59 protein-coding genes and 1 pseudogene (2 of these 60 only partly in view) are annotated in these 56715 nt (G+C 62.7%); 3 read left to right on the top strand and 57 right to left on the bottom strand.

Going from position 1 to position 56715, the window contains the following annotated elements; all coding sequences use genetic code 11:
* The 10 genes from P8H27_RS02520 to ccmA all read right to left on the bottom strand — a co-directional run.
* Positions 1-94, bottom strand: partial view of a hypothetical protein gene (locus tag P8H27_RS02520; RefSeq protein ID WP_289635041.1) — the start only. 227 nt of this gene lie to the left of the window's left edge; the window shows 94 of its 321 coding nt (coding positions 1-94); it begins with the start codon at positions 92-94; the stop codon falls past the left edge of the window.
* Positions 91-1296, bottom strand: a complete 1206-nt coding sequence (gene ccmI, locus P8H27_RS02515) for a c-type cytochrome biogenesis protein CcmI (RefSeq protein ID WP_289635040.1) — start codon at positions 1294-1296, stop codon at positions 91-93. Before ccmI ends, P8H27_RS02520 begins: the two co-directional genes overlap by 4 nt.
* Positions 1296-1793 (bottom strand): cytochrome c-type biogenesis protein, encoded by a 498-nt coding sequence (locus P8H27_RS02510; protein ID WP_289635039.1) that lies wholly within the window; start codon positions 1791-1793, stop codon positions 1296-1298. The genes ccmI and P8H27_RS02510 overlap by 1 nt, the downstream gene beginning before the upstream one ends.
* Positions 1790-2326 carry a DsbE family thiol:disulfide interchange protein gene (locus tag P8H27_RS02505; protein WP_289635038.1) on the bottom strand — a complete coding sequence of 179 codons (537 nt, stop codon included), beginning with the start codon at positions 2324-2326 and terminating at the stop codon, positions 1790-1792. Before P8H27_RS02505 ends, P8H27_RS02510 begins: the two co-directional genes overlap by 4 nt.
* Complete coding sequence (locus P8H27_RS02500; RefSeq protein WP_289635037.1) at positions 2323-4296, bottom strand: heme lyase CcmF/NrfE family subunit; 1974 nt, start codon at positions 4294-4296, stop codon at positions 2323-2325. The genes P8H27_RS02505 and P8H27_RS02500 overlap by 4 nt, the downstream gene beginning before the upstream one ends.
* Positions 4293-4760 (bottom strand): cytochrome c maturation protein CcmE, encoded by a 468-nt coding sequence (gene ccmE / locus P8H27_RS02495; RefSeq protein ID WP_289635036.1) that lies wholly within the window; start codon positions 4758-4760, stop codon positions 4293-4295. Before ccmE ends, P8H27_RS02500 begins: the two co-directional genes overlap by 4 nt.
* Positions 4757-4933: a heme exporter protein CcmD gene (gene ccmD, locus P8H27_RS02490; RefSeq protein ID WP_289635035.1), complete on the bottom strand. Its 177-nt coding sequence runs from the start codon at positions 4931-4933 to the stop codon at positions 4757-4759. The genes ccmE and ccmD overlap by 4 nt, the downstream gene beginning before the upstream one ends.
* Positions 4930-5688: a heme ABC transporter permease gene (locus P8H27_RS02485; RefSeq protein ID WP_289635212.1), complete on the bottom strand. Its 759-nt coding sequence runs from the start codon at positions 5686-5688 to the stop codon at positions 4930-4932. The genes ccmD and P8H27_RS02485 overlap by 4 nt, the downstream gene beginning before the upstream one ends.
* A gap of 62 nt (positions 5689-5750) precedes the next feature.
* A complete protein-coding gene (gene ccmB, locus P8H27_RS02480; RefSeq protein ID WP_289635034.1) occupies positions 5751-6422 on the bottom strand; it encodes a heme exporter protein CcmB in 672 nt (223 codons plus the stop codon).
* Entirely contained in the window at positions 6419-7054 is a 636-nt protein-coding gene (ccmA, locus tag P8H27_RS02475) for a cytochrome c biogenesis heme-transporting ATPase CcmA (RefSeq protein WP_289635033.1), read from the bottom strand. The genes ccmB and ccmA overlap by 4 nt, the downstream gene beginning before the upstream one ends.
* A gap of 151 nt (positions 7055-7205) precedes the next feature.
* Between ccmA and P8H27_RS02470 the strand changes: the two genes are divergently transcribed.
* On the top strand, positions 7206-8750 hold the full coding sequence (locus P8H27_RS02470) for a flagellar hook-length control protein FliK (protein ID WP_289635032.1): 1545 nt from the start codon (positions 7206-7208) through the stop codon (positions 8748-8750).
* On the top strand, positions 8747-9073 hold the full coding sequence (locus P8H27_RS02465; protein WP_289635031.1) for an EscU/YscU/HrcU family type III secretion system export apparatus switch protein: 327 nt from the start codon (positions 8747-8749) through the stop codon (positions 9071-9073). Before P8H27_RS02470 ends, P8H27_RS02465 begins: the two co-directional genes overlap by 4 nt.
* Positions 9074-9190: 117 nt before the next feature.
* Here the strand turns inward: P8H27_RS02465 and P8H27_RS02460 are convergent, their stop codons facing one another.
* The 37 genes and pseudogenes from P8H27_RS02460 to P8H27_RS02285 all read right to left on the bottom strand — a co-directional run bounded on the left by P8H27_RS02460 (position 9191) and on the right by P8H27_RS02285 (position 46365).
* The gene (locus P8H27_RS02460; protein WP_289635030.1) at positions 9191-9586 is read right to left on the bottom strand and encodes a DUF2802 domain-containing protein; all 396 of its coding nucleotides are present in this window, start codon (positions 9584-9586) and stop codon (positions 9191-9193) included.
* A gap of 3 nt (positions 9587-9589) precedes the next feature.
* Entirely contained in the window at positions 9590-10069 is a 480-nt protein-coding gene (locus tag P8H27_RS02455; protein WP_172147066.1) for a chemotaxis protein CheW, read from the bottom strand.
* A gap of 102 nt (positions 10070-10171) precedes the next feature.
* Positions 10172-10975 (bottom strand): CheW domain-containing protein, encoded by an 804-nt coding sequence (locus tag P8H27_RS02450; protein WP_289635029.1) that lies wholly within the window; start codon positions 10973-10975, stop codon positions 10172-10174.
* Positions 10976-11062: 87 nt separating this feature from the next.
* On the bottom strand, positions 11063-11851 hold the full coding sequence (locus tag P8H27_RS02445; protein ID WP_289635028.1) for a ParA family protein: 789 nt from the start codon (positions 11849-11851) through the stop codon (positions 11063-11065).
* A 51-nt stretch (positions 11852-11902) separates the two neighbouring features.
* Positions 11903-12775 (bottom strand): flagellar motor protein MotD, encoded by an 873-nt coding sequence (motD, locus tag P8H27_RS02440; protein ID WP_289635027.1) that lies wholly within the window; start codon positions 12773-12775, stop codon positions 11903-11905.
* Between the two features lie 2 nt (positions 12776-12777).
* Complete coding sequence (locus P8H27_RS02435) at positions 12778-13518, bottom strand: flagellar motor protein (protein ID WP_289635026.1); 741 nt, start codon at positions 13516-13518, stop codon at positions 12778-12780.
* Positions 13518-14633: a chemotaxis response regulator protein-glutamate methylesterase gene (locus P8H27_RS02430; protein ID WP_289635025.1), complete on the bottom strand. Its 1116-nt coding sequence runs from the start codon at positions 14631-14633 to the stop codon at positions 13518-13520. The genes P8H27_RS02435 and P8H27_RS02430 overlap by 1 nt, the downstream gene beginning before the upstream one ends.
* A 43-nt stretch (positions 14634-14676) precedes the next feature.
* Positions 14677-16914: a chemotaxis protein CheA gene (locus tag P8H27_RS02425; protein WP_289635024.1), complete on the bottom strand. Its 2238-nt coding sequence runs from the start codon at positions 16912-16914 to the stop codon at positions 14677-14679.
* A gap of 10 nt (positions 16915-16924) precedes the next feature.
* Positions 16925-17713, bottom strand: coding sequence for a protein phosphatase CheZ (locus tag P8H27_RS02420; protein ID WP_289635023.1), 789 nt, complete (start codon positions 17711-17713; stop codon positions 16925-16927).
* A 19-nt stretch (positions 17714-17732) separates the two neighbouring features.
* Complete coding sequence (locus P8H27_RS02415; RefSeq protein ID WP_170829026.1) at positions 17733-18107, bottom strand: chemotaxis response regulator CheY; 375 nt, start codon at positions 18105-18107, stop codon at positions 17733-17735.
* A 126-nt stretch (positions 18108-18233) separates the two neighbouring features.
* Positions 18234-18980 (bottom strand): RNA polymerase sigma factor FliA, encoded by a 747-nt coding sequence (fliA, locus tag P8H27_RS02410; protein WP_289635022.1) that lies wholly within the window; start codon positions 18978-18980, stop codon positions 18234-18236.
* Positions 18977-19807 (bottom strand): flagellar synthesis regulator FleN, encoded by an 831-nt coding sequence (fleN, locus tag P8H27_RS02405; RefSeq protein ID WP_289635021.1) that lies wholly within the window; start codon positions 19805-19807, stop codon positions 18977-18979. The genes fliA and fleN overlap by 4 nt, the downstream gene beginning before the upstream one ends.
* A 117-nt stretch (positions 19808-19924) precedes the next feature.
* Complete coding sequence (flhF, locus tag P8H27_RS02400) at positions 19925-21226, bottom strand: flagellar biosynthesis protein FlhF (protein ID WP_289635020.1); 1302 nt, start codon at positions 21224-21226, stop codon at positions 19925-19927.
* Positions 21227-21241: 15 nt separating this feature from the next.
* The gene (flhA, locus tag P8H27_RS02395) at positions 21242-23350 is read right to left on the bottom strand and encodes a flagellar biosynthesis protein FlhA (RefSeq protein WP_289635211.1); all 2109 of its coding nucleotides are present in this window, start codon (positions 23348-23350) and stop codon (positions 21242-21244) included.
* 184 nt (positions 23351-23534) lie between these two features.
* A complete protein-coding gene (gene flhB, locus P8H27_RS02390; RefSeq protein WP_289635018.1) occupies positions 23535-24671 on the bottom strand; it encodes a flagellar biosynthesis protein FlhB in 1137 nt (378 codons plus the stop codon).
* 3 nt (positions 24672-24674) lie between these two features.
* Positions 24675-25445, bottom strand: a complete 771-nt coding sequence (gene fliR, locus P8H27_RS02385; RefSeq protein WP_289635017.1) for a flagellar biosynthetic protein FliR — start codon at positions 25443-25445, stop codon at positions 24675-24677.
* Positions 25446-25497: 52 nt separating this feature from the next.
* Entirely contained in the window at positions 25498-25767 is a 270-nt protein-coding gene (fliQ, locus tag P8H27_RS02380) for a flagellar biosynthesis protein FliQ (RefSeq protein WP_289635016.1), read from the bottom strand.
* Between the two features lie 2 nt (positions 25768-25769).
* On the bottom strand, positions 25770-26525 hold the full coding sequence (gene fliP, locus P8H27_RS02375; RefSeq protein ID WP_289635015.1) for a flagellar type III secretion system pore protein FliP: 756 nt from the start codon (positions 26523-26525) through the stop codon (positions 25770-25772).
* Positions 26522-26965: a flagellar biosynthetic protein FliO gene (gene fliO, locus P8H27_RS02370; protein WP_289635014.1), complete on the bottom strand. Its 444-nt coding sequence runs from the start codon at positions 26963-26965 to the stop codon at positions 26522-26524. The genes fliP and fliO overlap by 4 nt, the downstream gene beginning before the upstream one ends.
* Positions 26966-26985: 20 nt before the next feature.
* Positions 26986-27456 (bottom strand): flagellar motor switch protein FliN, encoded by a 471-nt coding sequence (gene fliN / locus P8H27_RS02365; protein WP_289635013.1) that lies wholly within the window; start codon positions 27454-27456, stop codon positions 26986-26988.
* Positions 27457-27518: 62 nt separating this feature from the next.
* Positions 27519-28490 (bottom strand): flagellar motor switch protein FliM, encoded by a 972-nt coding sequence (gene fliM / locus P8H27_RS02360; protein ID WP_289635012.1) that lies wholly within the window; start codon positions 28488-28490, stop codon positions 27519-27521.
* A gap of 13 nt (positions 28491-28503) precedes the next feature.
* On the bottom strand, positions 28504-29025 hold the full coding sequence (fliL, locus tag P8H27_RS02355; protein ID WP_289635011.1) for a flagellar basal body-associated protein FliL: 522 nt from the start codon (positions 29023-29025) through the stop codon (positions 28504-28506).
* 405 nt (positions 29026-29430) lie between these two features.
* Positions 29431-30681: a methyl-accepting chemotaxis protein gene (locus P8H27_RS02350; RefSeq protein ID WP_374761321.1), complete on the bottom strand. Its 1251-nt coding sequence runs from the start codon at positions 30679-30681 to the stop codon at positions 29431-29433.
* Between the two features lie 117 nt (positions 30682-30798).
* A pseudogene (locus tag P8H27_RS20590) lies at positions 30799-31212 on the bottom strand (HAMP domain-containing protein); the annotation flags it as partial.
* Between the two features lie 486 nt (positions 31213-31698).
* The gene (locus P8H27_RS02345; RefSeq protein ID WP_289635009.1) at positions 31699-32976 is read right to left on the bottom strand and encodes a flagellar hook-length control protein FliK; all 1278 of its coding nucleotides are present in this window, start codon (positions 32974-32976) and stop codon (positions 31699-31701) included.
* A gap of 181 nt (positions 32977-33157) precedes the next feature.
* Positions 33158-33511, bottom strand: a complete 354-nt coding sequence (locus P8H27_RS02340; protein ID WP_289635008.1) for an Hpt domain-containing protein — start codon at positions 33509-33511, stop codon at positions 33158-33160.
* A 30-nt stretch (positions 33512-33541) separates the two neighbouring features.
* Positions 33542-35239 (bottom strand): fused response regulator/phosphatase, encoded by a 1698-nt coding sequence (locus P8H27_RS02335; protein WP_289635007.1) that lies wholly within the window; start codon positions 35237-35239, stop codon positions 33542-33544.
* A 15-nt stretch (positions 35240-35254) separates the two neighbouring features.
* Positions 35255-35560 (bottom strand): STAS domain-containing protein, encoded by a 306-nt coding sequence (locus P8H27_RS02330; RefSeq protein WP_289635006.1) that lies wholly within the window; start codon positions 35558-35560, stop codon positions 35255-35257.
* Positions 35561-35698: 138 nt separating this feature from the next.
* Complete coding sequence (gene fliJ, locus P8H27_RS02325) at positions 35699-36148, bottom strand: flagellar export protein FliJ (protein WP_289635005.1); 450 nt, start codon at positions 36146-36148, stop codon at positions 35699-35701.
* Positions 36149-37513, bottom strand: a complete 1365-nt coding sequence (gene fliI, locus P8H27_RS02320; RefSeq protein ID WP_289635004.1) for a flagellar protein export ATPase FliI — start codon at positions 37511-37513, stop codon at positions 36149-36151. It abuts the gene before it with no gap.
* Positions 37503-38288 (bottom strand): flagellar assembly protein FliH, encoded by a 786-nt coding sequence (fliH, locus tag P8H27_RS02315; RefSeq protein WP_289635003.1) that lies wholly within the window; start codon positions 38286-38288, stop codon positions 37503-37505. The genes fliI and fliH overlap by 11 nt, the downstream gene beginning before the upstream one ends.
* Before the next feature lie 15 nt (positions 38289-38303).
* Complete coding sequence (gene fliG, locus P8H27_RS02310) at positions 38304-39320, bottom strand: flagellar motor switch protein FliG (protein ID WP_289635002.1); 1017 nt, start codon at positions 39318-39320, stop codon at positions 38304-38306.
* Positions 39313-41109, bottom strand: coding sequence for a flagellar basal-body MS-ring/collar protein FliF (fliF, locus tag P8H27_RS02305; RefSeq protein ID WP_289635001.1), 1797 nt, complete (start codon positions 41107-41109; stop codon positions 39313-39315). The genes fliG and fliF overlap by 8 nt, the downstream gene beginning before the upstream one ends.
* A gap of 16 nt (positions 41110-41125) precedes the next feature.
* Positions 41126-41455: a flagellar hook-basal body complex protein FliE gene (gene fliE / locus P8H27_RS02300; RefSeq protein WP_289635000.1), complete on the bottom strand. Its 330-nt coding sequence runs from the start codon at positions 41453-41455 to the stop codon at positions 41126-41128.
* A gap of 386 nt (positions 41456-41841) precedes the next feature.
* Positions 41842-43233 carry a sigma-54 dependent transcriptional regulator gene (locus tag P8H27_RS02295; protein WP_289634999.1) on the bottom strand — a complete coding sequence of 464 codons (1392 nt, stop codon included), beginning with the start codon at positions 43231-43233 and terminating at the stop codon, positions 41842-41844.
* A gap of 5 nt (positions 43234-43238) precedes the next feature.
* Positions 43239-44450 (bottom strand): PAS domain-containing sensor histidine kinase, encoded by a 1212-nt coding sequence (locus P8H27_RS02290; RefSeq protein ID WP_374761320.1) that lies wholly within the window; start codon positions 44448-44450, stop codon positions 43239-43241.
* 499 nt (positions 44451-44949) lie between these two features.
* On the bottom strand, positions 44950-46365 hold the full coding sequence (locus P8H27_RS02285) for a sigma-54 dependent transcriptional regulator (RefSeq protein WP_289635209.1): 1416 nt from the start codon (positions 46363-46365) through the stop codon (positions 44950-44952).
* Between P8H27_RS02285 and P8H27_RS02280 the strand changes: the two genes are divergently transcribed.
* Positions 46288-46539: a hypothetical protein gene (locus P8H27_RS02280; protein ID WP_289635219.1), complete on the top strand. Its 252-nt coding sequence runs from the start codon at positions 46288-46290 to the stop codon at positions 46537-46539. The genes P8H27_RS02285 and P8H27_RS02280 overlap by 78 nt on opposite strands.
* A 205-nt stretch (positions 46540-46744) precedes the next feature.
* Here P8H27_RS02280 and fliT read toward each other — a convergent pair whose 3' ends face one another.
* The 10 genes from fliT to P8H27_RS02230 all read right to left on the bottom strand — a co-directional run.
* Positions 46745-47041, bottom strand: a complete 297-nt coding sequence (gene fliT / locus P8H27_RS02275) for a flagellar protein FliT (RefSeq protein ID WP_289634998.1) — start codon at positions 47039-47041, stop codon at positions 46745-46747.
* Between the two features lie 28 nt (positions 47042-47069).
* A complete protein-coding gene (fliS, locus tag P8H27_RS02270) occupies positions 47070-47450 on the bottom strand; it encodes a flagellar export chaperone FliS (protein WP_289634997.1) in 381 nt (126 codons plus the stop codon).
* A gap of 156 nt (positions 47451-47606) precedes the next feature.
* Positions 47607-47993, bottom strand: a complete 387-nt coding sequence (gene fliS / locus P8H27_RS02265; RefSeq protein WP_289634996.1) for a flagellar export chaperone FliS — start codon at positions 47991-47993, stop codon at positions 47607-47609.
* Between the two features lie 3 nt (positions 47994-47996).
* Positions 47997-49415, bottom strand: a complete 1419-nt coding sequence (fliD, locus tag P8H27_RS02260) for a flagellar filament capping protein FliD (RefSeq protein ID WP_289634995.1) — start codon at positions 49413-49415, stop codon at positions 47997-47999.
* An 83-nt stretch (positions 49416-49498) separates the two neighbouring features.
* On the bottom strand, positions 49499-49873 hold the full coding sequence (locus P8H27_RS02255; RefSeq protein WP_289634994.1) for a flagellar protein FlaG: 375 nt from the start codon (positions 49871-49873) through the stop codon (positions 49499-49501).
* 77 nt (positions 49874-49950) lie between these two features.
* Positions 49951-51480 carry a flagellin gene (locus P8H27_RS02250; RefSeq protein WP_289634993.1) on the bottom strand — a complete coding sequence of 510 codons (1530 nt, stop codon included), beginning with the start codon at positions 51478-51480 and terminating at the stop codon, positions 49951-49953.
* A 285-nt stretch (positions 51481-51765) separates the two neighbouring features.
* Entirely contained in the window at positions 51766-53022 is a 1257-nt protein-coding gene (gene flgL / locus P8H27_RS02245; protein WP_289634992.1) for a flagellar hook-associated protein FlgL, read from the bottom strand.
* Between the two features lie 70 nt (positions 53023-53092).
* Positions 53093-55141, bottom strand: a complete 2049-nt coding sequence (gene flgK / locus P8H27_RS02240; protein ID WP_289634991.1) for a flagellar hook-associated protein FlgK — start codon at positions 55139-55141, stop codon at positions 53093-53095.
* Between the two features lie 8 nt (positions 55142-55149).
* The gene (gene flgJ / locus P8H27_RS02235) at positions 55150-56307 is read right to left on the bottom strand and encodes a flagellar assembly peptidoglycan hydrolase FlgJ (RefSeq protein ID WP_289634990.1); all 1158 of its coding nucleotides are present in this window, start codon (positions 56305-56307) and stop codon (positions 55150-55152) included.
* A gap of 9 nt (positions 56308-56316) precedes the next feature.
* Positions 56317-56715: the 3' end of a flagellar basal body P-ring protein FlgI gene (locus tag P8H27_RS02230; RefSeq protein WP_289634989.1), read on the bottom strand. The gene runs 699 nt beyond the window's last position; only the last 399 of its 1098 coding nucleotides appear in the window; its start codon lies off the right edge, out of view — the gene reads right to left on this strand; its stop codon occupies positions 56317-56319.

The following is a 56715-nucleotide window of genomic DNA, read 5'->3' as shown; positions in this document are numbered from 1 at the left end:
CCGGAAGTTGGCCGCTGGGGGCGCTGCTCGGTACGGCGCAGCCGACCAGGCTCGACAAGCCGAGCACCAGAGCAAGCGGCAGCCATCTGTTCATTGCGCCTGGCCGTCGACGCTATCGATGGTCAGCTGTTGCGGCTCGCGGGTACTGCTGGCCAGCGGCTGGCTGCGGCCGATCCATTCGCCGGTGGAAGCATTGCCGCTGCGCGAAATACGCGCCACAAGCTGTACTTGCTCGAATCCGGAGAGCTTCAGTTGCGGCATCATCGCGTCGCTATCCGACAAGCTGACTTCGGCCGGCAGGTCGGCCACCGTCAGGCGCTTGACCGCCAGCGGCATTGGCGAGCCGGACGCGGCGCGGGCGAAGACGAACACGCTGTCGCTGGGCTGCACCTTGTCTTGCAAGGCCGCGGCCAGCTCAACCTTGACGGTCAGCTGCTGGTTCGCGGCGGCGGCCGGCGGTGCGTCTGTCGGCGCCGCCAGACGTTCACGGGCACGCTCGATGCCGCCCTGAATGGCTTGGCGCGAAGGATCCTGTTCGGGCAATGCGGCGACCAGACGATCCCAGAAGCCAATGGCGTCCTCGAAACGTCCTTCTTCATAGGCCGCGATGCCGAGCAGGCCGAGGCTGGTGACTTCCGCCGGATCGGCTCTCAGCGCTTCATCGGTCAGCGCCTGCAGCTGCTCGGTCCAGTGTTTGTCGCCAGCGAAATACAGCGCCTGCGCCCACTGGCCAAGCAACTCCGGCTCGCGCCCGGCGAGTCCCGCCGCGCGCTCGAAGGCGCTGGCCGCCTCGCCGGCACGCTCCTGGGCCATGTAGGTACGGCCAAGGAAGTACCAGCCTTCGACGGACTTCGGATCAGCCTTCACCGATGCTTCCAGGCGCGCGGTCATCGCCTCGATGGTCTGCGGCTGCTCGGCGAAGGTACGCGCGCGCTCGACGTCGTCGATCGCGCCCCAGTACAAGTACAAGCCGTAGCCCAGCAGGGGCATCAACAAGGCGGCGGCCAGCGGCACCTTGTTGCCGAGCACACCGGTTCTGGCTTTGCTCTCGGCACCGTCGGTGTCGGCCAACAACTCGCGGGCCGCCTCGTCACGGCCGTTTTGCCATTGCTCATCATTGAGCGTACCGACCTGACGCTGACTCTCCAGCTCCTGCAGGCGCTCCTGATAGAGGGTGACATTCAATGCGGTGCGGTCTTCTTCGGCCTGCACCTTGCGGCCACGCAGCACCGGGATCAGCAGAAAACCCAGAGAAGCCAGCAACAGTAGGCCAGCGGACAGCCAGAATTCGATCATCAGTCTTTCTTATCCCGAGGCGTTTGATTGGTAGGCCGTTGGCTGAGCAGAGCAGCCAAGCGTTGTTGCTCATCGGCGGAAAGACCGCTCGAGCCCGCGGACTTCTTGCCACGACGACGCAGTACCACCACACCCAGCAGCACGAAGCCGCCGAGCAACAGGCCGGCCGGGCCGTACCACAGCAACAGGGTGCGCGCCGTGACCGGCGGCTTGTAGAGGACGAAATCGCCGTAACGCGCGACCAGGAACTCGACGATCTGCTCATTGCTCTGGCCTTCTTCCAGCATGCGATAGACCTGCGCACGCAGATCCATGGCAATCGGCGCATCGGAATCGGCGATGTTCTGGTTCTGGCACTTGGGACAACGCAGCTCCTCGATCAGGCTGCGATAACGCTGGCGCTGCGCCTCGTCGGCGAATTCGTAGGTGTCGATGGCCGCCTGGGCGCTGCCGAGCAGAGCCAGCCCCAGCACGACGGCGCTGAGCAAACGCTTCATGGTTTAACCTCGTCGACCAGCTCTTGATACAGCGGTGCCAGTTGCTGACGCCAGACGCTCTCGTCGATGGCACCGACGTACTTGTGGCGGATGATGCCGTTCTTGTCGACCAGGAAGGTCTCAGGCGCGCCGTAGACGCCGAGGTTGAAGCCCAGGCTGCCCTGCGGATCCTCGACGTTGAGACGGTACGGATTGCCCAATTCGATGAGCCAGCGGCGCGCAGCTTCGCCGTTGTCCTTGTAGTTGACCCCGTAGACCGCCACGCCCTGCTCGGCCAGACGGTTGAGCATCTCGTGCTCGGCGCGACAGGTCGGGCACCAGGTCGCCCAGACATTGACCAGCGCCGGCCCTTCGAAATCGGCGGTGCCAAGGGTGCGCGCCGGTTCTTCCAGCGACGCCAGGGCGAACTCGGGCAACGGCTTGCCGATCAACGCCGAAGGCAGCTCGGAGGGGTTAAGGAACAGACCACGGTAGAGAAACAGCGCCACGCCGAGAAAGATCGCCAACGGTAACAACAGGATCAGCCGCTTCATGCTTGCCCCCCCGCCATGCCCAGAGCCTCACGTACGCGGGTGGTGACCTTCATCCGGTAGCGCTTGTCGGACGCCGAGAGGAAGCCACCCAAGCCCATCAGCAAGGCACCGAACCAGATCCAGCGCACGAACGGCTTAATGTGCACGCGCACGGCCCAGGCGCCGTCTTCCAGCGGCTCGCCCAATGCGACGAACAGATCGCGGGTAATGCCGGCGTCGATTCCGGCCTCGGTCATCACCGACTGCTGCACGCTATACAGGCGCTTCTCCGGGTGCAGCACACTGATCTGCTGGCCATCTTCGAGGATCCTCACCGTGCCTTTATCCGAGGTGAAATTCGGCCCCTCGAAGTGCTCGGCGCCCTCGAAGATGAATTGGTAGCCACCCATTTCCACCGAATCGCCCGGCGCCATGCGCATGTCGCGCTCGAAGCTGCCCATGCTGGTAAGGATGACCCCGAGGGCGCACACGGCTAAACCGAGGTGCGCCGTCTGCATCCCCCAGTAGCTGCGGCCCAGACCTGGCAAGCCTTTGAGCAGCCCCTTGTGGCGGGTCTTGTCATAAATGTCGCGCACCCCGGCCAACACCACCCAGCCGGCCAGCAGCCAGACGCCCAGCACCGCCCAGCTGAAATCGCCGTGCAGTACACTCGCCAGCGCTGCCAAGGCCACGCTGCCGATCAGCACCGGGGCCAGCATGCCCAGCAACCAACGTAGCGGCGTGTCCTTCCAGCGCACCAGCACGCCGATCGCGATCATCGCCATCAGCAGGCCCATCAGTGGCACGAACAACGCGTTGAAGTACGGCGGGCCGACCGACAGTTTGGCCCCGGTCATGGCATCCAGCACCAGCGGATAGAGGGTGCCGAGCAGAATCATCGCCGCCGCCACCACCAGGATCAGGTTATTCACGAACAGCAGGGTCTCGCGCGACCACAGGGCGAAACCGACCTGACTCTTGACCACCGGCGCGCGGATGGCGAACAGGGTCAGCGAACCGCCGACCACCAGTAACAGGAAGGCCAGGATGAACACGCCACGCGCAGGGTCGGTGGCAAACGCATGCACCGAGGTCAACACCCCGGAACGGACCAGGAAGGTGCCGAGCAGACTCAGGGAGAAGGCGGCAATCGCCAGCAGCACGGTCCAACTCTTGAACACGCCGCGCTTTTCAGTCACCGCCAGGGAGTGGATCAGTGCGGTACCGACCAGCCAGGGCATGAAGGAAGCGTTCTCCACCGGATCCCAGAACCACCAGCCGCCCCAGCCGAGTTCGTAATAGGCCCACCAGGAGCCCAGGGCGATGCCGATACCGAGGAAGGCCCAGGCGACTATGGTCCAGGGCCGCGACCAGCGCACCCAGGCCGCATCCAGCTTGCCGCCGAGCAAGGCGGCGATGGCGAAGGCGAAGGCCACCGAGAAGCCGACATAACCCATGTAGAGCATCGGCGGATGGGTGATCAGGCCGAAGTCCTGCAGCAACGGGTTGAGGTCGCGGCCGTCCAGCGGCGTGTTCGGCAGCAAGCGCTCGAACGGGTTGGAGGTGACGATCAGGAACAGCAGGAAGCCGACACTGATCATGCCCATCACCCCGAGTACGCGGGCGAGCATCTCCTCGGGCAACTGCCGGGAGAAGATCGACACGGCGAAGGTCCAGCCGGCCAGGATCAACGCCCAGAGCAGCAGCGAGCCTTCATGGGCGCCCCACACCGCACTGAACTTGTAATACCAGGGCAGCGCGCTGTTGGAGTTGTGGGCCACATAGGCAACGGAAAAGTCGTCGACCAGGAAGGCGTAGGTCAGGCAGATAAAGGCGAACGCCAGGAAGGCGAACTGGCCCCAGGCCGCGGGCTGCGCCAGGCTCATCCACTGCCGGTCGCCGCGCCAGGCGCCGATAATCGGCAGGCTCGCCTGCACCAGGGTCAGGCACAGCGCCAGAATCATCGCCAGATGGCCGAGTTCGGGAATCATTGCGTGCCCCCCTGTGTGGCGGCGTCATGTTTCTGCTTCATCGCACTTTGCTCCAATGCCTGCATGACTTCCGGCGGCATGTAATTTTCATCGTGCTTGGCCAGCACCTGATCGGCGATCAACACGCCATCGGCATTGACCTTGCCCATGGCCACGATGCCCTGACCTTCGCGGAACAGGTCCGGCAGGATGCCGCTGTAGCGGATGGTTACGCTTTCTGCCCCGTCGGTCACCACGAAGTCGGTGTCCAGTGAGTCGCCGGAGCGCTTGACCGAGCCCTCTTCCACCAGCCCGCCGGCGCGGATACGGGTGTCTTGCGGCGCCTCGCCGTTGGCGATCTGGGTCGGGGTATAGAACAGGTTGATGTTCTGTTGCAGCGCATTCAGGGCCAAGGTCACGGCGACACCTACGCCGGCGAGGATCGCCAGGATGATCAACAGACGCTTCTTGCGAACAGGGTTCATTGCAACTCCTCCCGGCGCAAACGACGCGCCTCGTCTTGCAGGTAACGGCGCCGCGCCAACAGCGGCAGCACGACATTCAACGCCAGCACGGCCAGGCTGATGGCAAAGGACGACCAGACGTAGGCACCATGGTTGCCCATGGCGAGAAACTCGGCGAACGAGGCGAAACTCATAGGCTTTTCTCCACTTGAGCTTTGACCTCGGCCTTGGCCCAACTGCTGCGCGCCTCGCGCTTGAGTACCTCGAGGCGCATGCGCAGCAGCAGTACGGCGCCGAAGAAACAGTAGAAGCCAAGCACCATGATCAGCAGTGGCAGCCACATTTCCAGCGGCATCGCCGGTTTCTCGATCACGCTGAAGGTGGCGGGTTGGTGCAGGGTGTTCCACCACTCCACCGAATATTTGATGATCGGAATGTTGATTACCCCGACGATGGCCAGCACCGCACAGGCCTTGGCCGCGCTATCTCGATTGCTGATGGCCTGACCGAGGGCGATTACGCCGAAATACAGGAACAGCAGGATCAGCATCGAGGTCAGGCGCGCGTCCCAGACCCAGTAGGCGCCCCAGGTCGGCTTGCCCCAGATGGCACCGGTCAGCAGAGCAATCACGGTCATCCAGGCGCCAATGGGAGCGGCCTGCTGCACGGCGACATCGGCGAGTTTCATTTTCCACACCAGGCCGACCACACCGGCCACGGCCAGCATGACGTACACCGACTGGGCGAGAAAGGCGGCCGGCACATGGATATAAATGATCCGGAAGCTGTTGCCCTGCTGGTAGTCCGGCGGCGCAAACGCCAGGCTCCAGACCAGCCCGACCGTCAGCAACAATGCAGCAGCCGCGCTCAGCCAGGGCAGCCAGCGCCCGCTGATCTGGTAAAACCACTTGGGCGAGCCCAGCTTGTGAAACCACGTCCAGTTCATCAGATTACTCATCATTCTCCGAGGTAATGACCGCACTGGGTCGTCCTCGGTAGCACGGTTGTAGATCACTCGCCGACGCTAATCGTCAATCCGGCGGCAATGGCAAAAGGTGTCAAGGTCACCGCCAGCGCGGTCAGACTGGCCAGCCACAACAGCTGACCAACCGCCGGCAATCCTTGCAGGCTGGCTTGCAACGCCCCGCTGCCAAGGATCAGCACCGGAATATACAGCGGCAGAATCAGCAGCGCCAGCAACAGGCCGCCACGCTTGAGGCCCACCGTCAGCGCCGCACCGACCGCACCGAGCAGGCTCAGCACCGGCGTACCGAGCAGCAGCGAGAGCAACAGCACCGGCAGACAGCGCCCGGGCAAACCGAGCATCAAGGCCAGCAATGGTGCCAGCAGCACCAAGGCCAGGCCGGAGAACAACCAGTTTGCCAGTACCTTGGCCAATACCAGAAGAGGCAGAGGGTGCGGCGAAAGGACCCACTGCTCCAGCGAACCGTCCTCGAAATCGCTGCGAAACAAGCCATCCAGCGAAAGCAACACGGCCAATAGCGCCGCCACCCACACCAGTCCCGGCGACAGGGTTTGCAACAGTTGCGTCTCCGGCCCCACGGCCAACGGAAACAAGGCGATCACGATGGCGAAGAACACCAGCGGATTGGCCAATTCGGCAGGCCGGCGAAACAACAGCCGCGCTTCGCGGGCGACCAACAGACTGAACACATTGCTCATAGAATACGCTGTCCCAGATCAAGCTCGCGGTAACCGGCGGGTTTGACCGTCAGCGTGTGGTGGGTGGTCAGCAGCACCAGACCGCCCATTTCGCAGTGCCAGGCCAGATGGTTTTCCAGTTGCGCCACGGCGAGCTTGTCGAGGGCGGTGAAGGGTTCATCGAGGATCCACAACGGTGGCCCATCCAGATACAAGCGGGCCAGCGCGACACGACGCTGCTGGCCGGCAGACAGGGTATGACAGGGCACATCCTCGAAACCGCGCAGGCCTACGGCCTCCAGCGCCCGCCAGATCGCCGCGCGTTCGGCCGGACGGTGCAGCGCGCATAACCAGGCCAGGTTTTCTTCGGCGCTGAGCAGGCCCTTGATTCCGGCCGCATGGCCAATCCACAACAGGTTGCGCGCCAGTTCGCTGCGCTGCGCGCTCAGCGGCTGGCCATTCAGGCGGATTTCACCCGCGCTTGGCTGCATCAACCCGGCGAGCAGACGCAGCAGGCTGGTCTTGCCGCTGCCGTTTGGACCGGCAACCTGCAACATCTCGCCGGCCGCCAAACGCAGTTCGAGTCGCTCGAACAGCATGCGCCAATCCCGCTCACAAGCGAGCGCCACGGCTTCGAGAAGAGGACTGGTCACGGCATATACACCTAAAAAGCGGTTCAAGTCGGCAGTGTCCCGGCCGCTATACTGACGCAAGTTAAATGCGCAGCCGACCCAGACCGGGCGCGATTATACATGCCATGCCCTACCCCCGCAGTGGGCATTTTCGACAGGGTGTAACCCGCCAATGAGCCATATCAGCAGTTCCCGCCCGATCGCGCCAACCCTGCCTAACAGCCGTGCCAGCGCGCCGGCCAGCGATCTGGCGCTCAAGCTGCTGCAGCCGCTGCAAGGCCTGCTCGCCAGCGGCGAGACCGCCAAAGCCGAAGTAGTCGCCCTCAAGGAAGTGGCGCAAAGCTTTCAACTGCTGCTCAAACTGACCCTGGACAATGGTCGCCAGGCCACCCTGCAAGCCAGCAGCCCGCGCCCCCTCGCCCAAGGTACCGCTCTGACGGTCACGGCACTGTCGCAAAGCCGTCTGGCCGTGACCCTGCTAGCCGGCGGCGAGACAGCCCTGACCAGCCTGGATCTCGAACAACTGCCGATCGGCACCTTGTTGCAAGGCAAGGTCGTGGCGCGCGAGCAGTTGGCCCAAGCCAAAGCACAGCAGGTGCTCTACAAGGTGGTAGTGAGCCTGCTCAACACCCCGTTGGCGGGCAGCAAACTGGCGCTGGAAACCCCTCTGCCACTGCCCCTCGGCAGCTTGCTCAGCGCTCAGGTGCAAAGCAGCCAGGCCCTGAGCTTCCTGCCCCTCAGCGGGCGCCTCGATCAACTCGAGTTAAGCCAGCAACTGGCCAGCCAGCAAAATCGCCAGGGCTCGCTGGAAGGCTTGTTCAAGGCCCTGCAAGGCGTGACTGGCAAGCAGGCGCTGCCGGAGGGCCTGCGCAGCAGCATCGACAAGCTGCTCAGCGCCCTACCGGAGGCGGGTCAGTTAAGCAGCGTCAAAGGCTTGAGCCAGGCCATGGAAAACAGCGGTTTATTCCTCGAAAGCAAACTGCTCGGCGGCCAGGGCCATGCCCTGCCTACGGACATGAAAGCCAACCTGCTGCGCCTGATCAACCAACTGTTACCCACCCTGGCAACCGGCGCGCCGCTGGCCACGGCCAATGCCAGCGCCGCCATAGCCCAGGCGCTGCCGGCATTCGCCCGCGACATGCTCGGCTCCCTCGGCCAATCCGGCGCACGCCAACAGGCATTGCGCTTCCCCCTGCCCTCACGCCTGCTGCAGACGATGGAGGGCGAGGCCGACCTGCAGACCTTGCTGAAACTGGCCGCCGCCGCCGTCTCGCGCCTGCAAACCCACCAACTGTCCAGCCTGGCGCAGAGCCAGGTCGGCCCGGACGGCAACCTGCTGACGACCTGGCAACTGGAACTGCCCATGCGCGACCAGCAGGAACTGCGGCCCTTGCAGGTAAAAATCCAGCACCAAGAACCGCAGAAATCGCCGGACAAGGAACCCAAGGAAGCGCTGTGGAAGGTCGAACTGGCCTTCGACCTGGAGCCACTGGGGCCGCTGCAGGTTCAGGCGCAACTGGCCCGCGGCAGCCTGTCCGGCCAGCTCTGGGCCGAACGCCCGCGCACCGCCAGCCTGATCGACGCCGAGCTGAGCACGCTGCGCGAACGCCTGAACGCCGCCGGCCTGAATGTCGCTGCACTGGCGTGCCACCGAGGTACGCCACCGCAGGGCTCAAGAACCAGCCTGGAACAACGCTGGGTTGACGAAACCGCATGAAAAAACCAGCCCCGCGCCAAGCCATCGCCCTCACCTATGACGGGCAAAATGCTCCCAACCTCAGCGCCAAGGGCGATGACGAGTTGGCCGAGGCGATTCTGGCAATCGCCCGCGAATATGAGGTGCCCATCTACGAGAATGCCGAACTGGTACGCCTGCTGGCACGCCTGGAACTGGGCGAGGCAATCCCCGAGCAACTGTATCGCTGCATTGCCGAGATCATCGCGTTCGCCTGGCATTTGAAGGGCAAGTGCCCGCCGGGTTTCCAGCGCGATAACGACATCACCCCGCCGCTACCACGGCTTGACGGCCCGCCACGCTGAAGAGCCGAGCCAGGCTACAGATGGTCTGGACGCGAAAGACTCAGGATTTGTGAACATATCGAACGCCCTTGCGAGCCGCCTCCGGGCATTCGCCGCAGGCATTTCGTGCGCACGCGCTCAGCGTTTGGGCTGATTGAGCTTGCTGATCAGCTCTGCCTCGGCCTTGCTCAGCCCGCAGGACTGGGTCAGGTCATCGACACTGGCACCCAAGCCGACCAGGCGTGCGGCCTGGGTAAAAGACAGGCTACTGGGATCGCGCTGTTCGATCTGGCTCAGCTTGTCCGGCAGTGGCGCCACGATTTGCCGCAGCTCGTGCAGCTCTTCGCCCATGCGCACGCTACCGGCCAGGTAGATATCCAGGCGCTTACTTAACTCCTTGATGCGCAGATCGCGCGCCGCATCCCGCTCGGCCTGCAACAACGCCAGGTGGCGCTGCTGCATGATCAGCCAGACGCAGGTGCCGACCAACCCCAGGCACACCAGCCCAAGCAGGATCAGCGCGATCTCTAACATGGTTTAGATACTCTCCAGCTCGGACCACTCTTCTTCGCTCATCATCTTGTCCAGTTCGACCAGAATCAGCAGCTCGCCGTTCTTGTTGCACACGCCCTGGATGAACTTGGCCGATTCGTCGTTGCCGACATTCGGCGCGGTTTCCACCTCGGACTGGCGCAGGTAGACCACCTCGGCCACGCTGTCGACCATGATGCCGACCACTTGCTTGTCCGCCTCGATGATCACGATGCGGGTATTGTCGGTCACCGCTGCCGAGTCCAGGCCGAAGCGCTGGCGGGTGTCGATCACCGTCACCACATTGCCGCGCAGATTGATGATCCCCAGCACATAACTCGGCGCACCCGGCACCGGAGCGATCTCGGTGTAGCGCAGTACTTCCTGAACCTGCATCACATTGATGCCATAGGTTTCATTGTCCAGACGGAAGGTCACCCATTGCAGGATGGGATCTTCAGCGCCCTGTGCAGAATTCTTCTTCATACCCCTAGCCTCGTCGTAAGCCGCGCGGTGCGGCGTGCGCGGTTCAAACCGCCTGTCATCATCGGCCAAACTCGCCGCCAGGGCGAGCCCGCCATTTCTCAATCAGTGAATCTGGCCATTGACCATGCGCTTGGCCGCGCCACTGGCAATCAGCTCGGCCAGGGCCGCCACATCCAGCAAGGCGCACATGTGTTCGATCACGGTGCCCGCCAACCAGGGCCGCAGCGTGCGTTGAGTGCGCCACTTGATCTCGCTGGGATCCAGACGAATCGAACGACTGACCTGATGCACGGCCAGCCCCCACTCATAGCCCTGCACTGAAATCACATACTGCAAACCCTGGCGAAAATCATCGCGATAACGGTCAGGCATGACCCAACGCGCGGTATCCAGAACCTTCAGGTTGCCGGCCTGGCACGGCAGTATGCCGAGAAACCAGTCCGGCTGGCCAAATAATGGCGTCAACTCCTGCCCCGCCAGCGGAAATATCGAGCCCAGGCACACCAGCGGCACCGCCAAGGTCAGGCCGGCGACATCGAATAACAGGCACTCGAACGGCTCCTGTGCCCACTCTGGCCGCTCGCCCGACTGCAAGCCGGGTAGCTGCTTGATCGAGGTAGCGGGCAAATGGACGTCGATCACCGACTCAACCGGCAGCGGCTGAACGACCACAGCGGGTGCCGCGTCGAGCACCGGCAAGCTAACAGGCTGCGGTTCAGCCAGCGCCTGCACCGGCGCAGCGGGCAGCAGGCCAGCATCGCGCACCTGCTCCTCCAGCACCGCGGCCGCGAACTCGTCCAGGCTGCTGCTCTCGGCCAATTCGACCGCGGCCTCCTGCAACAAGCTGTCCAGATAGGACTGCAAGGCCAACTGGGGGCGCGTGGCGGTGGCGACGGGACGACTCATAGATGGAATCCGCAAAAATAACCTGTACAACCTATCGGCCGCAGTGGCGGCATACTTGAGTTTCTCGGCTGATCAGGGATCCTCATCTCATGCCACCTGCGCGGCCAGCTGCTGCGCCAACAGGTGCTTGAGCAGCGCCCGATAGGCCAGCACACCGCGGCTATTGGGGTCGAACTGCGAAGGCGTGCGCCCGGCGCGGCTGGCATCGCGCAAGCGCGTGTCGATCGGAATATAGGCCGGCCACAGATGCTCCGGATAGCTGTCGCGCAGCAGGCGCAAGGTGCCCAGCGAGGCCTGGGTACGCCGGTCGAACAGGGTCGGCACTATGCTGTAGGGCAGCGCCTGCTTGCGCGACCGATTGATCATCGCCAGGGTACTGACCATGCGTTCCAGGCCCTTGACCGCGAGAAATTCGGTCTGCACCGGGATCACCAACTGCTGGCTGGCCGCCAACGCATTGACCATCAGCACGCCGAGCAACGGCGGACTGTCGATCACCGCATGATCGTAGCCCTGCCAGAGTTGCGCCAGACTCTTGGCGATCACCAGGCCCAGCCCACTCTGCCCGGGCGACTGGCGCTCGAGCGTGGCCAAGGCGGTACTCGACGGCAACAGGGCGATACGCTCATGGCTGGTGGGCAGCAGCAATTGCTCCGGCAGCCCCTGAGGCACCGCGCCTTGCTGCAGGAACAGATCGAAACAGCTGTGTTCCAAGGCATCCGGATCGTGACCGAAATAGCTGGTCATCGAGCCATGGGGATCGAGATCGACCACCACCACGCGCTTGCCGGCATCGGCCAGCAGACCGGCCAAGGCGATGGCGGTGGTGGTCTTGCCCACACCACCTTTTTGATTGGCTACTGCCCAGACTCTCATCTTGTTTGTCCTCCCGGTATGATCCAGACCCTACCGAGAACAGGCGTCGCCCTAGGGGGCAAACGACGGGGGATTGACGGCACCCGCTGGCGGGGCCTGCATTGCAGGCAGTGGTGCAGGTTGCGTGCCAGCCCGCTGCAAGGCGCTATCGGGACGGGCATTGGAGCTGCCCACACCACTCACGCTACGACGCACATCGAGGTTGCGCGACACCACCAATACCACCCGCCGGTTACGTGCCCGGCCATCGGCCGTCGCGTTATCCGCCACGGGTTGAAATTCACCATAGCCCACCGACGCCAAGCGTCCGGGGTTGACCCCATCCATGGCCAGCATGCGCACGATGCTGGCCGCCCGGGCAGCCGACAATTCCCAGTTGGTTGGGAACTGCGCGGTTTTAATCGGCAGGTTGTCGGTAAAGCCCTCGACATGCACCGGGTTTTCATAAGGCGCCAGAATCTTGGCAATCTTCTCGACAAGGTCGAATGCGGCATTGTTCGGCAAGGCATCGCCACTGGGAAACAGCAGGCTGGAACTGAGCTCGATCTCGATCCACAGCTCGTTGCCACTCACCTTCAGTTGCTTGGAATCGATCAAGCCGGCAAACGCCTGGCGCATGCTCTCGGCAATGCTCTGCAGGGAGTCCGCCGCCGGGCCGGCCTGCTCGTCCTCATCGACCAGCGCGCGATCCGGCTCGGTGGTGCGCGGCCGCTCATCGCCCACCGGGATAGGCTTGATCGCCCGGTCTGGTTGATTGAACACCCCGGTCAGGCTGTCCGAGAGAATCTTGTACTTGCCCTCGTTGACCGAGGACATCGAGTACATCACCACAAAAAAAGCGAACAACAGGGTGATGAAGTCGGCATAGGAGACCAGCCAACGCTCATGGTTTTCGTGCTCTTCGGGGTGCCTGCGACGAGCCATGGCTACTCCATGAAGCCTTGCAGCTTCAATTCGATGGAGCGCGGATTCTCGCCTTCGGCAATCGACAGAATGCCCTCCAGCAACATCTCGCGGTAGCGCGACTGACGCAGGGCGACGGCCTTGAGCTTGTTGCCAATGGGCAGCAACAGCAGGTTGGCAAAACCGACCCCGTAGATGGTGGCGACAAAGGCCACGGCAATGCCGCTGCCGAGCTTGCTCGGATCGGCCAGATTGCCCATTACGTGGATCAGGCCCATCACCGCTCCGATGATGCCGATGGTCGGGGCGTACCCGCCCATGCTTTCATAGACCTTGGCGGCCTGGATATCGCGGCCCTCCTGGGTGTACAGGTCGACCTCGAGAATGCTGCGAATGGCTTCGGGTTCGGCACCATCGACCAGCAGCTGCAACCCCTTGCGCGCATAGGGATCGGTCTCGGAGTCGGCCACCGCCTCCAGGCCGAGCAGGCCTTCCTTGCGCGCGGTCATGCTCCAGCCCACCACATGCTCGATGCCGCCGGCCAGATCGATGCGCGGCGGCAAGAAGATCCAGCGCAGAATCGCCAGGGCGCGTTTGAACACGCTGACCGGCGCCTGCAGAAACGCCGCGCCCAGGGTTCCGCCAATCACGATCAACGCCGCCGGGCCGTTGAGCAGCGCCGCCACATGGCCGCCCTCCAGATAGTTGCCACCCAAAATGGCGACGAACGCCAGGATGACCCCTATCAGGCTCAGCACATCCATTACACGCAGGCCTCCGCCAAGTGCCGACCGATGTCGTCGAGGCCGTAGATGGCGTCCGCCAGATTGGCCTTGACCACCGCCATCGGCATGCCATAGATCACGCAACTGGCCTCATCCTGCGCCCACACCTGACTGCCGCCCTGCTTGAGCAGACGCGCACCCTCGCGCCCATCCGCGCCCATGCCGGTCAAGACCACCGCCAGCACCTTATCGTGAAAGGACTTGGCCGCCGAACCGAAGGTAATGTCGACACAGGGTTTGTAGTTCAGGCGCTCGTCACCGGGCAGAATCCGCACCGCACCGCGACCATCGATCATCATCTGCTTGCCGCCCGGCGCCAGCAGTGCCAAGCCGGGACGCAACAGGTCGCCGTCCTCGGCCTCCTTGACGTTGATTCGACACAGTTTGTCCAGCCGTTCGGCAAAGGCCTTGGTAAAAGCCGCCGGCATATGCTGGATCAGCACTATCGGTGCCGGAAAATTGGCCGGCAACTGGGTCAGCACCCGCTGTAGGGCCACCGGGCCACCGGTCGAGGTACCTATGGCCACCAGTTTGTAGGCTTTGCGTTTGGCCGCGCTCGCGCGCGTAACCGCCGGCCCCGGGGCTGGCACCGGCGCGGCAACCGCGAACTGACGCGGCGCACTGGCCACTGCGGCCGGCTTTGCCGCCGGGCTGACAGAGGGGCTGGTTAAAGGCGCCGGGCTCAAACTGCGGCGATTACTGCGCGCAATAGCGTGAATTCTCTCGCACAGCAACTGCTTGACCTTCTCCGGATTGCGCGAGATGTCCTCGAAGTTCTTCGGCAGAAAATCTGCCGCGCCGGCCTCCAAGGCATCCAGGGTGACGCGTGCGCCTTCGTGGGTCAGCGAAGAAAACATCAACACCGGGGTCGGACAGCGCTGCATGATGTTTCGTACCGCCGTGATGCCGTCCATCATCGGCATCTCGTAGTCCATGGTGATCACATCGGGCTTGAGCGCCAGCGCTTGATCGATGGCTTCGCGACCATTGGTCGCCGTGCCTATCACCTGGATGTTCGGATCGGCCGAGAGAATTTCCGAAACGCGCCGGCGAAAGAAGCCGGAATCGTCCACCACCAACACCTTGACCAGCATAAACACTCCTAAACGGCGCCGTCTGAACCGGCGCCGCGAACGATCAGTTGCGCCGCGCGTAGCGCTTGAGCATGCTCGGCACGTCGAGAATCAGGGCGATGCGTCCATCGCCGGTGATGGTAGCGCCAGACATACCTGGAGTGCCCTGGAGCATTTTGCCCAATGGTTTGATCACCACTTCTTCCTGACCGACCAGCTGATCGACGACGAAACCGATGCGCTGGTTACCCACGGTGAGAATCACCACGTGGCCCTCGCCCTGCTCCTCATGGGCAGCGCTGCGCACCAGCCAGCGCTTGAGGTAAAACAACGGCAGCGCCTTGTCGCGCACTATCACCACTTCCTGGCCATCGACCACATTGGTGCGCGACAGGTCGAGGTGGAAGATCTCGTTGACGTTGACCAGCGGGAAGGCGAACGCCTGGTTGCCCAGCATCACCATCAGCGTCGGCATGATCGCCAGGGTCAGCGGCACCTTGATGACGATCTTCGAGCCCTGGCCCTTGACCGAGAACACGTTGACCGTGCCGTTGAGCTGGGAAATCTTGGTTTTCACCACGTCCATGCCGACGCCGCGACCGGACACGTCGGAGATCTCGGTCTTGGTCGAGAAACCCGGGGCAAAGATCAGGTTGTAGCACTCGAACTCGTTGAGCCGGTCGGCCGCATCCTTGTCCAGCAGGCCCTTCTCCACGGCCTTGGCCCGCAGCACATCGGCGTCCATGCCTTTGCCGTCGTCGGAGATCGACAGCAGGATGTGATCGCCCTCCTGCTCGGCCGACAGCACCACCTTGCCGCCGCGCGACTTGCCCGCGGCCTCGCGCTCTTCGGGGGTTTCGATGCCATGGTCGACGGCATTGCGCACCAAGTGCACCAGCGGATCGGCCAGCGCCTCGACCAGGTTCTTGTCCAGGTCGGTTTCTTCGCCGACCAGTTCAAGGTTGATCTCTTTCTTCAGGCTGCGTGCCAAGTCCCGCACCAATCGCGGGAAGCGGCCGAAGACCTTCTTGATCGGCTGCATGCGCGTCTTCATCACCGCCGTCTGCAGATCCGCGGTGACCACGTCGAGGTTGGAGACGGCCTTGGCCATCGCCTCGTCGTTGCTATTCAAACCCAGGCGCACCAGACGATTACGCACCAGCACCAGTTCGCCGACCATGTTCATGATCTCGTCCAGGCGCGCGGTATCCACCCGCACGGTGGTTTCCGCTTCGCTGGGCGCTGGCGTCTTATCGGCGGTTGCGGCGGCCGGCGTCGGCGTCGGCGTCGGCGTCGGCGTCGGCGTCGGCGCTTTCAGCGGAGCGACCTTGGCCGCGGGTTTGGCCAAGGGCTGAGCGGCAGCCGCGGGTTTGCCCGCAGCGGCCGCCGCCACTGTTGCCGCGGGCGCCTTGGCGATCGCGGCCGGCTCGACAAATTTGCCCTTGCCATGCAACTGATCGAGCAGCGCCTCGAATTCGTCATCGCTGATTTCATCGCCAGCCGCTGCCGCAACGGGCGCTGCAACCGGCGGCGCCACGGCCGCCGCTGGTGCTGGTGCTGCGAACTGGCCCTTGCCATGCAACTGGTCGAGCAGCGCCTCGAACTCATCGTCGCTGATCTCGTCGCTGGCCGCGGCCGCGGCTGGCTGCCCGACGGCGCTCGCCGCAGCGGACACAGCCACAGACGGAACCGAGAACTGGCCCTTGCCATGCAACTCATCCAGCAGCGACTCGAACTCATCGTCGCTGATTTCGTCGCCCGCAACGCCTGCGTTTGCCGTCTTGCCAGGCGTTTCAGTCAGCGCATCGAGCAACTGCTCGAATTCGCTGTCGGTGATATCGCCAGAGGCCGCCGCAGGCGCCTCGACAACCTCGACAACCTCGGCAACGGGCTGTTCGAGCACAACCGCAGCCGCCGGCTCGGCCAGGCGCGCCAGGGCTGCCAGCAATTCCCGAGTGGCCGGCGTCGGGGTGACGCGCTCGCGCACTTCGCTAAACATGCCGTTGACCGCATCGAGCGCTTCCAGCACCACATCCATCAGCTCGGAGTCGACGCGCCGTTCGCCCTTGCGCAGGATGTCGAAGACGTTTTCCGCGATATGGCAGCATTCCACCAACTCATTGAGCTGGAGAAAACCGGCACCGCCTTTGACGGTGTGGAAACCGCGAAAAATAGCGTTAAGCAGATTCATGTCGTCCGGGCGGCTTTCAAGCTCCACCAATTGCTCGGACAGTAGTTCAAGAATCTCGCCGGCCTCAACCAGGAAGTCCTGGAGGATTTCTTCATCGGCGCCGAAGCTCATAGACGTGCTCCTAAAATCCCAGGCTGGAAAGCAGATCGTCGACATCATCCTGATTGGATGCGACGTCTTCACGCTTATCGGCATGAATCTGCGGACCTTCACCGTGGGAAGGCTCTTTTTGTTGCTGTTGTTCGGCACGCAGCACGGCGTGGTCATGCTCGATGCCGGCGAAACGGTCGACCTGGCTGGCCATCAGCACCAGCTTGAGCAAGTTGCTTTCCACTTCGGTGACCAGTTGCGTCACCCGCTTGATCACCTGGCCGGTCAAATCCTGATAGTCCTGAGCGAGCAGAATGTCGTTGAGATGGGCCGCCACCTGGACGCTGTCGCGCTCGCTGTTGGCGAGGAACAGTTCAATCCGTTTGGCCAGTTCACGAAAGCCGTCGGCGCCCATTTCCCGGCGCATGAAGCGGCCCCAGTCGGCGCTCAGGCTCTGCGCCTCGGTGCCGAGGCCATTGACCAGGGGTGAACTCTGTTCGACCAGATCCATGGTGCGATTGGCCGCTTTCTCGGTCATCGTCACCACATAGTTCAGGCGCTCGGTGGCGTCGGCGATTTGCGACACTTCCTTGGCGTGCGGTACGCGCGGATCGAGCTGGAAATTGACGATGGCGTTATGCAGCTCGCGCGTCAGCTTGCCGACCTCGTGATACAGACCACGGTCGCGAACCTTGTTGATATCGTTGATCAGTTGCACCGCTTCGCCAAAATCGCCGTGTTCCAGGCTATCCACCAACTGGCGAGCGTGTGTTTTCAGGGTCGACTCAAAATCACCCTGAGCGCAATCATTGTGTTCCATAGTGCCCTCGCGGCAGACATCAGCCGTTGACCCGCTCGAAGATTTTTTCAATCTTTTCTTTCAGCACTTGGGCCGTGAACGGTTTAACCACATAGCCATTCACCCCGGCTTGTGCGGCCTCGATGATCTGATCGCGCTTCGCTTCAGCGGTCACCATCAACACCGGCAGGTGCTTCAGGCGCTCGTCGGCGCGCACCGCTCGTAACAAGTCGATCCCGGTCATGCCTGGCATGTTCCAGTCAGTCACCAGGAAATCGAAGCTGCCACTTTGCAGCATCGGCAGTGCCGTGGTGCCATCATCGGCCTCTGCGGTATTGGTGAACCCCAAGTCGCGCAGGAGGTTCTTGATGATCCGGCGCATCGTTGAAAAGTCATCAACGATGAGGATTTTCATGTTTTTGTCCAAGTCGACCTCCGTACAGTCCCAAACGAACCCAGCACCTGGGCCTGCTTTCAATTGTGAAACCGGCCTGACAGGCCGCGGCGAAACCAGCGCACTCGCTAGTTTTCCAACGGACTGCTAGCTCGCCCGCCATTCTCCCAGTCGCGCCCGCAAGCGTGCGGCACACTGACTATGCAACTGACTGACGCGCGATTCGCTAACCCCCAGAACCTCACCAATTTCCTTGAGATTCAGTTCTTCATCGTAATACAGCGCCAACACCAACCGCTCCCGCTCGGGCAAGTGGCTGATGGCATCGGCCAACGCCGCCTGAAAGCGCTCGTCTTCCAGTTCGCGCGAGGGTTCCGGGTGGGTGGAACTGGCGTCTTCGTGCAGACCGCCCTGCTCGCCGTCCTGCAACAGATCGTCGAAACTGAACAGCCGGCTGCCCAAAGTGTCGCCAAGGATGCCGTAGTAATCCTCGAGACTCAATTGGAGTTCGGCCGCAACCTCTTGATCTTTAGCGTCTCGACCGGTTCTGGCTTCAATTAGCCGAATGGCATCGCTGACCATGCGGCTGTTGCGATGCACCGAACGCGGCGCCCAATCGCCCTTGCGCACCTCGTCGAGCATCGAACCGCGGATGCGGATGCCGGCGAAGGTTTCGAAACTGGCACCTTTACTGGAGTCGTACTTCTTCGAGGCTTCGAGCAGGCCGATCATCCCGGCCTGGATCAAATCATCCACCTGCACGCTGGCCGGCAGACGCGCTAACAAGTGATAGGCAATCCGCTTGACCAAGGGCGCGTGGCGCTCGATCAACTGGTGCTGGGCATCCTGCGTCTGCGCCTTGCTGTACATACGGAGTCCAGAAGTTGCTGTCATATGGCCGCATCCGCGGCCGGCTGTTGCACCAGACGCTCGACGAAAAACTCCAGATGGCCGCGCGGATTGGCCGGCAGCGGCCAGGCATCGACTTTCTGCGCGATCGCCTTGAACGCCAGGGAGCACTTCGAGCGCGGGAACGCTTCGTAGACCGCCCGCTGTTTCTGCACGGCCTTGCGTACCGACTCATCGTAAGGCACTGCGCCAACATATTGCAGCGCGACGTCGAGGAAGCGGTCGGTAACCTTGGTCAGCTTGGCAAACAGGTTGCGGCCTTCCTGTGGGCTGTGCGCCATATTCGCCAGGACGCGGAAACGGCTCATGCCGTGGTCGCGGTTGAGCAGCTTGATCAGCGCATAGGCGTCGGTGATCGAGGTCGGTTCGTCGCACACCACCACCAGCACTTCCTGGGCGGCGCGGACGAAGCTAACCACCGAGTCGCCAATCCCGGCGGCGGTATCGACGATCAGCACATCGAGGTTGTCGCTGATGTCGCTGAAGGCTTGGATCAGGCCGGCATGCTGCATCGGCGAGAGCTGCACCATGCTCTGCGTGCCCGAAGCGGCGGGCACGATACGAATGCCGCCTGGGCCTTGCAGCACCACGTCGCGCAATTCGCACTCGCCACTGATCACATCGGCCAGCGTGCGCTTGGCCGTGAGCCCCAGCAGCACATCGATGTTGGCCAGGCCCAAGTCGGCGTCCATCACCATCACCCGCCGACCGAGGTCGGCCAGCGCCAGCGCCAGATTCACCGACACATTGGTCTTGCCAACGCCGCCCTTGCCGCCGGTCACCGCAATCACCTGTACGGGATGCATACCCATGTTATTTCTACACCTTGTCTGACTTCGACTGGAACCATGTGGCTGCGTGTACGCCATCAACCCACTGCCGGGCACCACGCATTGCCGCCTATCGCTGAATCTTTACTGCAGTGGCCATTAACCGGCGCGTCGCGCCGGATGCTGATAAAGCCCGGCAAACATCTCGGCCATCGTATCTTCGCTCGGATCCTCGGCATTTTGCAGGCCCACCGCCCGGCTCACCAACTGATGGCTGCGTGGCACCTGCAAATCATCGGGGATACGCGGCCCATCGGTCAGATAGGCTACCGGTAGACGCTGGCCAATAGCCAGACCTAAAACCTCGCCCAGGCTGGTGGCCTCATCCAGTTTGGTCAGGATGCAGCCGGAAAGGCCGCAGCGTTTGTAGCTGTGGTAGGCCGCCTTGAGCACCTGGCTCTGGCTGGTGGCCGCCAAGACCAGATAATTCTTGGCCTTGATGCCGCGACCGGCCAGGGTCTCCAGCTGCATGTGCAGGGCGGGATCGCTGGCCGGCAGGCCGGCGCTATCGATCAAGACCACGCGCTTGCGCGCCAGCGGAGCCAGGGCCTGGGTCAACGACTGCCCCGGATCGACCAGGGTCACCGGCACATTGAGAATACGCCCCAGGGTCTTCAGTTGTTCCTGGGCACCGATGCGATAGCTGTCCAGGCTGACCAAAGCCACATGCTGGGCGCCGTACTTGAGCACATAGCGCGCGGCCAGCTTGGCCAGGGTGGTGGTTTTACCCATGCCGGCCGGGCCGACCAGGGCAATCACCCCGCCCTCCTCCAGCGGCTCCTGTTTAGGCGTCTGAATCGCATGGGCCAGGTGCGCGAGCAACATGCCCCAGGCCTGGCGCGGCTCGGCGACATTCGCCACCCGCTCGAGCAGCACCCGCGACAACTCGGCAGGCAAGCCCATGCGCTGCAGGCGCCGCCAGAGACTGGCCTGCTGCGGCCGGCGCGCCTGCATCTGCCCCCAGGCCATGGAGCCCAGCTGCACTTCGAGCAACTCGCGCAAGCCGTGCAACTCGGAACGCATGGCCTCGAGCGCGCCCTGGTCGCTACTGGCCATCGGCGCCGGCGCCGCCATGCGCAGAGCGGTGTCCAGGTCGCCCTGCGGCGCCGCCGGTTCTTCCGCGAACAGCTGGCGATCCTTGCTGGCGTCGGCGTGGCTGCGCGTGACCAGCTCGGCCTGAGCCGAAGCGATGCGCGCCTGGGTCTGGCGCAACTCGGCCTCCAGCGCCGGGTTCGGTTGCCGGGCAGGTGCGGCGGGAATCTGGTAGTCCAGGGCAGCAGTCAGTTCGACACCGCCGGCAACCCGGCGATTGGCGATGATCGAGGCGTCCGCGCCCAGCTCGTCGCGAACCAGCTTCATGGCTTGGCGCATATCGGCAGCGAAAAAGCGTTTGACCTGCATAGCCTGTTACCTCGGTTAATTCTGCCCCACCGTTGCGACGATGGTGACCTGCTTGTTGTCCGGGATTTCCTGGTACGCCAGCACATGCACACTCGGCACTGCCAACCGTGCAAACCGCGAGAGCATCGCCCGAACCGGACCGGCCACCAGCAGGATCACTGGCTTGCCGAGCATCTCCTGGCGCTGCGCCGCTTCCACCAGGGAACGCTGCAGCTTCTCGGCCATGCCCGGCTCCAGGAGGATGCCTTCCTCGGAGCCCTGACCGGCCTTCTGCAGACTGTTAAGCAATATCTGTTCCAACCTCGGCTCAAGGGTGATCACAGGCAGCTCCAGCTCTAGTCCCACGATGCTTTGCACGATGGCACGGGCCAGGGCGACCCGCACTGCCGCAACCATCGCGGCGGGATCTTGACTCTTCGGCGCCACGTTGGCGATGGCCTCGGCGATGGTGCGGATGTCGCGCACCGGCACCTGCTCCTGCAGCAGCGCCTGCAGCACCTTGAGCAGGGTCGACAGCGACACCAGACCCGGCACCAGCTCCTCGGCCAGCTTGGGCGAGCTCTTGGCCAACAACTGCATGAGCTGCTGCACTTCCTCGTGCCCCAGCAACTCGTGCGCGTGCTTGTGCAAGACCTGGTTGAGGTGGGTGGCGACCACCGTGCTGGCATCGACCACGGTGTAGCCCAGCGACTGCGCCTGATCGCGCTGGCCCGGGTCGATCCATACCGCTTCCAGGCCGAACGCCGGATCTTTGCCGGCAATGCCGTTGAGGCTGCCAAACACTTGGCCCGGATTGATCGCCAATTCGCGATCCGGATAGATCTCGGCCTCGGCCACGCTGACACCCATCAGGGTCAAGCGGTAGGCGCTGGGCTGCAAGTCGAGGTTGTCGCGGATGTGCACGGAAGGCATGAGAAAGCCCATCTCCTGCGAGAGCTTCTTGCGCACGCCCTTGATCCGCGCAAGCAACTGGCCACCCTGGTTGCGGTCGACCAGCGGGATCAAGCGGTAGCCGACCTCCAGGCCGACCATATCCACCGGCGTGACATCGTCCCAACCGAGTTCCTTGACCTCCTGGGCGCGCTGGGCCGGCAGCAACTCTTGCTGGCGCTGCACCTCATGCACCTCCTCTTCCTTGACCTTGCGCTGCTTGTTGGCGATCCAGTAGGCGCCGCCCGCGGCGACCAGGCCCAGGCTGATAAAGGAAAAGTGCGGCATGCCGGGCACCAGGCCCATGGCGATCATGATCGCCGCGGCCACGGCCAAGGCACGCGGCGAGGCGAACATCTGCCGGCCGACCTGGGCGCCCATGTCTTCCGAGCTGGAAACCCGGGTGACCATGATCGCCGCGGCGGTGGACAGCAGCAGCGAGGGAATCTGCGCGACCAGGCCGTCGCCGATGGTCAGCAGGGTGTAGACCTTGCCCGCATCGGCGAAACTCAGGTCGTGCTGGAAGATGCCGATGGCAACCCCACCGATCAGGTTGATGAACAGGATCAGCAGGCCGGCGATGGCGTCGCCGCGGACGAACTTGCTGGCACCGTCCATCGAGCCATAGAAGTCGGCCTCCTGGGACACCTCGGCGCGGCGCTTCTTGGCTTCCGCCTGCTCGATCAGACCGGCGTTGAGGTCGGCATCGATGGCCATCTGCTTGCCCGGCATGGCATCCAGGGTAAAGCGCGCGCTGACCTCGGAAATCCGCCCGGCACCCTTGGTCACCACCACGAAGTTGATGATCATGAGGATGGCGAACACCACGATACCGACCACGTAGTTGCCGCCGATCACCACCTCGCCGAAGGCCTGAATCACCTGCCCCGCCGCGCCATGGCCGTCATGGCCGTTGAGCAGCACCACCCGAGTGGAGGCGACGTTGAGTGCCAGGCGCAGCAAGGTGGCCGCCAGCAAAATGGTCGGAAACACCGCAAAGTCCAGCGGGCGCAGGGCATAGATGCCAACCAGCAGCACCACGATCGACAGGGCGATGCTGAAGGTGAACAACACGTCGAGCAGGAACGGCGGGATCGGCAGCATGACCATGCCGAGCATGACCAGCAGCATCAAGGGGATGCCCAGATTGCCCTGACGCAACCCCGAGAGGTTGCTGCGCACGTTGCCGACCATTTGTGAGCGATCTACTGCCACATCCCTACCCCAGCCAATTCAATCTTTTGACGCTAACGACGCCTTTGCCAAGGGAGTGCAAGAAACTGTCCAACTTTGCCGGGGCGGGGAATATGGGATGAAGGATCGCGCAGGATGGGGCGAGCCTGTTGCCGCCATGCGGGCTTACGCGGCTCGATCCGCGCTATTCGTCGCGGCGCAAATCCGGCGGGATCGGCAGATCCGGCAGCGGCGCCGGGCGCTTGCCCTTGCCGGCCTGGTACTGGCGAATCTGGTAGACGTAGGCCAGCACCTGGGCCACGGCCAGGTACAGCCCGGCCGGGATCTCCTGATCCAGCTCGGTGGAATAGAACACCGCCCGCGCCAAGGCCGGCGATTCCAGCAGCATGACCTGGTGCTCCTGGGCGATCTCGCGAATCTTCAAGGCGGTAAAGTCGCCGCCCTTGGCCAGCAACACCGGCGCATGGCCTTTGGCCGGATCGTATTTCAAGGCGACGGCGAAGTGGGTCGGGTTGGTGATCACCACGTCGGCCTGGGGCACGGCCTGCATCATGCGCCGTTCGGCCATCTCGCGCTGCAATTGACGGATACGCTGTTTGACCTCGGGCTTGCCCTCGCTGTCCTTGTATTCGTCGCGCACCTCCTGCTTGGTCATCATCAGCTTTTGCTTGTTGTCCCAGAGCTGGAACGGCACATCCACCGCCGCAATCAACACCAGCGCGCAGGCCATCCACAATGCGCTCCAGCCGACCACCTGGGCCGCGTGCAGGATGGCCGACTCCAGCGGCTCGTGAGCGATCGCCAGCAGGTCGTCGACCTTGGCCGAGAGCACCGCCAGCGCCACGGCCAGCACCAGGGTGAACTTGGCCAGCGCCTTGAGCAGCTCGACCAATGCCTTGGTCGAGAACATCCGTTTGAGCCCCGCCAACGGATTCATCCGGCTGATCTTGGGCGCCATCGCCTTGGCCGAGAACAACCAGCCGCCCAAGGCAATCGGGCCGACAATCGAGGCGATCAGCAGTGCCAGAAACAACGGCAGCACGGCGTCCACGGCGACTTTCCCCGAGGCCAGCAGCCAGATCGCCATGGAGCGCTCATCCATGATCACCTCGCGCGACAGGGCGAAGTTGCCGCTCATGATCGACAGCAAGGCGCTGCCCAGGCTGCCGCCAACGGCCAGCAAGCCGCCGGCCCCGGCCAGCATGATCGCCAGGGTATTGAGCTCGCGGGAGCGGGCAATCTGGCCTTTTTCACGGGACTCACGGAGGCGTTTCTCCGTGGGTTCCTCACTCTTATCGGCACCGCTTTCCGATTCGGCCATGGGCTAACGCGCCATTGCGCGCAACAGTTGCAGGGCTTCGCTGGCGAACACCTGGTATTGGGCGAGGATATCGGCCATGCCGATCCAGAGGATCACCAAGCCCATGACCAGGGTCAGCGGAAAACCGATGGAGAAAATATTCAGCTGCGGCGCGGCGCGGGTCATCACCCCGAAGGCCAGGTTGACCACCAGCAACGCGGTGATCGCCGGCAACACCAGAATCAACGCCACCCCCATTACCCAACCCAGCTTATTGGCCAATTCCCAGTAGTGCTCGACCAGGAAGCCGCCACCCACCGGCAGGGTAACGAAACTCTCGGCCAGCACTTCGAAGACCACCAGATGACCGTTCATGGCGAGAAACAGCAAGGTCACCAGCATCAGCAGAAACTGGCCGATCACCGCCACCGAAATACCGTTGGCCGGATCGACCATCGAGGCAAAGCCCAGGCCCATCTGCGTCGCCACTATCTGCCCGGCAATGACGAACGCGTGGAAGAACAGCTGCAAGGTGAAGCCCAGCATCGCCCCGATCAGCACTTCCTCGGCAATCAGGATAAAGGTCGGCAGACTCAGCGCATCGACCTGCGGCATCGCCGGCAGATTGGGCGTCAATACCAGGCAAATCGCCAGCGCCAGGTACAGGCGCACGCGCAGCGGCACTATCTGGGTACCGATAATCGGCATGGTCATCAACAGCGCGGCGATACGAAACAGCGGCAACAGGAAAGCTCCCACCCAGCCGCCGATCTGCGCATCGCTCAGCTCCAGCATGTCAAAGCCCAACGCCGCTATTGGGGCGCACAGTCGATTTAGCCATGGGCATTCAGCCGATCAGCATCGGGATATTCATGATCAAGGTCTGCGTGTACTCCATCAGCTCGCGCGCCAGCCAGGGTCCGGCCACGATCAGGGTGAGCAGAATCACCAGCAGGCGCGGCAGAAAACTCAGGGTCTGTTCGTTGATCTGGGTGGCGGCCTGAAACATGGCGACCATCAGGCCGACCAGCAGACTGGGCACGACGATGATCGCGACTATGGTTGCGGTCAGCCACAGCGCCTCGCGAAACAGGTCGACAGCTACTTCGGGGGTCATGCCTAGGTGCCTCCGAAGCTGGCAGCGAGGGTGCCCATGATCAACGCCCAGCCATCGATGAGGACGAACAGCATGATCTTGAACGGCAGGGAAATGATCAGCGGCGAGAGCATCATCATGCCCATGGCCATGAGGATGCTGGCCACCACCAGATCGATGACCAGAAACGGGATGAAAATCATGAAACCGATCTGGAACGCCGTCTTCAGCTCCGAGGTCACGAACGCCGGCACCAGAATGACCAGCGGCGCCTGTTCCGGGCTGGCGATATCGGTGCGCTTGGACAGGCGCACGAACAGCTCCAGATCGCTTTCGCGGGTCTGCGCCAGCATGAAGTTCTTGATTGGCCCCTCGGCCTTGGCAAGCGCCTCCTGGGCGGGCAATTGTTCGTTGAGATAAGGCTGCAAGGCGTCCTGGTTAATCTGCTGGAACACCGGCGCCATGATGAACAGGGTCAGAAACAAGGCCAGCCCGATCAGGATCTGGTTGGACGGCGTCTGCTGCAGGCCCAGAGCCTGGCGCAGAATCGAAAACACGATGATGATGCGGGTGAAACTGGTCATCAGCATGACGAAGGCCGGGATGAAACTTAGCGCCGTCATGATCAACAGGATCTGCAGGCTGACCGAATACTCCTGCTGGCCTTCGGCGTCGGTGCTCAGGGTGATCGCCGAGATCGACAGCGGATTGTCGGCACCCAGCGCCAGGGGCGCCAGCAGGCTCAACAGCAGAACCAGCAGCAGGCGCAGCGCGCTCATCGAGACGTGTCCTTGTGATCCTTGCCCAGCACCTCCATCAGGCGCTGAGCGAACTCGGTCGAGGCCGGCTCACCGTCAGGCAGGTGCACCGGCTCCTTGAGCACATGCAAGGGCGCGATACGCCCCGGCGTCAGCCCCAGCAGCAGCTGCTCGCCGCCCACCTGCACCAGCACCAGCCGATCGCGCGGGCCGAGCGCCTGACTGGCGACTATCTTGATCACCTGGCCGCCGCGCGGGCCGAGCTGCTGCACCCGGCGCATCAGCCAGGCCAACAGGAAAATCAGGCCGATCACCAGCAGCAAGCCGAGCAGCAACTGCCCCAGCTGCCCGCCGATGCCGCTGCCGACCATGGGCGTGACCGCCTGCGCTGCCTGCGCTGCCGGCTCTGCGGCCAGGGCGGTGAGCGGCAGGAACGAGGTAATCCCAAGAAATCTGTGCATGTTCGGGCTCTGTCGGCGTATTAACGCAGTTTCTTAATCCGTTCGCTGGGGCTGATCACATCGGTCAGGCGGATGCCGAACTTCTCGTTGACCACCACCACTTCGCCGTGCGCAATCAGGGTACCGTTGACCAGCACGTCCAGCGGCTCGCCGGCGAGACGATCGAGCTCGATCACCGAACCCTGGTTGAGCTGCAGCAAGTTGCGGATGGTGATATCGGTGTTGCCGACCTCCATGGAGATCGACACCGGAATATCGAGGATCACATCGAGGTTCGGCCCCTCCAGATGGATCGGCAGATTGCCCTTGGGCACGCTGCCGAACTCTTCCATGGGCGCGCGTGGCGGCGCTGGCGCAGCCGCCCCACCGCCGGCGAGCATGGCATCGATAGCATCCTGATCGGCGCTGTCGCCGGACTCGGAAAGAGCGGCGGCCCACTCGTCGGCCAGCGCCTGTTCCTCGGGAGAGGTGTGTTCATTTTCGTCTGCCATCGTCTGTCCTCGGCTGGCTGGTAACGGATTGGGCGAGCGCTGCGCGGTGCAATGACAAGCAGTCAGCGCTGGCGGTCGATGGGCTCTAGCACTTGCAGCGCCAGGTTGCCTTTGTGCGCGCCGATCTTGACCTTGAAGGCCGGCACGCCATTGGCACGCAAGATTACGTTCTCGGGAATCTCCACCGGGATCACATCGCCCGGCTGCATGTGCAGGATGTCGCGCAGTTTCAGCTGGCGCTTGGCCACGGTGGCGCCGAGCGGCACGCTGACGTCGAGGATGTCTTCGCGCAGGGACTTGATCCAGCGCTCGTCCTGATCGTCGACATCGGACTGGAAACCGGCATCGAGCATCTCGCGGATCGGTTCGATCATCGAATAGGGCATGGTGACGTGCAGATCGCCGCCACCGCCGTCCAGCTCGATATGGAAAGTCGACACCACAATCACTTCGCTGGGGCTGACGATGTTGGCCAGGGCCGGATTGACCTCCGAGTTGACGTACTCGAAGTTGATGTCCAGCACCGCGTGCCAGGCTTCCTTGAGGTCGACGAAGGCCTGATCGAGCACCATGCGCACCACCCGCAGTTCGGTGGGGGTGAACTCGCGGCCCTCGATCTTGGCGTGGCGGCCATCGCCACCGAAAAAGTTGTCGACCAGCTTGAACACCAGCTTGGCATCGAGGATGAACAACCCGGTGCCACGCAGCGGCTTCATCTTCACCAGATTGAGGCTGGTCGGTACATACAGCGAATGCACGTACTCGCCGAACTTCATCACCTGCACGCCGCCCACCGCCACATCCGCCGAGCGACGCAGCAGGTTGAACATGCTGATACGGGTGTAGCGGGCAAAGCGCTCGTTGATCATTTCCAGGGTCGGCATGCGCCCACGGACGATCCGATCCTGACTGGTCAGGTCATATTGCTTGACGCTTCCCGGTTCGACGTCGTCCTCGGTATCGACCAACCCGTCATCGACGCCGTGCAGTAGCGCATCGATCTCGTCCTGGGAAAGCAGGTCTTGCACAGCCATGCGAAGCTCCCGGCTACTGCAGCACTAGGTTGGTGAACAGCACTTGCTCGACGGTCAGCTTGCCCGTCTCCTTCTGCGCCAATTCCTGCACGCTGGCGGTAGCCTGCTGGCGCAGCATTTCCTTGCCCACCGGGGTGATCAACGTCTCGAAATCCTGGCTGGAGAACAACATCACCAGGCGATTGCGCAGCACCGGCATGTGCACTTTGAGCGCATCCAGCGCCGCCTGGTCTCGCACCAGCAAGGCCACACTGACCTGCATGTAGCGCGCCCGACCGTTATGGGTGAAGTTGACCACGAACGCCGGCACCAGCTCTTCGTATATCGCCGCCTGCTTGACGGGCACCGCGGGCTGCGCAGACGCCACTTCGACTTCACTCTTGGCCGCGCCCTTGTTGAGGAAAAACCAGGTGCCGCCCACCGACACACCCACAGCCAGGAGCAAGCCCACGACAATCAAGATGATGAGCTTCAACTTGCCGGCCGGTTTCGCCTCGGTGCTTACCGGCTCTTGCGCCGCGTCTTTCTTAGCCATGCCAATTATCCGTCACTAATCGGAGTTCAATCCGTGTTCAAAGGGTTGAGAGCAAGTGTTATGCCAGCTTGCGCATAGCTGCAGCTCGCCGGGCCCCGATTGCGCGCCCCCCCCCGGACAACCCGGACAAATAGCGCAACAGCATGCGCGATCGAGGTTCGACTCAACGATGGCCAGCGGGTATACCAGTCCCGCCTCTTGCTGTCACCCGAAAACGACCGCGCCCGGCTGCCCGGCGGCCGCGGTCGCAAGCCCTAGCAGGCCGTTGAAAAATGTAGGCGAGGCAGCCGAGGCTAGGCAAAAACAGGCGAAAAAGCGCAGTTTACGTGTTGTAAATGAGCATTTTGAGCCTGTTTTTAACGACGCATCGGCAACGCAGGTAGTTTTTCAACGGCCTGCTAGGCGCTATTGCAACAGCGCGTCGATAGCACAGCCGACGCGGACGTTACCCCAGTGGCGGCCGCCGATATGGATCGGCATGGCCAGGTCGCAGAGCAGCTCGCCGGTGTCGCGGATATAGGTGCGCACCAGCAGCGGCGTGACGTTCTTCGCCGCCCGCAGCTCGCCAGGATTTTCGAATTTGCGGCAACAACGGTTGCCAAGCAGATCCGCGGCTTCGTCGCCGCTCAGCGGCTTGGAAAACTTCAGGTTGTGCGCCGACAGGTAACCGTCGACATTCACCCCGACCGCATAGATGCAGGCGGGAATGGCGCTCAGACTGACTTCCAGATGCTGCTGGCAGCGGCGAGTGTACTCGTCACTCCAAGCCAGCTTGTACTTGGGTGGCACGGTCTTGGCGTACAGCTGGTAGTTACGGTCGAAGACGTCGATACCATCGCGGTTCATCGCTACCAGTTCCGCCTGCAGCGCATCGCGCAGCTCACGCACCTTGTCGACCACCAGATCGAAGACGCCGAGGCCGATCTTGAAGCGCGACACCAGCTCCTGCACCGCCTCGGTATCCCGTGACAGACAGCCAGTGCGCGCCTCGGAGTCGGCCATGTGACACGCGACTTCCGCCGAGAGGCTGTGGATCTGGGTAACGTTCTCATGCACCTGGACGTTGGTCGCCGACAGCTGCTCCATGGCGCTGGCGATATGCAGCAGCTGCTCGCCGGTCTGCTCGAAATCGCCGACCATCTGCTCGAAGTGTACGGCCGAGCGGCTCACCACGGCGCGCGTCTGCTGCACATCGGAGTTGATCTCGTCGGTCTCCACCTGCGCGCTGCCAACCAGCGACAGCATGGTCGTTATGTTTTCAGAAATTTCCGTCGAGGCTTTGTTGACCCGCTCGGCCAGCGTCCTCACCTCATCCGCGACGACGGCGAAACCGCGCCCAGCCTCACCGGCACGGGCCGCCTCGATGGCCGCATTGAGGGCCAACAGATTGGTCTGATCGGCAACGTCGCGGATCAGTGTGGCGATCTGGTTGATGCTGGTCGAACGGTGCGAGAGATCCACGACCGTCTGATTGAAACTCAGCACCTTCTCGCCGACCTGGTTGATCTTGTCGGAGATATCCCGCATTTCCCGCAGCGACACCCGCGCACTGTCGAGGTTGGTGCTGGTCGAGCCGGAAATGATCTGGGTGCTGCGCGACACTTCATCGATGGCGGTGGTGGCTTCGGTGCTGGCGGTAAATACGGTTTCGGTCATCGCGACCTGCTGCCGAGCGCTCTTACCGGTGTCCTCAACCCGCGTCTTGACCTGCAACGCCTCGCGAGCGATGGGAATAGTCATCTTGCGAATCTCACTGATTATCTGCCGCATGTTCCCAGCGAAGCGGTTGTAACTCTCGGCCAGCTCGCGGAATTCGTCGTGCGAAGTGGCCTGCAGATCCTGCGAGAAATCTCCTCCCTCCCGGCCGATTTCGTCGAAGGCGACGATCATCGAACGCACGGGCTTCATAATAAGATGGCGCAGATAGAGGATCTGGCCGACGATCCAGACCAACCCGAGCAGGCTGAGTACAAGCACCACGGTCAAGCCGCCGTCCAGCGAGGCGTTGATGCTCGCCGCCAGTTCCGCCGAGGCCTGCCCCTCGGCCAGCGCCGCGGCGATGAAGCGCTGCTGGTCGACATACACGTAGAGGTAGCCCAGATTGATGACATAAAGCAGGAGAATACTCGCCAGTTTCTTGCTCAACGAATTCCAGAACGTTCGTTCACTCCAGTCGTACAGCTCCATCAGGGTACTCATAGTCGCTGTCTCCTTGTCGTATTGTGTAGGCGCCATGTCATTCCCGCTGGGGCTTGGCAGTTTGCGCAGCTGGTAGCTGCGTGACAGTCAAGATCGAACGCGAACCTCCGTTCAAACAGCTTGGCCTTTGTGGCGACAGATCACCACGCCAGGCAAACAAGAGGAGGGGGCATTCAACTCATCGGCAACCGCTGCGGGCGCCTGAATCGCTACATCCCTACCAGGCACATCTTAACAAGCGCCACAGGGCATGGCATATGGCCATGCTATCCGCGCCTGCCAGGCCCGAATAAGGTTGCCCTCCCGCAATATGCACCTGGCGCGTGCCCTATATGCTCATGCCATCGAACCTGCAAATCTTGCCGACGGATACTGACAAACGAAACCCAGCACAATTAACCTACGGGCTTCATGGTGCGAAGCCTGCGCGGCCCAACTTACTATTTAGCGTCAATGCTATTCATGGGCAGCTCGTTAAGCGTAATAATCGACCATGCCACGCCCACTGCCGGGCAGGCTGCTGTTGAGTTCCACGCCCTGGGGCGCATGCTCCTCGTCAACGCCAGCCAGCCGCTCATTGCCCGTCTCGCCACGGCCCCCAGCCTCGCCGCCCTGCCCCTGTCCCTGCCAACCACGGTTGAGCGACTGGTCGGAAACGTTCACATCGAGCAGGTTCATGCCTTGCTGGGTGAACAGCTCACGCAGACGGTGCATCTGCCCTTCCAGGGCCTCACGAACCCCGGCGTTGGCGCTGGCGAAGTTAACCTGGGTCTGCTCCTGATTGACGCTGATGCGCACCTCCAGACGTCCCAGTTCGGCCGGATCGAGTTGAATTTCGGCGGACTTGAGGTTCTGGCTGGAGAGCAACATCACCCGATCCACCACCGCCTCGCCCCAACCGGCCTGCTGCATGGCCACCGGCTGGCCGGCCATCAGTCCGGCACGGGGCGCTGGCGCGGTCTGCTGGGCAACGGCCTGACTCAGCGCACTGAGCCTGGCGACGAAGTTTTCCGGCCGGGTGTCGGCGGCGCTTTCCTTGAGCGCCTCCAGGCCCGGCGCGCTCAGCTCGGTCGACGCCAAGTCGAGCTCCGGCTCCGCCTGCTCAGAGCCCATGGCCGCGATCGCGCTGGCAAAGCCTTGTCCGGCGCCCTGCGCCGCTTGCGTCGCCAGACTGCCTGGCGCGCTCTGCTCGGTGACGGCGGCCTTGGCTTGGCCAGCCGATTCCAGGGCCATACGCACGGCCGGCAGTTGCTCCAGCGCATCCAGCTCGGGATCGCCGTTCGCCGCCGGCAACTGCGCCGGCCAGGCATCCGCCAGAACCGCGGTCGGCAACGGTTGCGGCTCGCCAGCGAGTTCCAGGTCGAGCCCGAGATCCGCCGCTTCGTCAGCGAGCGATTGCTGGCCGGGCAGACCCAGTGCCAGCATCGCATCGAGAGCAGAAACATCCCCCCCCGCATCGCTCGGCAAAAGCTTGCCGCTATCGGCAAACTCCGGCTGCTGAACGACAGCCGCCGCCTCTGCGGCCGGCGGGTTTTGTGCGTCCTGCGTCTCGGATTTCGGAGCACGATTAGGCTTGGCAGAGGCATCGCTGCGCTCTGTTGCTTTCGCCTGATGCTCCTTGGCGTACACCTGGGCAAAACTGGAAGCCTCGTTCTTGCGGGGCTCGGCCGGTCTTTCCGGGGCTTTGCCCGCAGACGTCTTCGGCTTTATTTGCGGTGCCGAGCGCAAGAGCGGATCGGGGGCGACGGCCATGGACATTCTCCATTCAAACGGGATCGTGGCATAGGCCTAGCAAAGGCCGGGCCAACATCGACGAGCCGCACGAAGAACAGGGACTGATGGGTGGCCTGCAATAAACCATTGCTCAGGCCGGCGCAGGACGCGCTATTGGCTACGGATCGCGCCGGCGTAGCGCGGGAACCGTGATGCGGCCTCAACGCCGATAACGTTGACGCTCGGACTTGAACAAGATGCGCACAATGGCAAATTCACGCTCGAGCTGCTCAATCAGCTCGGAAGCCTCGGCCAACAACTCGCGCCGGCCGACTTCTTCCAGTTGCATGCACAAGCTGGCAAGCATGGGCGCCCCCATATTGCTGCAGCTGCCTTTGAAGCTGTGCGCAGCCAAACGCAGCGCCTGCGCGTCAGCCGTGCGCTGGGCTTCGCGCAGCAAGCGCAGACGCTCTTCGGAATCCGCCAGGTAGGTATCCAGTAACGCCGGATACTCATCCGCCATGACATCCTGCAACGCGACCAACACCGCGCTATCGAGATGAATATCGGCCATCTGTTCACTCCCTGATCACCAGGCGCGGGATTATGCCCCAGACAACCAGGAAAACTCCACGCAGACCCCCTGCCCATCCGCCGGCCAGCTACAGCGCTCGCTCAGCTGGCGAACCAGGGCCAGGCCACGCCCACACAGGCCGTCCAGGGTCAATTGCTGCTCCAGAATCGTCTGCCCATCGAAACCAGAACCACTGTCTTCGACCCGCACGATCAAGCGTCCTCCGCTTGCTTCGGAGAGCACATGCAGATGGAAACGCACATAACCCTCAGCCAACTGGGCCAGACGTGCGCTGCGCTGCAGGTAATACTCGGCAAAGCCTTCGGCATCGCTCTTCAGGCTCGAATCCAGCCGCAGCACCCCATGCTCCAGGGCATTCGAGTAGAGTTCGGCGAGCACGCTATAGAGCGCCCCAGCCTGCGGCTGCAGCCCTTCGACCTCGAGCAGCAACTGCAACAGGAACGGCAGCGGATTGAAGCAGCGCAGGGTTTCGCCACGAAACTCGAAATTCGCCGACCAATCCAGCGGGCTGTTCTGGCCACTGCCGGTGAAGGTCAATGGCCCACGGTTCAAGGCGCCATCCTCGACCATGCTGACTTCGACCAGGCTGACATCGTCTTGCAGTTCGCCACGAAACCGCAGCAACTCCTGCTGAATTTCCGCGAACAGCTGCGCCGGCTGTCGATTGGCGGCAAACACCCGGAGCAGGCGTTGCTCGCCGAACAACTCGCCCTGCTGGTTGCAGGCTTCCAGCACGCCATCGGAGAGCAGGAAAATCCGGTCGCCCAACTCCAGCGGGTAAACCTCGTAACGGTCATTGAACGCCGTCGGTTCCAAGATTCCCAACGGCAGATGCCGCGACACCAGGGGAATCCGCTTACCGCCGTTGGCGCACAGCAGGTAGCCATCCGGCAAACCGCCACTCCACACCTCCACGACCCGGCGCTGGAAGCTGATATTGAGCAGGGTGGCACAGCAGAACACGCCCAGCGGCAGGGTGCGTTTGAGCTTGGCGTTGATCTCGCGCAGGATCTCCGCCATGGAGTAGCCCTTGGCGGTCATGCCATAGAACACCTCGGCCAGCGGCATGGCGCCGATTGCCGCCGGCAGGCCGTGGCCGGTGAAATCGCCGAGCAGTACGTGCATGCCGCCGGAAGGCTTGAACGCAGCCAGCAGCAGGTCGCCGTTGAACAACGCATAAGGCGATTGCAGGTAGCGGATATTCGACGCCGCGAGGCAACCGGAATGCGCCACCTTGTCGAACACCGCCTTGGCCACACGCTGTTCGTTGAGCAGGTACTCGTTGTGCTGGGCGATCAGGTCGCGCTGTTGCAGCACGGTCTCCTGCAGGCGGCGCAAGCGATCCATGGCATTGATCTTGGCCTCGAGGATCACCCGGTTGTAGGGTTTGGCGAGAAAGTCGTCGCCACCCGCCTCCAGGCAGCGCACCAGCGCTTCGCCTTCGCTCAGCGAGGTCAGGAAGATGATCGGCACCAGCTCCTCGCCGGCCATTTGCTTGATCCGCCGCGCCGCCTCGAAGCCATCCATGACCGGCATCAGGGCGTCCATCAACACCAGTTGCGGGCGCTCCTGCTCGAACAAGGCAAGCGCTTCCAGGCCATTACTGGCGGTCAAACTGCGATGGCCCTGGCGACTGACGATGGTCGACAACAGCATACGGTCGGCCGCGTTGTCCTCGGCGATCAGAATAGACAGACGCGCGGGCATGGTCAGGGGCTCGCCCTAGGCGATCTGGAACAACTGTTCGAAGTTGGAGATGGCGAGAATCTTGCGCACATCCGGATTGCAGTTGAGCAGGCAGATTTGCGCGTGATCGCCCCCCGCGTGATCGCGCAACAACAGCAACATACCCAGCGCCGAGCTGTCCAGATAGGTCGTGTCCTTGAGATCCACCCGATAGCGTTTGGGGCTGAGGTTGACGCGCTCGTAGGCGTTACGAAACTCCTGGTGCGCGCCGAAATCGAAACGTCCTTGAATCACAATGGTCAACTCTTGCCCATCAGACGAGGGCAGCGAGGTAATGGCCATACTGAGCTCCTTACTCCAGCAAAACGGTTGATCACACCCAAACCGCGTTCCGCGATGGTTAGCGCGCGTGAATCGGCCTGAATGTCCGATCCGTGCGTTCAACATGTAGCACTCGCTGGCGCCTGCGGCAACTGGCAATCAAGCCGAATCGCCCCGATGTATGCGCTGCGCCAACTCGTCGAGGAGCTTTTGCTCGCGTTTGTCCGCGCTCAGGCGGGCCTCTTCCCGATAACGCTGCACCAACTTGCGCAGGCCTTCCAGGCGCGCATAGCGCTGTTGCCAGGCCGCGCGCACCTTGTCCAGGTTGTTGGCATGCCAGGCCACGCTCTGCCGCTGCTGGCCGATGGCGCTTTCCAGCTGGGAAAGAAAACGCTGATAGTTCATCAGCCACTGCCCGGAAACGCCGCGCTGACCCTCGCTGATCCACTGTTGCTGATAATCGCCGCGGTAATCTTCCAACTCGCCCAGCTTGACCTGGGCCTGGCTCAACAGCCCCTGGCAATGACCGAGCTGTATGGCGGCCTCGCGCTCGGCACGCTCGGCCATGGCGATCACCGGCGCCAAGCGCCCGGCGCGACTGGTCGACACTTAGCCTCCTGTCGCGGCGCTGGGGTTGAAGGTCGCCGCCAGCAACGCACCGCTGCGCTCCAGACTCTCACTTTCGCCCAGGCTCTGGCGCAGGTATTTGACCATCGCCGGCTGGCGCGCGATGGCCAGGTCGGTATCGGCGTCGCCACCCGGCACGTAGGCGCCAACGCTGATCAGGTCGCGGCTCTGCTGATAACGCGCCCACAGTTGCTTGAAGCGTTGCGCGCTGCGCTGGTGTTCGCGGGTCACCACTTGCGGCATGACCCGGCTGATCGAGGCTTCGATGTCGATGGCCGGGTAGTGGCCCTCCTCGGCCAGGCGCCGCGACAGCACGATGTGGCCATCGAGCACGCCACGCGCCGCATCGGCAATCGGATCCTGCTGATCGTCGCCTTCACTCAATACGGTGTAGAACGCCGTGATCGAGCCGCCGCCCTCTTCGGCATTACCGGCGCGCTCGACCAGCTTGGGCAGTTTGGCGAACACCGACGGCGGGTAACCCTTGGTCGCCGGCGGCTCGCCGATGGCCAGGGCGATCTCGCGCTGGGCCTGGGCGAAGCGCGTCAGCGAATCCATCAGCAGCAGCACGTTCTTGCCCTTGTCGCGAAAGTACTCGGCGATGCGCGTGCAATACATCGCCGCACGCAGACGCATCAGCGGCGCATCGTCGGCGGGCGAGGCGACCACCACCGAACGCTTGATGCCCTCCGCGCCGAGGATCTCGTCGATGAACTCCTTGACCTCGCGGCCCCGTTCGCCGATCAGGCCGACCACGATGATCTCGGCCTCGGTGAAGCGCGTCATCATGCCCAGCAGCACGCTCTTGCCGACCCCGGTGCCGGCGAACAGGCCGATGCGCTGGCCGCGCCCGACCGTGAGCAGGCCGTTGATGCTGCGGATGCCGACATCCAGCGGCTGGTCGATCGGGTGACGCTTGAGCGGGTTGATCGTCGGCCCATCCAAGGGCACCCAGTCCTCGGCCTTCATCCGGCCCTTGCCATCCAGCGCCTGGCCGGTGCCGTCGAGCACCCGGCCGAGCATCGACATGCCCATCGGCAAACGCCCGCTGTCCGGCAGCGGTACCACCCGGGCGCCCGGCGCTATGCCCATCAGGCTGCCGACCGGCATCAGGTAGCTCTTGCCGTTGGCAAAACCCATCACCTCGGCCTCGACCTGCACCGGGTGGTAGCTGTCATCGTTGATCACCAGGCAGCGGCTGCCGAGGGCGGCACGCAGGCCTTCGGCCTCCAGGGTCAGGCCGACCATGCGCTGCAAACGCCCCTCGACCACTGGCTGGCTGGGCAACTGCAGCACCGCGCTGTAACCGGCCATACGCCTGGCGAAGCTGGTGCGCTCAAGACGCATGGGAGGGTTCCTTGGCCTCGTCCAGGTCGAGCCGAATATCCGCCGGGAGCGGGTGCGTGGCTTGTTCGCGCTGCTGCTCGAACAGCTGCTTGAGCGCCTGGCCGAGACGGGTTTCGATACTGGCATCGATGCGGCTGTGTTCGCTTTCGACCCGGCAGCCACCGGGCAGCAAGGCCTCGTCTTCGACAATCCGCCAGCTTTCCTCATGCCGTTCGCGCAAGGCCTTGACCATCTCGAAGTCTTGCGGATTGAGCTGGATACGCACGTTGCCCGCGCCCATCGGCAGCAATTTGAGGGCTTCGCGCAGAACCTGGCGAATCTGGCTGGAATCGCTGTTCAGCTCGCGCTGGATCACCTCCCTGGCCATGTGGCTGACCAGGTTGACCAGCGCCACTTCCAGTTGCTGATCCTGCTCGGCAATCGGCTCGAACAGCTGTTGCATCAACTGCTCCACGGCGAGCATCTTGTTCGCCAGCGCGGCATCGGCCTCTTGCTTGGCTTTCAGTTGGCCGCTGTGGTAACCGTCCTTCTCGCCGGCGCTGAAGCCTTCGTTGTAAGCATCCTGGCGAATCGCCTCCAGCTCATCCAGCGTCAAGGGCTTGACGTCTTCCAGGGCCACGTCCTCGGACTCGGCCGGCAGCGCCGCGGCCGCCTCGCTCAGCGGATCAGGGACGGTATCCTCGACCTGCGGGTCGAAGCGGGGCAATGCCCAGCGATCGATAACACCGATGTCCTGGGCGCGAATCAACTCGCTGGGCGCTTCCTTGGAGGCCATGTCGATCTTCTCCGGTTAAACCATCTCTTCGCCACCCTTGCCACCGAGGACGATTTCCCCGGCTTCGGCCATGCGCCGGGCAATGGTGAGAATTTCCTTCTGCGCCGTTTCCACGTCGCTGACCCGCACCGGGCCCTTGGCTTCCAGATCGTCGCGCAGCAGTTCGGCCGCGCGCTTGGACATGTTCTTGAACACCTTTTCCTTGATCGCCTCGTCCGCGCCCTTGAGCGCCAGCACCAGCACATCGGAGGAGACTTCGCGCAGCAGTGCCTGGATACCGCGATCATCGACCTCGGCCAGGTTGTCGAAGACGAACATCAGATCCTCGATCTGGCTGGACAGATCCTCGTCGACTTCGCGGATCGAATCCATCAACTGGCCTTCGACCGAACTGTCGAGGAAGTTCATGATGTCGGCCGCGCGCTTGACCCCGCCCATGGTGGCGCGGGTGCTGTTGGAGCTGCCGGAGAACTGCTTTTCGAGAATCTGGTTGAGTTCCTTGAGCGCCGCCGGCTGCACGGTGTTCAGCGAGGACACGCGCAGGACGATATCCAGGCGCACCTTGTGGTCGAAGTGACCGAGCACTTCGCCGGCCTGGTCGGGGTCGAGGTAGGCCACCACGATCGCCTGGATCTGCGGATGCTCGTAGCGGATCACGTCGGCCACCGCGCGCGGCTCCATCCATTTCAGGCTGTCCAGGCCGCTGGTGCTGCCGCCGAGCAGGATGCGGTCGATCAGGTTGCCGGCTTTGTCTTCGCCGAGGGCCTGGGTCAGCATCTTGCGGATATAGCCGTCGGCGCCCACGCCGACGCTGGTCTGGTCGCCGACGATGTCGACGAACTCGCCCATCACCTGTTCGACCTTCTCGCGGTGCACGTTACGCATGCCGGCCATGGCCACGCCAACCCGCTGCACTTCCTTCGGCCCGAGATGGCGCAACACCTGGGCGGCATCGGTTTCACCGAGCGAAAGCAAGAGGATCGCGGCCTTCTCGACCTTGCTCAACTTGGCGGCTGTACGGTTCTCACTCATCGGCGTTGATCCACTCTTTCACCACCTGTGCCACGCGGCCCGGATCTTCCGCTACCAGGCTCTTGATTGCATTGAGCTGCGCATCATACCCCTCGCTCGGGCTAGGCAGGAGGATGCTTTGCGGGCCGCCGAGGCTGACCCGATCCTCGGACAGCTCGCCATTGAGGCCGCCCATCTCGCCCAATTCGACATCGCCATGGCGACCGCCAGCCGTCAGCTCGCGGCCTTTGCCGCCAGCGGTGATGTTGTTCAACACCGGGCGCAACACGCCGAACACCAGCACCAGGATGAACAACACGCCGAGCACCTGCTTGACGATGTCCCAGAACCAGGGCTGGGTGTAGAACGGAATATCGGCGATCTCCTCGCCCAGCACCGCGGAAAACGGCGTGTTGATCACGCTGACGCTGTCGCCGCGACTGGCGTCGAAGCCGACCGAGTCCTGTACCAGGCGGGTGAAGCGCGCCAATTCGTCGCTGCTCCAGGGCGTGCGGCTGATTTCGCCGGTGGCCGCATCGACCTTGAACTGATCGTCGACCACCACCGCCACCGACAGCCGGCGCAGACGCCCCTGCTGCTGCTTGGTGTAGCTGATCGAGCGATCCAGTTCGAAATTGCGCGTCGACTGCTCGCGCTTGTCCGCCGGGAACGGCGCCAGCATCGGCTGACCGGTCGCAGGATCCATGACCTGCTGGCCGTTGACGTCCAGCAACGGCTGGCCCGGGGCGATCGCCCCACCGGCGGCTGCCGCGCCACCGGCCTGCTGGGGTGCCGTTGCGGCGCCCGGTGGCTGATTGCTCAGCGCCCCCGGAATCCCTTGCGGCGCCAGGCTGGCGCTGCTGCGCTGTTCATTGACCTGTTGCTCACTGCGCAACGCCGGCTGATCGGGGTTGAACATCTCCGAGGTGGACTCGACCGCGCTGAAGTCCACGTCGGCCGACACTTCGGCCTTGTAACGCCCGGAGCCCAGCACCGGCTGGAGGATATTGTGCACCCGCTGGGTCAGCAGGCTCTCCATGCGCCGGCTGTAGTCGAACTGCTTGCCGGCCATGCTCAGCTCGGACATCTCCTGCTGATCGGACAGCAGGTTGCCTTTCTGGTCGACCACCGTGACCTGCGCCTTGTCCAGTTCGGGCACGCTGGTGGCCACCAGATTGATGATCGCCATCACCTGGCTCGGTTCCAGGGCGCGGCCCGAATACAACTCGACCAGTACCGAGGCGCTGGGCTTGCGCTCGTCACGCACGAACACCGAACCTTTCGGAATCGCCAGGTGCACCCGCGCCGCCTTGACGTTATTGAGGCTGGACACGGTACGCGCCAACTCGCCTTCCAGGCCGCGGCGATAACGGGTGGCCTCCATGAATTGGCTGGTGCCGAGCCCCTGCTCCTTGTCGAGAATCTCGAAGCCGACATTGTTATCGCTCGGCGCCACGCCGGCAGCGGCCAGACGCATGCGCGCCCGCGCCAGGTCATCGGCCTTGACCAACAGGGCGCCAGAACTGGGTTCGACGGTATAGCTGATGTCGGCGGCGCTCAGGGTTTGCATGACCTGGGACGCGTCCATCCCTTCCAGGCTGCCATACAGCGGACGGTAATCGGGCTGCTGCGACCAGAGCACCACGGCAAAACCAATTGCCACGCTGGCGGCCAGGCCGACCAACAGGCCGAGCTGGCGCAGCATCGACATATCCGAGAGGTTTTCCAGAAACGCCAGGCCGAACAGCGGCTTGCTCGAATCATTGCCAGCGGTGGTGGCGGGAACGGTGGTGGCGAGTGCGTCGGCCATGATTTAGAACCTACCCTTAAACCGGCATCTGCATGATGTCTTGATACGCCTGAACCAGTTTGTTGCGAACCTGGGTCATGGCCTGGAAAGACACGCTGGCTTTCTGCGAGGCGATCATCACATCGCTCAAATCCACGCCACTCTTGCCCATTTCAAAGGCCGTGGCCAGTTGATTGGAAGTCTGCTGGGTTTCGTTAACCTTGTTCACCGCCTGACCGAGCATATCCGAGAAGCTCGGCGCGCCCACCTGCGGGGCGCTGGCGACAGGCTTTTGCCGCGCCATGGCCTCGGTTTGCATGGAACGCATTTCCAGCATCAAGCGATTGAATTCAATACCCTGGCTCATGACCTTCCTCCACTGGCCGCGGTTTTTTGACACTGCGCGGCGCTTGCTAGAGGTAACTGCAACAAAGGTGCCAGGTAAGGAGGCAACGGGGGAGCAGACAGCGCATTCCCTCGTAGGAGGCGCGACCTCGCGGCGATTGGCGGACAAGGTTCGCCCACAAGCAACAGCATCGCGCCGAGGTCGCCCCCCTACAAAAGCAGCAGACACCACCAATCCCTGTAGGAGGCGCGACCCGCGGCGATAGCGGACAACGTCCGCTCAACAGGCAAAAGCATCGCGCCGAGGTCGACCCTCCTACAAAAGCAGCAGACACCACCAATCCCTGTAGGAGGCGCGACCCGCGGCGATAGCGGACTTGCCACGCTTATGGCTTACCGCTGCCAGCGCTAGCTGGCAAACAGATAGGCCTCCACATCCATACCGGCATCGCGCATTTGCGCCAGCTTGTAACGCAGGGTGCGCGGGCTGATCCCCAGGCGTTCGGCGGCTTCCTTACGGCGACCGCGCTCGGAACGCAGGATGTCGATGATCACCTGGAATTCGTGTCGGCGCAGGTCTTCACCCAAGGCCCCAGCCTCGGCCGCAACGGCCTCCGGCGTCACCGGGATGCTCGCCGGCAACGGCGTGGGCACAGGCACGACACTGCCAGCCGGGGCGAGCAGGCACAGATCCTGCGGCTGGATCAAGCCGCCCTGCTGCAGGATCAGCGCGCGTTGAATGGCGTTGTCCAGCTCACGCACGTTACCCGGCCAGGCATGACTCAGCAGGCTCGCCTGCGCCTGCGGCGAAAGACGAATAGGCGCGCGATTCATTTTTTTGACGTGCTTGGCCAGCAATCGCTCGGCCAACGGCAGGATGTCGGCCGGGCGCTGGCGCAACGGCTGCCAGGCCAACGGGAAGACCGACAGGCGATAGTAGAGATCCTCACGGAAACGCCCAGCCGCCACCTCGCCCGCCAGGTCGCGGTTGCTGGTAGCCAGCACCCGAATGTCCAGGCTGATCGGCTTGCGCCCACCGACCCGCTCCACTTCACGCTCCTGCAGCACGCGCAGCAACTTGGCCTGCAAACCTTGCGGCATTTCGGAAATTTCATCGAGCAAAATGGTGCCGCCCTCGGCCAGTTCGAACTTGCCCGGCGCGCTGGCGATGGCACCGGTGAAGGCGCCCTTCTCATGGCCAAACAGCGTGGCTTCGAGCATGTTGTCGGGAATCGCCGCGCAGTTGATGGCAATGAAGGGTTTCGCCGCCCGTGGCGACTGCTGGTGAATGTAGCGCGCCAACACCTCCTTGCCGGTACCCGACTCGCCGGTGATCAACACCGTCGAATCGCTCTGCGCCACCCGCGTCGCCAGCTCGAGCAACTGCACGCTGGCCGGCTCCAGCGCTACCGGGCCGTCCTGCTCGGTCGCCGCCACACGCCCGAGGGCATGCCGCTCGACCAACGCCAACAGGGTCTTCGGCTCGAACGGCTTGACCAGGTAATCCGCCGCCCCCTGGCGTATCGCATCCACCGCGCGCTCGACCGCCGCGAAAGCCGTCATCAGCAACACCGGCAATTGCGGCTGGCGCTGGCGGATCAGGGCCAATAACTGGTGACCGTCCATGCCCGGCATATTCACATCGCTGACCACCAGGCCGAAGGGCTCTTGCGCCAGGGCCGCGAGCGCCGCCTCGGCACAGTTCACCGCATGGTAATCGTGACCGCCCAGCGCCAGGGTATCGGCCAGGGCTTCGCGCAGGGAGCGGTCGTCTTCGACCAGCAGAACTTTGGCAGCCATGGGTATTACTCCTGAATCCAAGGTTGCGCCGCGGGAATCAGCGGCAAAATCAATAAGGCGCAGGTGCCGCGCGCGATCCGCGAACGCAACTGCAGCTCGCCGCGATGGGCGCGCGCCACGGCCTTGACCACAGCCAGGCCAAGACCGGTACCGGTGGTCTTGGTGGTAAAGAAGGGTTCGCCCAAGCGCGCCAGAGTCACGCTGTCGATGCCCGGGCCGTTGTCGCTGATGCACAGGCGCAAGCTGTTGCCGCGCTGATACAGGTGAATCTTCAGGTGCGCCTCGCGCCCGCCAGCCTGAATCGAATTCTCGACCAGGTTGAGCACGGTGCCGACCAGGGTGTCGCGGTTGCACAGCAACTCGCCGTCACGGCTGTCGCACTGCCAACGCACCCTCATGCCGCACACATGGGGCTCGGCCGCCGCCTGCAAGGCTTCGAACAATGCCTTGGGCGTCAAACGATCCGGCAACGGCAGGTCGCCGCGGGCGAACACCAGCATGTCGCGCACCTGGTGCTCCAGCTCATGCAGACGCTCTTTCAAACGCCCGGCGAAGCGCTGCTGCTGTTCGACCGGCAACACCTGCTCGGTCAAATGGCTGGCATAGAGCAACGCCGCCGAGAGCGGCGTACGGATCTGGTGAGCCAGGGAGGCGACCATGCGCCCCAGCGCGGACAAGCGCTCATGGCGCGCCAACTGATCCTGCAAGCGCCGGGTTTCCGTCAGGTCGGTGAGCAACACCAACTGGCCCGGCTCGCCTTGCAACGAACGGGTGGCAATCGACAGGCGTCGACCGTCTTTCAGGGAGATTTCGTGGCCATCGTCCTCGCGTGGAGCGAAGTTGCGCGCGATCACCTGGCGCCAGAGCATGCCGACCAGCGGCTGACCGAGCAGGTTACGCGCCACCGGATTGGCTTCGCGCACCACCCCCTGAGCGTCGATGACGATAACCCCGCCCGGGAGCAAATCCAGCAGGCTTTGCAGGCGGTGCGCCAGACGCTCCTTCTCGGCCAGTTCCTGCATGCGCTGGGCGCTGACCAGGGCCAGTTGCCCCTTCAACTCGGCCACCCGATCCTCCAGCATGCTGTAGGACTCGCTGAGCTGGGTCGACATCTGATGGAACCGCACAAAGGCCTGTTCCAGGCTGGCGCGATTGGCCAGTTCCTGGACGGCGGCAGGTTCGAGTTCAGCGCTATGGAGGGGTTGGGCGTTGGGCATCATCATTCTCTCTCGCCTGGCGAGCCGTCATAAGACAGTCAGTTAGCAGAGAGATAGCAATACCCGTGCCTAAAAATAACTACTTGTTTTTCAATGACTTGAAAAACAAGACAGGCAAATACGTCAAAGCCCCGGCTGAATAGAATGCAGTGGCGCCAAGACCCTGACTCGGCGGCCGCCGGCGAGTGTCGCGACAACCTTGAAATGTCGGTTCAACACCGGACTCTAGTGTCGCGTCACAGATCATTTGTTGTGGAGTCCCATGCATCGGCTTGTAGGAGCCGGCCATGCCGGCGATTCGCACGCATGGCGTGCTCCTACAGGTTTGCGACATTTGAAGCCTGTCGTGACACTAGTGGAAGGGGCTTTAGCCGCGATTGGCCTTGAAGGCGCTGAAGCAGACCCGGATGGGTTAGCCGCCACAGAGCTGCGCTCAAGACCGCGTTTTGCGTGCGGCGTAACCCATCAGCGGCGGCGTAACGGCTGACGCCCTACGGCATCAGTCTTCCAGCACTTCGTCGTCGCGGCGGCTCATGCCGTACTTGCGCATCTTCTCGACCAGGGTGGTGCGACGAATGCGCAAGCGCTCTGCCGCGCGGGCCACCACACCGCCGGCGTCATCCAGCGCCTGCTGGATCAAGCCCTGCTCGAGGTTACCCAGGTAGTCTTTCAAGTCGAGGCCTTCGGCCGGCAGCATGGCTGGCGTGCTGACCCCCGGCAGCCCGCCGATGATGGCCGCACGCTCCTCCAGCTCCTCGCGCAGGCTGGTGGCCAAGTCCTCGCCCTCATCGTCGACGGGGCGGAACTTCTTCGGCAACTCGCCCACGCCGATCACCCCATAGGGGTGCATGATCGCCATGCGCTCGACCAGGTTGGCCAGTTCGCGCACGTTACCCGCCCAGTCATGCCGGCACAGCGACATGATCGCCGCCGAGTTGAAGCGGATCGAACCGCGCTTCTCGTGCTCCATGCGCGAGATCAGCTCGTTCATCAGCAGGGGAATATCTTCGATCCGCTCGCGCAGCGGCGCCATTTCGATGGGGAACACATTCAACCGGTAGTAGAGATCCTCGCGAAAACTGCCCGCCTCGATCATCTCTTCCAGATTCTTGTGGGTGGCGGCAATGATGCGCACATCGGCACTTTGCGTCTTGTTGCTGCCCACCCGCTCGTAGGTGCGCTCCTGCAACACCCGCAGCAGCTTGACCTGCATCGACAGCGGCATGTCGCCGATTTCATCGAGGAACAGAGTGCCGCCGTTGGCCAACTCGAAACGCCCGGCACGGCTGGTGATCGCGCCGGTAAAGGCACCCTTCTCATGCCCGAACAGTTCGCTTTCCAGCAGCTCCGCGGGAATCGCGCCGCAGTTGATCGGCACGAAAGGCGCCTCTCGACGCCGGGAGTGATAGTGCAGGTTGCGCGCCACCACTTCTTTACCGGTGCCCGACTCACCGAGAATCAGCACGCTGGCCTCGGTATCGGCCACCTGCTGCATCATCTGGCGCACCTGCTGAATAGCGCGGCTGGTGCCCACCAGGCTACGGAACAGATTTGGTTCACGCTGACGACCGCGCTCGCGCACCTGGTCGTACATCTCGCGATAGACCTGAGCGCGGTGCAGGGAGTCGAGCAGTTTGTTGTAGCTAAGCGGCATCTCCAGGGTGGCCAGCACGCGGCGCCGCGACTCTTCCGGCCACTCCGCAGGCGCATGCTCGTCGATCAGCAGAACCGGCAGGAACTCATCCCAAGCCGCAACCTGCTTGAGCATCTCGAGGACACCGCCCTTGGCCTGCACATCACCGAGCAATACGCTCAGCACCTCCCGGCTGGAGGCCAATTGAGCAACCGTATCCTGCCAATCATGGCTGCCACACGCGAGATGATCTTCACCCAGGAAATTCAGAATGACCGTCAAATCGCGACGTCGCTCACTGTCATCGTCAATCAGCAGAATTTTCGTTTCACGCCACATATGTTTGATCTGATCCTGGGTGCGAACGGAAGCGCACTCTGTCGAACACGACAACTGCGCTGGCAATTGGCCGCTAGTAAAATCAATTTATCGCACAGAGTCAATTTTATGGCGTGATTTTTTTGCTTTTCTCGGCAGATTGCTAAACGATTGTTTGCAAGAAGGGGAAACAAGAGCACTACCGATCACAAAAAACCAGCCGCGCAGATTAACAACCCACCCGCCGAATTTATGCCGCACCGATAAACCACGGCGCACTGCCTGCGGCGAATGCCCCAACGGATTGCGGGCTGTTCCAGATCGGCAAACCACAGCCAACCCATCAACCGAACAGCTGGTAAACCTTGGCCCCTTGCTGAGCCTGGTTCAACTGCATCAGCTCGCCCGCCAGGCGTCGCTGCTCCGACTGACAAACGCTGACCAGTTCGCGGTACAGGTCGAGCAACTCCTGCATGCGCGCGCGCAGCACGTCCTCGTCCTGCACGGCATCGACCATCGCCTCGTCGACGGCTTGGCGGCATTGCTGATCCAGCTCGCCAATGGCCGCCCAATCCTGGGTGGCCAGTGCGGTGCGCAGAGCGCTACCAGTCTCTTCCAGCCGCTGGACAGATGAATTCATGAACATGCTCCTCAAGCGCCGAACACTGTCACTGGCTGATCGCATCCCAACCGGACTTCACATTACGCAGCAGACCGGCCACTTCATCCAAGGGCGCGGCCTCATTCTTCACATTGGCTTCCAGCAAACGGGTAAGCATGTATTGGTAAAGGCTATCCAGATTGGCCGCCAACTCGCCACCCTGCTGCAGATCCAGACCTTCGCGCAGGCCACCGACAATGCCGATGGCCTTGCCGATCAGCTCGCCCTTAAGCGCCGTCTGCCCGCGCTCCATGGCGCCGCGCGCCTGGGCGATGCGGGTCAGACCGCCTTCCATCAACATCTGGATCAGCCGATGCGGGCTGGCATCCACGGCCTGGGCCTGGGTGTTGACGGTTTGATATTGCCGCATTGCTGCCATCGCGTTCATGCTGAATGTACTCCAGTGTGGTGCGGGAATACTTCAGTTATCGGCAGTTCAAACAGCAGCTTTAGGGCCACCTGGAAATAACACAACCGATTGATTTTAATCGCCAAAAAAATCGGGAAGGCATCTTTCCCGGACGCCCATGAATCACCTTGATTCTCAGGAGGTTACTGGTTCGACCTCAGGGTCGATAGCGACCCAGGCATCGCGTATCTGCCCCAGCAAGCCCTGCACCTCTTCCAGGCTCTGCGCGGTCTTGTCCAGCGCCACACCGGCCAGACGCCGGGTCATATAGTCATAGAGCGCATCGAGATTATCCGCCAGTTCGCCGCCCAACTGCTTATCCAGGCTGGCCTGGAGAATGCCGATGATCGACAGGGTGGTGCCCACCGCCTCGCCGCGCACATCGGGACTGCCTTGCTGCTGGGCGTGCAGCGCCAGGGAGATGCGCTCCAGAGCGCCGTCGAGCAATAATTGCACAGCACGATAAGGGCTGACGTCCTGACTGCTCTTGACGGTTTTGTAGGTATCGATTGGCTTGCTCACGGCTTAGCTGTCCTGTTTCACTACGCCCGGCAGGCTGCCGAGGGCTTGGGTCAATCGGGCACTGGTGTCGTTGAGGCGCCCGACCAGTGCATCCATGGCGTTGAACTGGGCGAACAGGCGGGTCTGCATCTGCGCGACACGGCGAGTCAGCGTTTCTTTTTGCTTGTCGATATCGCTGATAGTGGACTGCAGTCCCTTCATGCGCTGCTCGAGCACGCCACCGGTCTGGATATAGCCATCGATGCGCTTATCCACCCGACTCATCAGGCCGTTGTCGCCGGTGAAAAAGCTGCCCACCGCATCGAAATTGTCGGTCAGCGCCTTGCTTAGCTTGGCGTCGTCGATCTTCAGGGTGCCATCCTTCTGGGTGGCGATACCCAGATCGGCCAACACCCGTACGCCCTCCTGGCTGGCAGGGCTGACCAGCTCGTTACGCACGCCGCTGAGCAGGGTGCGCACCGTGGCATCGCCGACCAGGCCGCCCGTTACCGGCGGCTTGCCCTCGCCCACCAGGGTGACGTTGGTCAGTTCGTTGCTGGTTTTGATCAGTTTGTTATAGGCGTCGACGAATTTCTTGATATTGGCCGTGACCCCGGACTTGTCCTGACCCACTGCGAGGGTCAGCGGCTTATCGACCTCGGTCTTGCCCACCAGGGTGAAGGTGACATCGGGGATGGCGGCGTCGACCGTATTGCTCGGGCTCTTCAATGACAGACCATCAACGGTGAACTCCGCATCGGCGGCCTGCTGCAGATAACCGGCGCCGGCGCCCACCGACTGAATACTGCCGTCAACCGTCAAGTCAGCCAAGCCGGCATCAACACCAACGACCGCATCGGCGGTTTCGATCGAGATATCCTTGCCCGCGCCGGTTTCCTTGGCGTTTAGCACCAGGCGCGACTTACCGTCGGCCGGATTATTGACGATATTCGCCGTGATGCCCTTGTCCTTCAGGGCCGTGTTGAGCTTGTCGCGGATATCGACCAGGGTATCGCCCGAGGCGATATCGACCTCCACCCCCGCATCGGCAGCACCGAGCTTGACGGTCATTTTGCCGTCGGCAGTCGCGGCAAAGTCACCGGCCAATGCCGCCGTGGCCACCTTGCTGCTGCTGGCCAGGCGCTCGACCGTCACCTGATAGCTGCCAGCCAATGCGGTTTTGCTGGCCGAAGCCGTCAACGCGCTGGTATTGGACGAGGTAGCGGTACGCTTCTCGAACAGCGCCAGGCTGTTGAGATCCTTCATGGCGGTCTGAAACTCGCTCAGGGCACCCTTGAGCTGGCCAAGCGCGGAGAACTTGGTGGTGGAGGCTTTCTCCAGGCGCGCGAGCTGCGCCTCCTTGGGCGCCTTCTCTGCACTGACCATGGCACCGACGATGCTGTTGATGTCGATGCCGGAACCAATACCGGTTATGCCTGCCATGCTGACCACCTCGTCATAGGGTTGACGCTTACTGCGGGAAAATCATCATCCATCAAGAAGCGTGCCATCAAGAAGAGTACTGTCTACGCCTGAGCCTTGAACAGCAGGCTGCGCACTTCTTCCAGACTTTCGGCCAGACGCAGGGCATCTTCGGAGGGGATTTGCCGAATGACGTCACCGGAAACCGCATCGGTGACCTTGACCACCACCCGACCGCTCGAGTCGTCCAAGGCAAAATTCAGGTTGCGCTGAATGCTCTGAGCGAACTCCTTGATGCTCGACACCGCCTCTTCCACCGGCTGACGTGCCGGTTCCACTGGCGGGCTGGGCTGCTGTGCATTTTCGGCCCGCACCAAAGCCCCCGCAGCAACGCCTTCGGCATGCTGGACTACCTCGCCCCGCAACGGCTGGACGACCGGGCTCGACGACGAGAAACCGTTTATTGCGTTGATATCCATAAGCTCACCTCAGATGGCAAAGCGGGGAGTAGCGCTAGGCACTACCCCCCGTGGTTCAAGCCGTTCTGCCTGTTGGCTTAACGCAGCAAGCTAAGCACCGCCTGCGGCAGCTGGTTGGCCTGGGCCAGAATTGCGGTACCGGCCTGTTGCAGGATCTGGTTCTTGCTCAGATTTGCGGTTTCGGCGGCGAAGTCGGTGTCCTGGATCCGGCCACGGGCGGCGGAGACGTTTTCCGAAACGTTCTGCAGGTTGGAGATGGTGTTATCGAAGCGGTTCTGCGCGGCACCCAAACCGGAGCGTACTTCATCGATCTGTGCCAGCGCACCATCGATGACCGAAATCGCATCCTGTGCACCATCAACAGTGGAAATGTTAATTGCACTTACAGCTGTTTGCTTGGAACTACCATCAGCGGCATTGAGGAAATCACCACCTGCCCCAGCTATACTAAAGCCGCCCACCGAAGACATCGTAAAGTTGCCAACTATAGTCGCGGAGTTTGTATTAGTAGTGGCACTTCCATGCTCATGAAGAGTGATGGTATTAGCCGCCGCCCCTTTTTCATCGAAGGCGGTTAATTTAGCAATACTTGCAGTTGTGTCTTGACCAGCACCATCATTGTCTACAGTAAACGAATCAATTGCGATGTTATACCCATCTTTACTGGTTAGCGTAAGCTTTCCATCGCCCTTGCTCGCCTCTGCGGTAATCCCAGTCGAAGATGACTTAGCATTAATCACATTGGCTAACGAGGTCAAATCCGTCTTATCGGAAATTGTCGCATCGATGCTTACTGCAGAACCGTTAGAACCGGTAAGGTTAAACTTAACAACACCAGTCTCACCCAAAGCACTCAACTCAACCTTGGTAGAAGCAGTTGCGCTGACCCCTGTATCGCTAGTCACACCGTTGATTGCTGCCGCAATTTCCCGGGCAGAGGTGCCGCTAGCCGCGGCAGTTGCTTTTTGCCCATCGGGGCCAGTAATCACCAACCCCCCCGCCGCCACACTTGTAACACCACTCGCCGGAGCAGTAGCGGCAACTGTACCGACTACAGCGTTGCCCGTAGCAGTGCCAGAGGACTTAATGGTGTAAGAGCCAATGTCTTTAGCACTCGACGCCTTGATCGACACACCAATAGTTTCGCGCGCATTGGCGCCCACCTGGAAATCGACGTTGGCCATGGAGCCATCCAGCACCTTACGGCCACCGAAGGTGGTGGTCTCCGCAATACGGTTCAGCTCGGATTGCAGGGTGCTCACTTCTTTCTGCAGCGCCTTGCGGTCGGTAGCGTCGTTGGTGCCGTTGGCCGACTGCAGGGACAGGTCACGCATGCGCTGGAGGATATTGGTCGACTGCTGCAACGCGCCTTCTGCGGTTTGCGCCAGGGAGATACCGTCGTTGGCGTTACGCACCGCCACGCCCAGGCCGTTGATCTGACTGGTCATGCGGTTGGAGATTTGCAGGCCGGCGGCGTCGTCCTTGGCGCTATTGATGCGGCTGCCAGTAGACAGACGCTGCATCGAGGTGCTCAGCGCGTTGGACGAGGAACTGAGGTTGCGCTGGGTGTTGAGCGAGGCGATGTTGGTATTGACGGTAAGAGCCATGATGGTGTCCTCCGAGGACTAGCGTGTTTGCCTGAGCGTGCGACCTCGGGTGGGCAGTGCCCAGGCACCCTTAAAGTTCGCATTCGTAATCTTTATCGGCGTTAGGTGTGGGAGCTTTAGGTTTTTTTGCGAAATTTCCGTAGAGTTTTTTTCTACGACGTTGACAAGGACTTAGCCGAAGTAACCGTCCTCTTGATCGCTATGGCAGAATTTCGGCGGATTATCCGGTTTGCCCCGTAGGATGGGTTAGCCGCATGGCGGCCCAGCCTATGGCCGCGCGCGGGCTTAACGCAGCTGGTTGAACAGGTTGAGGCTGCTGATCTTCACGTAGCTCTGCTGCGCGGCGTCCAGGATGATCGACTGGAACGACAGGCGTGATAGCGCCTCGGCGTAGTCCAGTTCGCGCAGGTCGGCCTGCACGCCTTTATTCACCAGGCTGACGTCTTCGTTGTCGGTCTGGGTCGACTCGATGATGTTCAGGCGCGCGCCGATTTCGCCGCGCACGCCGTCCACGCTGCTCATGCCATGATCCAGATTGGTCAGGGCCACGGCCACGGCATCGCGGGTCTGGCGGTTGCCGGTTGGCGTGTTGGGAGCGCTCTCCAGTGATGTACGCAAATTGGCGATGGTCGAAAGGATGCCTTGTTTCTCTCGGGTCGGATCGGCCGTGATTTGCACTGTCTCGCCGCCGACGGCGGCGCCATCGAATTGCACCGTCACCCCACGAAAGACCAGCCGGTCGCTCTTATCCGGATCGGCATCCAGCTTACCGCTGGCCAAGACGGGGGCCGGGGCCGGCACACCGATTTCGCTCACCTCGTAACTAGCCGCATCCGGATTGCCGAACAGCACCTGAACACCGGCCGGCGGGAACGGCAGAGCACCGGAGAACGCCACTTCATCCTGCACCAGCGCGGCGGAAACACTCAGCGAGGATCCCGGCGGGCTGAGGGTAAGCGCACTATCCAGGCGCCCGGCATTGGTGACCCGTTCGAAGATTTTCTTGCCGCTGTCGCTGATCGCCAGGCCCAGCGAACTGGCCACCTGCAGCTTGCGCTGGCCCTCATCGCCGGCATAGCTGTAGCTGCCATCGGCCTGGCGCACGAACGGCTGGCTCTTGCCCTGAAAACCGGCGAACAGGTATTCGCCACGGGCATTGCGGGTATTCATCAGACCGAGCAATTCATCCTCGCGCTCGCCCAATTCGGCGGCGATGGATTGTCGATCCGTTTGGTTCAGCACGCCGTTCCCAGCCTGTACCGCCAGCTCGCGCACGCGCTGGAGGATGGTGTTGACCGAGTTGAGGGTGACTTCCTCCTGACTCAGGCTGTTCTTCGCCGCGGTGAGGTTGTCCTTGTACTGGCTCAGCACGTTCTGCTGTTGTTCCAGCTGCAGCAGGCGCACCGAGGCTACCGGGTCGTCGGCCGGGGTCAGAATGCGATTGCCGGTGCTGATCTGCTCCTGGGTACGGGTGGCATTGGCGTAGTTACGCTGCAGGCCCTGCACGCCGTTGTTGAACGCCTGGATGGTGGAGATGCGCATGCTTGAGCCTCTTGTCGCAACCGGCGAGCCCCGGCGATTTGTCTAATGTGCGCGGGGCGCACCCTAGGGCTTAACGGAATGAGTTGATCAGGGTATCGAACAGAGAACGGGCAACTTGAATGATCTGCGCCGAGGCGTTGTAGTACTGCTCGAACCTGATCAAATTGGCCGCCTCTTCGTCGAGGTTGACCCCGGACAGCCCGTCGCGGTTATCCGTGGCCTGTTTGAGGATCGCCCCGGTCGCCTCGCTGTCCTGGCGGGCCTGGGCGGTCAGGGTGCCGACCCGCTCGACCAGATCGCCATAACCATCGGTGAAACTGGCCCCGGTGGCGATGCCGGTGATGTTCGGATCGACGCCGACGGTCTGCTTGCTTTGCAGATCCGCCAGCTTCAAGGCGTTGCGGTTATCCGAGACGCCGTTGCTGTTGAAGCCCAGAGTGAAGCTGTCGCCGTTTTCCGGACGGCCGCTGAACGTCTGAACAATATCGAAGCTGCTGCCGCCAGATGTAATGGTGTAGCTCGGTTGATTGCTCTGCCCCGAAGTCACCGCCAGGGATGCAGGCGAAACCGTAACCCCAGGGGGCAAGGTAAAGTTCAGCTGCCCAGTGGGGGGGTTGGTAGCAGGGCTGGCGGCGGCATAGCTCAGCGTTACTGGCGGCGACAGTGCCTGTAAATCCGCGAGAACCATTGGGCTTTGTACATTACTGATCTCTGGCTGGCCTATCCGCGCATTGCCGCGGTTCTGCAAGGCCGCCTCGGCCCTGACCGGCGCGGCGAAGGCCAGCTGGTCGGCCTGATCCAGCACCGCCGTGATGTCGCTGGCGCCGCGTCGGGTCGGTTGCATCAGGAAGCGATCACCGGCCACCGGCGCCGATCCGAGCACCAACTCGAAACCCTGGTCGCGACCGGCCGCATCGGTAAAGCTCAGCGTTTGCGGATAGACGAAGGGGCTCGGGGGCGCCACCGTCATGGCCGCGCCATCGCTCAAGCGCCGCGCCGTGTAGTTGGCACCGTCATATTCGAGGCGGTAATCGCTGGTGGTCAGCACACTGCTAGCGGTGATATTCAGCGCCGGCTGCACGTTGCCGGTATTGGTCGAGTAGGCCAGCACCCGCAGCGCCGCCGACTGGGCAGCGTTGAAATCGCCGAACAGCGCGGAGCCCACCTGGCCCTTCAGATCCAGGCCCTGGCCAAGCTGGGTATTGACCTGGTCGCTCACCGCCAGGGCCAGCCGACCGAGCGCGTTGAGGGTCGGATCCAGCGACTCGGCGCGGTAGCGGATCAGCCCGCCCAGCTCGCCGCCGCTGATCAGGCTGGTAATCCCCTGGCTCGATCCGCCGCTGATGAAATTCACCTCGAAACGGCTCGGATCGCCCTGCCCCGGCACGGCCTCCAGGCGACTGGTGGTGGCCCCCACGACCAAGGGTTGGCCGGTGCCGACGAACAGGTTGACCGAACCGTCGCCCTGCGGCACCACGGTGACGCCGACGTAAGTGGACAACTGGCGGATCGCTTCCTCGCGGGCATCGAGCAAGTCGTTGGGCTGCTGGCCGTTGGACGCGGCCACGGCGATGCTGTTGTTATAGCTGGCGATCGAAGTGGTCAGCCGGTTGACCTGATCGGTCACCGCGGTCATCTGTTTATTGATAAAGCTGTTCTGCTCGCCGATGCGGTCGGACACGGTGTTGAAGCGCCGCGCCAGACCCTCCGCCTCGGACAGCACCAACTGCCGCGCGGGGATGTTCGACGGATCCTCGGCGGCGGTCTGCAAGGACGAGAAAAACTTCTGCAGCGAGGGGGTGATGCCGGTGGTGGTGCCGGCCAACAGCGAATCCAGCTGCTCGATCTGGCTCCGGTAGGCATTCACATCGCTGCTCAATGCGGTACTGCTGCGCAACTGGGTGCTGAGGAATTCGCTGTAGCTGCGGCGGATATCCACCAGGGTGGTGCCCGAGCCGACATAGCCGGCACCGCTGAACTGCGGCTGCCGAGTGGCCTGCACGCTGTCCTGCCGGGAAAAACCCGGGGTGTTGACGTTGCTGATGTTATGGCCGGTGACCGACAGCGCGGTCTTGTTCGCGGCCAGGCCGGACAGGCCAATATTCAGGAGGTCAGCCATGGCTCAGTTCACCCGCGGGCCGGCGGCGTGCCAGCCGCTGCGATGGTTTGGTAGGTCTGCATCTTGCGGGCGATTTGCGTCACCTTGCGCGCGTACTGCGGGTCGGTGGCGTAGCCGGCCTGCTGCAATTCGCGGACGAAGCGCTCGGGGTTGGCCGTGGCGTTCAATGCCCCCTGATAACGGCCGTTGTTCTGCAGAAAGCTGACGTAGTCGTCGAAGCTTTGCGCGTAGGAGTCGTAGGCACGGAACGAGGCGGCCTCTTTGACCGCCTTGCCGCCCTGGTATTCGGTGGTCTGCACCCGCGCCGACTCGCCGCCCCAGCTGTTGTGGGTCTTGATGCCGAACAGGTTGTGGCTGCTGCTGCCGTCGCGCTGGCGGATGATCGACTTGCCCCAACCGGTTTCCAGGGCGGCCTGGGCCACCAGGTAACGCGCCTCGACGCCGATCTTCTCGGCGGCCTGCTCGGCCATCGGCAGCATGGCGGCGACGAACTCCTGCGGCGAGTTGAACACCGACTTGCCGGCCAGGCGGCGCCCGCTGCTAGCATCGCCGTCCTCCAGGCTCAGGGCCTTGTCGGGCGGCGCAGCGAAGGCCTTGGCCGGCACCCAGTCGGCCTGCGCCAGGGACTGTGCATCCCCCACCGCGGTAGCAGGCACGCTGCCGGCCATCATGCGCTCGCCCAGCTTGCCCGGCAGAGACAGGCGGCGCCGGTTGATCGCGAAGGAATCATCACGTTGGCTATCGACCTTGGCCAGCGGCTTGCTGGGCGCGCTCGGCACCGGCGCATCGACCTGGGCGAAGGGATTCGGCCGGCTGCCGGCATCCTTGATCTGCGCCATCTGCCGCACCAGCACATCGGCCAGGCCGATGCCGTTCTGGTTGTTCGACAGGGTCACGGCCAACTGCTGGTCGTGCATGTCCTGGTAGGTCTTGCTCTCGTTGCTGTTGAGGAAGTTGCCTTCGCCGAACACCTCGCCCGCCGAACGCATGGCCTTGAGCATCTCATTGAGGAACAGCGACTCGAACTCTTGCGCCACCTTGCGAATGTTCTGTTCGCTGTCGCCCCCGACCTTGAACTGGTTGAGGCGATTGAGGTCGGTGAAGGCGCCGCTGTCCAGCGGGCTTTGGCCATTGCCGCGCAAACCGGCCGAGAGTCGAGAATCCATGGTCGCTCCTTAAATCACGATCAGGTCGGCCTGCAGGGCACCGGCTTGCTTGAGCGCCTCCAGGATGGCCATCAGGTCGGAAGGCGAGGCACCGACCTGATTCACCGCCCGGACGATCTCATCCAGGGTGGTGCCGGGGCCGAACTTGAACATGGGCTTGGCCTCTTGATCGGCATTCACCCGCGAGCGCGGCACCACCGCGGTCTGACCGCCGGACAGCGCTTCCGGCTGACTGACGATGGGATCCTCGGTGATGGTTACCGTGAGGCTGCCGTGGGTCACGGCCGCCGGCTGTACGCGCACGTTCTGGCCGATGACGATGGTGCCGGTGCGCGAGTTGATGATGATCTTGGCCACCGCCTGACCGACCTCGACTTCGAGGTTTTCCAGGATGGCCAGGTAATCCAC

Origin of the sequence: Pseudomonas sp. sp1636, from assembly GCF_030376615.1 — a bacterium.
In the GTDB taxonomy this organism is placed as follows: Bacteria; Pseudomonadota; Gammaproteobacteria; order Pseudomonadales; family Pseudomonadaceae; genus Aquipseudomonas.
Note: the sequence above shows the minus strand (reverse complement) of the source record. Positions and strands in the feature narration are given on the sequence as shown.

Coding starts and splice junctions, on each gene's coding strand:
- ccmD (WP_289635035.1), bottom strand. CDS start 4,933: ATGAGTTTCGCCTCGTTCGCCGAGTTTCTCGCCATGGGCAACCATGGT.
- P8H27_RS02425 (WP_289635024.1), bottom strand. CDS start 16,914: ATGAGCTTCGGCGCCGATGAAGAAATCCTCCAGGACTTCCTGGTTGAG.
- P8H27_RS02430 (WP_289635025.1), bottom strand. CDS start 14,633: ATGCTGGTCAAGGTGTTGGTGGTGGACGATTCCGGCTTCTTTCGCCGG.
- fliE (WP_289635000.1), bottom strand. CDS start 41,455: ATGAGCCAGGGTATTGAATTCAATCGCTTGATGCTGGAAATGCGTTCC.
- P8H27_RS02445 (WP_289635028.1), bottom strand. CDS start 11,851: ATGAGAGTCTGGGCAGTAGCCAATCAAAAAGGTGGTGTGGGCAAGACC.
- P8H27_RS02335 (WP_289635007.1), bottom strand. CDS start 35,239: ATGCCCGCGCGTCTGTCTATTCTGATCGCCGAGGACAACGCGGCCGAC.
- flgK (WP_289634991.1), bottom strand. CDS start 55,141: ATGGCTGACCTCCTGAATATTGGCCTGTCCGGCCTGGCCGCGAACAAG.
- ccmB (WP_289635034.1), bottom strand. CDS start 6,422: ATGAGCAATGTGTTCAGTCTGTTGGTCGCCCGCGAAGCGCGGCTGTTG.
- P8H27_RS02505 (WP_289635038.1), bottom strand. CDS start 2,326: ATGAAGCGGCTGATCCTGTTGTTACCGTTGGCGATCTTTCTCGGCGTG.
- P8H27_RS02470 (WP_289635032.1), top strand. CDS start 7,206: ATGAGCCATATCAGCAGTTCCCGCCCGATCGCGCCAACCCTGCCTAAC.
- P8H27_RS02455 (WP_172147066.1), bottom strand. CDS start 10,069: ATGAAGAAGAATTCTGCACAGGGCGCTGAAGATCCCATCCTGCAATGG.
- motD (WP_289635027.1), bottom strand. CDS start 12,775: ATGGCTCGTCGCAGGCACCCCGAAGAGCACGAAAACCATGAGCGTTGG.
- P8H27_RS02345 (WP_289635009.1), bottom strand. CDS start 32,976: ATGGCCGTCGCCCCCGATCCGCTCTTGCGCTCGGCACCGCAAATAAAG.
- P8H27_RS02350 (WP_374761321.1), bottom strand. CDS start 30,681: ATGACCGAAACCGTATTTACCGCCAGCACCGAAGCCACCACCGCCATC.
- P8H27_RS02340 (WP_289635008.1), bottom strand. CDS start 33,511: ATGGCCGATATTCATCTCGATAGCGCGGTGTTGGTCGCGTTGCAGGAT.
- fliT (WP_289634998.1), bottom strand. CDS start 47,041: ATGAATTCATCTGTCCAGCGGCTGGAAGAGACTGGTAGCGCTCTGCGC.
- fleN (WP_289635021.1), bottom strand. CDS start 19,807: ATGGGTATGCATCCCGTACAGGTGATTGCGGTGACCGGCGGCAAGGGC.
- fliH (WP_289635003.1), bottom strand. CDS start 38,288: ATGGCCTCCAAGGAAGCGCCCAGCGAGTTGATTCGCGCCCAGGACATC.
- flhF (WP_289635020.1), bottom strand. CDS start 21,226: ATGCAGGTCAAACGCTTTTTCGCTGCCGATATGCGCCAAGCCATGAAG.
- fliP (WP_289635015.1), bottom strand. CDS start 26,525: ATGAGCGCGCTGCGCCTGCTGCTGGTTCTGCTGTTGAGCCTGCTGGCG.
- fliF (WP_289635001.1), bottom strand. CDS start 41,109: ATGGCCGACGCACTCGCCACCACCGTTCCCGCCACCACCGCTGGCAAT.
- fliD (WP_289634995.1), bottom strand. CDS start 49,415: ATGGCAGGCATAACCGGTATTGGTTCCGGCATCGACATCAACAGCATC.
- P8H27_RS02500 (WP_289635037.1), bottom strand. CDS start 4,296: ATGATTCCCGAACTCGGCCATCTGGCGATGATTCTGGCGCTGTGCCTG.
- flgJ (WP_289634990.1), bottom strand. CDS start 56,307: ATGGATTCTCGACTCTCGGCCGGTTTGCGCGGCAATGGCCAAAGCCCG.
- P8H27_RS02435 (WP_289635026.1), bottom strand. CDS start 13,518: ATGGATGTGCTGAGCCTGATAGGGGTCATCCTGGCGTTCGTCGCCATT.
- flgL (WP_289634992.1), bottom strand. CDS start 53,022: ATGCGCATCTCCACCATCCAGGCGTTCAACAACGGCGTGCAGGGCCTG.
- flhA (WP_289635211.1), bottom strand. CDS start 23,350: ATGGTCGGCAACGTGCGCAGCAACCTCTCGGGGTTGCGTCAGGGCAAT.
- fliO (WP_289635014.1), bottom strand. CDS start 26,965: ATGCACAGATTTCTTGGGATTACCTCGTTCCTGCCGCTCACCGCCCTG.
- ccmI (WP_289635040.1), bottom strand. CDS start 1,296: ATGATCGAATTCTGGCTGTCCGCTGGCCTACTGTTGCTGGCTTCTCTG.
- fliG (WP_289635002.1), bottom strand. CDS start 39,320: ATGAGTGAGAACCGTACAGCCGCCAAGTTGAGCAAGGTCGAGAAGGCC.
- fliL (WP_289635011.1), bottom strand. CDS start 29,025: ATGGCTAAGAAAGACGCGGCGCAAGAGCCGGTAAGCACCGAGGCGAAA.
- P8H27_RS02330 (WP_289635006.1), bottom strand. CDS start 35,560: ATGGCCATTACCTCGCTGCCCTCGTCTGATGGGCAAGAGTTGACCATT.
- fliI (WP_289635004.1), bottom strand. CDS start 37,513: ATGCGTCTTGAGCGCACCAGCTTCGCCAGGCGTATGGCCGGTTACAGC.
- P8H27_RS02290 (WP_374761320.1), bottom strand. CDS start 44,450: ATGCCCAACGCCCAACCCCTCCATAGCGCTGAACTCGAACCTGCCGCC.
- flhB (WP_289635018.1), bottom strand. CDS start 24,671: ATGGCCGAATCGGAAAGCGGTGCCGATAAGAGTGAGGAACCCACGGAG.
- P8H27_RS02295 (WP_289634999.1), bottom strand. CDS start 43,233: ATGGCTGCCAAAGTTCTGCTGGTCGAAGACGACCGCTCCCTGCGCGAA.
- P8H27_RS02465 (WP_289635031.1), top strand. CDS start 8,747: ATGAAAAAACCAGCCCCGCGCCAAGCCATCGCCCTCACCTATGACGGG.
- P8H27_RS02450 (WP_289635029.1), bottom strand. CDS start 10,975: ATGAGTCGTCCCGTCGCCACCGCCACGCGCCCCCAGTTGGCCTTGCAG.
- P8H27_RS02255 (WP_289634994.1), bottom strand. CDS start 49,873: ATGGATATCAACGCAATAAACGGTTTCTCGTCGTCGAGCCCGGTCGTC.
- P8H27_RS02510 (WP_289635039.1), bottom strand. CDS start 1,793: ATGAAGCGTTTGCTCAGCGCCGTCGTGCTGGGGCTGGCTCTGCTCGGC.
- P8H27_RS02420 (WP_289635023.1), bottom strand. CDS start 17,713: ATGGAACACAATGATTGCGCTCAGGGTGATTTTGAGTCGACCCTGAAA.
- fliM (WP_289635012.1), bottom strand. CDS start 28,490: ATGGCTGTGCAAGACCTGCTTTCCCAGGACGAGATCGATGCGCTACTG.
- fliR (WP_289635017.1), bottom strand. CDS start 25,445: ATGCTGGAGCTGAGCGATGCGCAGATCGGCGGCTGGGTGGGAGCTTTC.
- fliS (WP_289634997.1), bottom strand. CDS start 47,450: ATGAACGCGATGGCAGCAATGCGGCAATATCAAACCGTCAACACCCAG.
- P8H27_RS02250 (WP_289634993.1), bottom strand. CDS start 51,480: ATGGCTCTTACCGTCAATACCAACATCGCCTCGCTCAACACCCAGCGC.
- fliQ (WP_289635016.1), bottom strand. CDS start 25,767: ATGACCCCCGAAGTAGCTGTCGACCTGTTTCGCGAGGCGCTGTGGCTG.
- fliA (WP_289635022.1), bottom strand. CDS start 18,980: ATGACAGCAACTTCTGGACTCCGTATGTACAGCAAGGCGCAGACGCAG.
- P8H27_RS02460 (WP_289635030.1), bottom strand. CDS start 9,586: ATGTTAGAGATCGCGCTGATCCTGCTTGGGCTGGTGTGCCTGGGGTTG.
- ccmE (WP_289635036.1), bottom strand. CDS start 4,760: ATGAACCCTGTTCGCAAGAAGCGTCTGTTGATCATCCTGGCGATCCTC.
- P8H27_RS02415 (WP_170829026.1), bottom strand. CDS start 18,107: ATGAAAATCCTCATCGTTGATGACTTTTCAACGATGCGCCGGATCATC.
- fliN (WP_289635013.1), bottom strand. CDS start 27,456: ATGGCAGACGAAAATGAACACACCTCTCCCGAGGAACAGGCGCTGGCC.